At 72.5% G+C, this 56650-nt stretch carries 53 protein-coding genes and 2 pseudogenes (1 of these 55 cut by a window edge); 31 read left to right on the top strand and 24 right to left on the bottom strand.

What is annotated here, in order from left to right; genetic code table 11:
• The 3 genes from KBX63_RS20155 to KBX63_RS20145 all read right to left on the bottom strand — a co-directional run.
• On the bottom strand, positions 1-47 hold the start of the coding sequence (locus KBX63_RS20155) for an alpha-ketoacid dehydrogenase subunit beta (protein WP_210912928.1). 943 nt of this gene lie to the left of the window's left edge; the window shows 47 of its 990 coding nt (coding positions 1-47); it begins with the start codon at positions 45-47; the stop codon falls past the left edge of the window.
• On the bottom strand, positions 47-1222 hold the full coding sequence (pdhA, locus tag KBX63_RS20150) for a pyruvate dehydrogenase (acetyl-transferring) E1 component subunit alpha (protein ID WP_210912927.1): 1176 nt from the start codon (positions 1220-1222) through the stop codon (positions 47-49). The genes KBX63_RS20155 and pdhA overlap by 1 nt, the downstream gene beginning before the upstream one ends.
• Positions 1223-1866: 644 nt before the next feature.
• Positions 1867-2508, bottom strand: coding sequence for a hypothetical protein (locus KBX63_RS20145; RefSeq protein ID WP_210913104.1), 642 nt, complete (start codon positions 2506-2508; stop codon positions 1867-1869).
• Between the two features lie 126 nt (positions 2509-2634).
• On the opposite strand from KBX63_RS20145, the gene KBX63_RS20140 reads away from it, so the two are divergent.
• Entirely contained in the window at positions 2635-3258 is a 624-nt protein-coding gene (locus tag KBX63_RS20140; RefSeq protein ID WP_210912926.1) for a phosphatase PAP2 family protein, read from the top strand.
• 79 nt (positions 3259-3337) lie between these two features.
• Here KBX63_RS20140 and KBX63_RS20135 read toward each other — a convergent pair whose 3' ends face one another.
• The 3 genes from KBX63_RS20135 to KBX63_RS20125 are packed head-to-tail and all read right to left on the bottom strand — an operon-like array spanning position 3338 to position 8146.
• Positions 3338-4561, bottom strand: coding sequence for a hypothetical protein (locus tag KBX63_RS20135; protein ID WP_210912925.1), 1224 nt, complete (start codon positions 4559-4561; stop codon positions 3338-3340).
• 58 nt (positions 4562-4619) lie between these two features.
• The gene (locus KBX63_RS20130; protein WP_210912923.1) at positions 4620-6305 is read right to left on the bottom strand and encodes a GTPase; all 1686 of its coding nucleotides are present in this window, start codon (positions 6303-6305) and stop codon (positions 4620-4622) included.
• Complete coding sequence (locus KBX63_RS20125; protein ID WP_210912921.1) at positions 6302-8146, bottom strand: GTPase domain-containing protein; 1845 nt, start codon at positions 8144-8146, stop codon at positions 6302-6304. Before KBX63_RS20125 ends, KBX63_RS20130 begins: the two co-directional genes overlap by 4 nt.
• Before the next feature lie 220 nt (positions 8147-8366).
• Here KBX63_RS20125 and dnaK point away from each other — a divergent pair, with 220 nt between their 5' ends.
• The 5 genes from dnaK to KBX63_RS20100 all read left to right on the top strand — a co-directional run bounded on the left by dnaK (position 8367) and on the right by KBX63_RS20100 (position 13124).
• A complete protein-coding gene (gene dnaK / locus KBX63_RS20120) occupies positions 8367-10241 on the top strand; it encodes a molecular chaperone DnaK (RefSeq protein ID WP_210912920.1) in 1875 nt (624 codons plus the stop codon).
• A gap of 48 nt (positions 10242-10289) precedes the next feature.
• A complete protein-coding gene (gene grpE / locus KBX63_RS20115; RefSeq protein WP_210912919.1) occupies positions 10290-11054 on the top strand; it encodes a nucleotide exchange factor GrpE in 765 nt (254 codons plus the stop codon).
• 85 nt (positions 11055-11139) lie between these two features.
• Positions 11140-12324 (top strand): molecular chaperone DnaJ, encoded by a 1185-nt coding sequence (gene dnaJ / locus KBX63_RS20110; protein ID WP_210912918.1) that lies wholly within the window; start codon positions 11140-11142, stop codon positions 12322-12324.
• Positions 12325-12354: 30 nt separating this feature from the next.
• The gene (locus tag KBX63_RS20105; protein ID WP_210912917.1) at positions 12355-12795 is read left to right on the top strand and encodes a heat shock protein transcriptional repressor HspR; all 441 of its coding nucleotides are present in this window, start codon (positions 12355-12357) and stop codon (positions 12793-12795) included.
• A gap of 134 nt (positions 12796-12929) precedes the next feature.
• Entirely contained in the window at positions 12930-13124 is a 195-nt protein-coding gene (locus KBX63_RS20100; protein ID WP_210912916.1) for a hypothetical protein, read from the top strand.
• 251 nt (positions 13125-13375) lie between these two features.
• Here KBX63_RS20100 and KBX63_RS20095 read toward each other — a convergent pair whose 3' ends face one another.
• The 4 genes from KBX63_RS20095 to KBX63_RS20080 form a co-directional block, all read right to left on the bottom strand.
• Positions 13376-13807 (bottom strand): hypothetical protein, encoded by a 432-nt coding sequence (locus KBX63_RS20095; protein WP_074315768.1) that lies wholly within the window; start codon positions 13805-13807, stop codon positions 13376-13378.
• A 212-nt stretch (positions 13808-14019) separates the two neighbouring features.
• On the bottom strand, positions 14020-15225 hold the full coding sequence (locus KBX63_RS20090; RefSeq protein ID WP_210912915.1) for a cation:proton antiporter: 1206 nt from the start codon (positions 15223-15225) through the stop codon (positions 14020-14022).
• A 5-nt stretch (positions 15226-15230) separates the two neighbouring features.
• Positions 15231-15731, bottom strand: a complete 501-nt coding sequence (locus KBX63_RS20085; RefSeq protein ID WP_210912914.1) for a cation:proton antiporter regulatory subunit — start codon at positions 15729-15731, stop codon at positions 15231-15233.
• 246 nt (positions 15732-15977) lie between these two features.
• A complete protein-coding gene (locus KBX63_RS20080) occupies positions 15978-17114 on the bottom strand; it encodes an epoxide hydrolase family protein (protein WP_210912913.1) in 1137 nt (378 codons plus the stop codon).
• An 85-nt stretch (positions 17115-17199) separates the two neighbouring features.
• Here KBX63_RS20080 and KBX63_RS20075 point away from each other — a divergent pair, with 85 nt between their 5' ends.
• The 9 genes from KBX63_RS20075 to KBX63_RS20035 all read left to right on the top strand — a co-directional run bounded on the left by KBX63_RS20075 (position 17200) and on the right by KBX63_RS20035 (position 25422).
• Positions 17200-17853: a TetR/AcrR family transcriptional regulator gene (locus KBX63_RS20075; protein ID WP_210912911.1), complete on the top strand. Its 654-nt coding sequence runs from the start codon at positions 17200-17202 to the stop codon at positions 17851-17853.
• A gap of 86 nt (positions 17854-17939) precedes the next feature.
• Positions 17940-20531, top strand: a complete 2592-nt coding sequence (gene clpB / locus KBX63_RS20070; RefSeq protein WP_210912909.1) for an ATP-dependent chaperone ClpB — start codon at positions 17940-17942, stop codon at positions 20529-20531.
• A gap of 115 nt (positions 20532-20646) precedes the next feature.
• Complete coding sequence (locus tag KBX63_RS20065) at positions 20647-21027, top strand: hypothetical protein (protein WP_210912908.1); 381 nt, start codon at positions 20647-20649, stop codon at positions 21025-21027.
• 164 nt (positions 21028-21191) lie between these two features.
• Positions 21192-21812, top strand: a complete 621-nt coding sequence (locus KBX63_RS20060) for a DUF4178 domain-containing protein (protein WP_210912905.1) — start codon at positions 21192-21194, stop codon at positions 21810-21812.
• A 93-nt stretch (positions 21813-21905) separates the two neighbouring features.
• Positions 21906-22721, top strand: coding sequence for a hypothetical protein (locus tag KBX63_RS20055; protein ID WP_210912903.1), 816 nt, complete (start codon positions 21906-21908; stop codon positions 22719-22721).
• Between the two features lie 72 nt (positions 22722-22793).
• Complete coding sequence (locus KBX63_RS20050; protein ID WP_210912901.1) at positions 22794-23459, top strand: hypothetical protein; 666 nt, start codon at positions 22794-22796, stop codon at positions 23457-23459.
• 9 nt (positions 23460-23468) lie between these two features.
• Complete coding sequence (locus KBX63_RS20045; protein ID WP_210912899.1) at positions 23469-24278, top strand: SDR family oxidoreductase; 810 nt, start codon at positions 23469-23471, stop codon at positions 24276-24278.
• Positions 24279-24447: 169 nt separating this feature from the next.
• The gene (pyrE, locus tag KBX63_RS20040) at positions 24448-24987 is read left to right on the top strand and encodes an orotate phosphoribosyltransferase (RefSeq protein WP_121656549.1); all 540 of its coding nucleotides are present in this window, start codon (positions 24448-24450) and stop codon (positions 24985-24987) included.
• Between the two features lie 57 nt (positions 24988-25044).
• The gene (locus KBX63_RS20035; protein WP_007454255.1) at positions 25045-25422 is read left to right on the top strand and encodes a helix-turn-helix transcriptional regulator; all 378 of its coding nucleotides are present in this window, start codon (positions 25045-25047) and stop codon (positions 25420-25422) included.
• A gap of 170 nt (positions 25423-25592) precedes the next feature.
• Here KBX63_RS20035 and KBX63_RS20030 read toward each other — a convergent pair whose 3' ends face one another.
• Entirely contained in the window at positions 25593-26414 is an 822-nt protein-coding gene (locus KBX63_RS20030) for a DedA family protein (protein ID WP_210912898.1), read from the bottom strand.
• Positions 26415-26536: 122 nt separating this feature from the next.
• Positions 26537-28099, bottom strand: coding sequence for an LPXTG cell wall anchor domain-containing protein (locus KBX63_RS20025; protein WP_210912896.1), 1563 nt, complete (start codon positions 28097-28099; stop codon positions 26537-26539).
• 179 nt (positions 28100-28278) lie between these two features.
• On the opposite strand from KBX63_RS20025, the gene KBX63_RS35325 reads away from it, so the two are divergent.
• The 3 genes and pseudogenes from KBX63_RS35325 (at position 28279) to KBX63_RS20015 (ending at position 29605) form a co-directional block, all read left to right on the top strand.
• Positions 28279-29025 (top strand): sigma factor, encoded by a 747-nt coding sequence (locus KBX63_RS35325; RefSeq protein ID WP_307871770.1) that lies wholly within the window; start codon positions 28279-28281, stop codon positions 29023-29025.
• Between the two features lie 8 nt (positions 29026-29033).
• Positions 29034-29093 (top strand): annotated as a pseudogene (locus KBX63_RS36765) (hypothetical protein); the annotation flags it as partial.
• Positions 29094-29131: 38 nt separating this feature from the next.
• The gene (locus KBX63_RS20015; RefSeq protein WP_210913102.1) at positions 29132-29605 is read left to right on the top strand and encodes a hypothetical protein; all 474 of its coding nucleotides are present in this window, start codon (positions 29132-29134) and stop codon (positions 29603-29605) included.
• Here KBX63_RS20015 and KBX63_RS20010 read toward each other — a convergent pair.
• Positions 29537-31102 (bottom strand): LPXTG cell wall anchor domain-containing protein, encoded by a 1566-nt coding sequence (locus tag KBX63_RS20010; protein WP_210912894.1) that lies wholly within the window; start codon positions 31100-31102, stop codon positions 29537-29539. The genes KBX63_RS20015 and KBX63_RS20010 overlap by 69 nt on opposite strands.
• Positions 31103-31250: 148 nt before the next feature.
• A complete protein-coding gene (locus KBX63_RS20005) occupies positions 31251-31463 on the bottom strand; it encodes a hypothetical protein (protein WP_124819040.1) in 213 nt (70 codons plus the stop codon).
• A 124-nt stretch (positions 31464-31587) separates the two neighbouring features.
• Here KBX63_RS20005 and KBX63_RS20000 point away from each other — a divergent pair, with 124 nt between their 5' ends.
• Together KBX63_RS20000 and fbaA are read left to right on the top strand one after the other, a co-directional pair.
• Positions 31588-31971, top strand: a complete 384-nt coding sequence (locus tag KBX63_RS20000) for a phage holin family protein (protein WP_210912892.1) — start codon at positions 31588-31590, stop codon at positions 31969-31971.
• A gap of 161 nt (positions 31972-32132) precedes the next feature.
• Complete coding sequence (fbaA, locus tag KBX63_RS19995) at positions 32133-33158, top strand: class II fructose-bisphosphate aldolase (protein ID WP_210912890.1); 1026 nt, start codon at positions 32133-32135, stop codon at positions 33156-33158.
• A gap of 123 nt (positions 33159-33281) precedes the next feature.
• Here the strand turns inward: fbaA and KBX63_RS19990 are convergent, their stop codons facing one another.
• Positions 33282-34475 carry an LOG family protein gene (locus KBX63_RS19990; RefSeq protein WP_210912888.1) on the bottom strand — a complete coding sequence of 398 codons (1194 nt, stop codon included), beginning with the start codon at positions 34473-34475 and terminating at the stop codon, positions 33282-33284.
• A 248-nt stretch (positions 34476-34723) separates the two neighbouring features.
• Here KBX63_RS19990 and KBX63_RS19985 point away from each other — a divergent pair, with 248 nt between their 5' ends.
• Entirely contained in the window at positions 34724-35152 is a 429-nt protein-coding gene (locus tag KBX63_RS19985) for a DUF3151 domain-containing protein (RefSeq protein WP_210912886.1), read from the top strand.
• A 51-nt stretch (positions 35153-35203) separates the two neighbouring features.
• Here the strand turns inward: KBX63_RS19985 and KBX63_RS19980 are convergent, their stop codons facing one another.
• Together KBX63_RS19980 and KBX63_RS19975 are read right to left on the bottom strand one after the other, a co-directional pair.
• Positions 35204-37603: a chromosome partitioning protein gene (locus tag KBX63_RS19980; protein ID WP_210912878.1), complete on the bottom strand. Its 2400-nt coding sequence runs from the start codon at positions 37601-37603 to the stop codon at positions 35204-35206.
• Between the two features lie 71 nt (positions 37604-37674).
• Positions 37675-38706 (bottom strand): diacylglycerol kinase family protein, encoded by a 1032-nt coding sequence (locus KBX63_RS19975; RefSeq protein WP_210912876.1) that lies wholly within the window; start codon positions 38704-38706, stop codon positions 37675-37677.
• A 124-nt stretch (positions 38707-38830) separates the two neighbouring features.
• Here KBX63_RS19975 and KBX63_RS19970 point away from each other — a divergent pair, with 124 nt between their 5' ends.
• From KBX63_RS19970 to KBX63_RS19950, 5 genes are all read left to right on the top strand, one after another.
• Positions 38831-40120 (top strand): adenylosuccinate synthase, encoded by a 1290-nt coding sequence (locus KBX63_RS19970; RefSeq protein WP_210912874.1) that lies wholly within the window; start codon positions 38831-38833, stop codon positions 40118-40120.
• A 188-nt stretch (positions 40121-40308) separates the two neighbouring features.
• On the top strand, positions 40309-41244 hold the full coding sequence (locus tag KBX63_RS19965) for a type IV toxin-antitoxin system AbiEi family antitoxin domain-containing protein (RefSeq protein ID WP_210912872.1): 936 nt from the start codon (positions 40309-40311) through the stop codon (positions 41242-41244).
• Between the two features lie 91 nt (positions 41245-41335).
• Positions 41336-42586 carry a phosphoribosylamine--glycine ligase gene (gene purD, locus KBX63_RS19960; protein WP_210912870.1) on the top strand — a complete coding sequence of 417 codons (1251 nt, stop codon included), beginning with the start codon at positions 41336-41338 and terminating at the stop codon, positions 42584-42586.
• Positions 42587-42647: 61 nt separating this feature from the next.
• Positions 42648-43169, top strand: a complete 522-nt coding sequence (locus KBX63_RS19955) for a SigE family RNA polymerase sigma factor (RefSeq protein ID WP_210912868.1) — start codon at positions 42648-42650, stop codon at positions 43167-43169.
• Positions 43162-44010 carry a hypothetical protein gene (locus tag KBX63_RS19950; RefSeq protein WP_210912866.1) on the top strand — a complete coding sequence of 283 codons (849 nt, stop codon included), beginning with the start codon at positions 43162-43164 and terminating at the stop codon, positions 44008-44010. Before KBX63_RS19955 ends, KBX63_RS19950 begins: the two co-directional genes overlap by 8 nt.
• A gap of 6 nt (positions 44011-44016) precedes the next feature.
• Here the strand turns inward: KBX63_RS19950 and KBX63_RS19945 are convergent, their stop codons facing one another.
• The 3 genes from KBX63_RS19945 to KBX63_RS19935 form a co-directional block, all read right to left on the bottom strand.
• Positions 44017-45579, bottom strand: a complete 1563-nt coding sequence (locus tag KBX63_RS19945) for an AMP-binding protein (RefSeq protein WP_210912864.1) — start codon at positions 45577-45579, stop codon at positions 44017-44019.
• A 106-nt stretch (positions 45580-45685) separates the two neighbouring features.
• Positions 45686-46900, bottom strand: coding sequence for an acyl-CoA dehydrogenase family protein (locus KBX63_RS19940; RefSeq protein ID WP_210912863.1), 1215 nt, complete (start codon positions 46898-46900; stop codon positions 45686-45688).
• Between the two features lies 1 nt (position 46901).
• On the bottom strand, positions 46902-47354 hold the full coding sequence (locus KBX63_RS19935; RefSeq protein WP_203173972.1) for an SCP2 sterol-binding domain-containing protein: 453 nt from the start codon (positions 47352-47354) through the stop codon (positions 46902-46904).
• A gap of 76 nt (positions 47355-47430) precedes the next feature.
• Between KBX63_RS19935 and KBX63_RS19930 the strand changes: the two genes are divergently transcribed.
• Positions 47431-48069: a TetR/AcrR family transcriptional regulator gene (locus tag KBX63_RS19930; RefSeq protein WP_210912862.1), complete on the top strand. Its 639-nt coding sequence runs from the start codon at positions 47431-47433 to the stop codon at positions 48067-48069.
• A 21-nt stretch (positions 48070-48090) separates the two neighbouring features.
• On the opposite strand, the gene KBX63_RS19925 is transcribed toward KBX63_RS19930, so the two are convergent.
• Positions 48091-48738: a DedA family protein gene (locus tag KBX63_RS19925; RefSeq protein ID WP_210913088.1), complete on the bottom strand. Its 648-nt coding sequence runs from the start codon at positions 48736-48738 to the stop codon at positions 48091-48093.
• A 167-nt stretch (positions 48739-48905) separates the two neighbouring features.
• Between KBX63_RS19925 and KBX63_RS36015 the strand changes: the two genes are divergently transcribed.
• Both KBX63_RS36015 and KBX63_RS19915 read left to right on the top strand, forming a co-directional pair.
• Positions 48906-50057: a sensor histidine kinase gene (locus KBX63_RS36015; protein ID WP_210912861.1), complete on the top strand. Its 1152-nt coding sequence runs from the start codon at positions 48906-48908 to the stop codon at positions 50055-50057.
• Positions 50054-50708 (top strand): annotated as a pseudogene (locus KBX63_RS19915) (response regulator). The gene KBX63_RS36015 and the pseudogene KBX63_RS19915 overlap by 4 nt, the downstream one beginning before the upstream one ends.
• Positions 50709-50745: 37 nt before the next feature.
• Here the strand turns inward: KBX63_RS19915 and KBX63_RS19910 are convergent.
• The 3 genes from KBX63_RS19910 to KBX63_RS19900 form a co-directional block, all read right to left on the bottom strand.
• Complete coding sequence (locus KBX63_RS19910; protein WP_210912860.1) at positions 50746-51369, bottom strand: DedA family protein; 624 nt, start codon at positions 51367-51369, stop codon at positions 50746-50748.
• Between the two features lie 71 nt (positions 51370-51440).
• Complete coding sequence (locus KBX63_RS19905) at positions 51441-52319, bottom strand: MaoC/PaaZ C-terminal domain-containing protein (protein ID WP_210912859.1); 879 nt, start codon at positions 52317-52319, stop codon at positions 51441-51443.
• The gene (locus KBX63_RS19900) at positions 52319-53737 is read right to left on the bottom strand and encodes a 3-oxoacyl-ACP reductase (protein WP_210912858.1); all 1419 of its coding nucleotides are present in this window, start codon (positions 53735-53737) and stop codon (positions 52319-52321) included. The genes KBX63_RS19905 and KBX63_RS19900 overlap by 1 nt, the downstream gene beginning before the upstream one ends.
• 55 nt (positions 53738-53792) lie before the next feature.
• Between KBX63_RS19900 and KBX63_RS19895 the strand changes: the two genes are divergently transcribed.
• Together KBX63_RS19895 and purB are read left to right on the top strand one after the other, a co-directional pair.
• On the top strand, positions 53793-55085 hold the full coding sequence (locus KBX63_RS19895; RefSeq protein ID WP_210912857.1) for an acetyl-CoA C-acetyltransferase: 1293 nt from the start codon (positions 53793-53795) through the stop codon (positions 55083-55085).
• Positions 55086-55216: 131 nt separating this feature from the next.
• Positions 55217-56641 (top strand): adenylosuccinate lyase, encoded by a 1425-nt coding sequence (purB, locus tag KBX63_RS19890; protein WP_210912856.1) that lies wholly within the window; start codon positions 55217-55219, stop codon positions 56639-56641.
• The last annotated feature ends 9 nt before the right edge of the window (positions 56642-56650 follow it).

Genomic DNA, 56650 nt, shown 5'->3' with positions numbered 1-56650 from the left:
AGACCGGTGTTGAGGGCCTTGCCGAGGGTGAGCGTCTCCGTGGCCATCAGTGGGCGCTCCCCTCGAACGACTCCATGTAGCGGCTGAACTGTGCGCGCTGCTCGTCGAGCAGCGGAGACCCGTTCGGGTAGACGTGGTCGAACATCGTCACCGGCTCCGGGTTGGGCATGGCGAGCACCCGCTCGCGCAGGTGCACCGACTCGCGGCGGGCCTGCTCGTCGACCTCGGCGAAGAAGTCCGCGTCGGCGATCTGCTGCTTCTCCAGGAATGCCCTGACCCGGGCGATCGGGTCCTTGGCCTGCCACGCCTCGACCTCGCTGGCGATCCGGTAGCGGGTCGGGTCGTCGGAGGTGGTGTGCGCGCCCATCCGGTAGGTGTACGCCTCAATCAGGCTCGGGCCCTGCCCGTGCCGGGCGTTGTCCAGCGCGGTGCGGGTGACCGCGTACGTGGCCAGCACGTCGTTGCCGTCCACCCGGATGCCGGGGAAGCCGAAGCCGGCGGCCCGCTGGTAGAGCGGGATCCGGGTCTGCCGCTCCAGAGGCTCGGAGATGGCGTACTGGTTGTTCTGGCAGAAGAAGACCATCGGCGCGTTGAACACGCCGGCCCAGACGAACGCCTCGTTGACGTCACCCTGGCTGGTGGCCCCGTCGCCGAAGTAGGCGATCACCGCTTCGCCGTCGTCGGTGCCGGTCTTGCCGTCCATGGTGATGCCCATGGCGTAGCCGGTCGCGTGCAGGGTCTGCGCCCCGATCACGATCGTGTACATGTTGAACTTGAACTCGTTCGGGTCCCAGCCGCCCTGGTCGACGCCGCGGAACAGGCCGAGCGGCATGATCGGGTCGATGCCGCGGCAGTAGAGGACGCCGTGCTCCCGGTAGGTCGGGAAGGCCATGTCCTGGGTGCGCAGCGCCCGCCCGGAGCCGACCTGCGCCGCCTCCTGGCCGAGCAGGCTGGCCCAGATGCCCAGCTCGCCCTGGCGCTGGAGTGCGGTCGCCTCGGCGTCCAGCTTGCGGACCAGCACGAGGTCGCGGTAGAGCCCGCGGTACTCCTCGTCGGTGAAGTCGACGCGATACTCGTTGCCGTCCGGCCCGGTGACGCTCTCGATCCGCTCGCCTTCGGGGGTGAGCAGCTGCACCAGCTCGGGGTCGCCGGCCGCGCTCTTCCTGGAGCGGGGTGCTGCCCGCCTGCCGCGGGTGGTGCCCCCGGGGTCGCCCTTTGCCATCCGTCTCTCCCTGTCGTGTCTGCGTCGGCACCGGGGGGTCACCCGGCCGCGCAACTCGTGCGCCTGTCCGGCTGCTGCCGGACCGGTTCCTGGCGGCCGCGCCTAGCCCCGGTGGGGGTTGCCGCGCGGCGTGAGCCGGATTCTGGCCGAACCCGGTTCGGGAGCGCCGGCGCTCAACCGCGCCTGCCGCGAGGGTGCGCGGAGGTCACGGCTGCGTTGCCGTCGTGCTCCATATTCGCAGAGCAGGTGAGCGCGCCCACAGTACGCCCGCCCCGCATTCCGACCGCCCCCAGTTTGAGGCTCTTTGTCGTCATCGTGCCCGACCGTGCCCACCGGGCCTACCGGCGATGGTTCGTCACCGTTCGGGCCATCTCCGCGTGTCGACACGCAGTGGAGGTTGGCTGACGCAGGGTAACTGGGCGAGGCTGTTTACCGCAGGATCGCGCCGATCGGGTGAATTGCCGGGGTTTTCCAACCGGCGACGTCCTTCCGCGTCCTCCGACGGCTGATGACAAGGGGTGTGCGGTGTACGAGCCAGGTGACGGTCCCGGCACACCCGCGCTCGGCCGACACCGGTCGGCCGGCGGCTACCGCCGGGTGATCGGCGCGCACCGCGCGTCCGGCGCCGGCGGCCCCTCCCGGGGTTACCTGCTCACCGTCGCGCTGCTGGCCGGCACCGCGTCGATGCCCATCATCGCGGCCATCAGCGCGGGCTCGGCCACCCCGGGCAGCACGGCGCTGCCGGACAGCAGCACGCCGTTCATCCCGACCCCGTCGGTCGGGCCGGTGGTGATCCCGCTGCCGGCAACCAGCCAGCCGGCCCTGCCGTCACCCGCCACGCCCAGCGTCAGCCCCACCGCGACCGCAGGCTGGCTGGCGGCGGCTCCCCGACGTGACCAGGACGGGACGGATCCGGGCCCGACCGGGGCCGACCCGGGGACGGTCCCCCGGGTGGTGCCGCCGCCACCGTCGCCGAGACCCACCCGGAGCACGCCGCCGGCCTCACCCCCGCACAGCCCGCCGCCGGCGCCCTCGCCGACCGGCCCGCCGGCTCCCGACCCGACTCCGACGCCGACTCCGACGCCGAGCCCGACGGCGACCGCGCCGACGACGCCCACGGTGACGGACCCGCCGACCGCGACCGACCCCCCGAGCGCGACCGCCGTGCCGACCAGCACGGTGTCCCTCCCGGCCGCCACGCCCACGGCGCCGCCCACCCCCGGTTCCCCGCCCAGCCGGCCCAGCCCGACCGTCGCGACGTCACCGGTCGGTCGGCCGACCCCCACGGCCGGTCCATGGCCGCTGGCCGGACCGACGTCCCGTACGGTGTCCCCGGCGGTACGGTGACGATCAGGCGCGACCGACCCGGTGCCGGCGGCGGTCGGCGATAGGGGCGTACCGGAGGGGGTGGCGTGGGCGGCGGTGCGGAACTCCGCCCGGTCACCGCCCGGCCGGGCCCGGGGTTGCGGGTCGCCCGGCTGGTCACCGAGCTGACCGCGCCCGCCGTGCTGGTGTCGCTGCTGATGGTCGCCGTGAGCTGGCACAGCTCCCGCAGTGCCGGTCACGGTCTGGTGTGGGGTCTGCTCGCCACGCTCTTCGTCACCGGCATTCCGTTCGCCTACATCGTCGGCGGGGTACGCCGTGGTCGGCTCACGGACCACCACATCGGCCGTCGGGAGCAGCGCCGGGTGCCGTTGCTGGTCGGCCTCGGCTCGGTCGCCGCCGGGCTGGCCCTGCTCGCCGTGCTCGGCGCACCGCGTCCGTTGCTGGCACTGGCGGTGGCCGGGCTGGTCGGGCTGGTGGTCGCGGTGTCGGTGAGCCACTGGTGGAAGATGTCGATCCACTCGGCGGTGGCTGCCGGCACGCTGATCATTCTGGTGCTGACCTTCGGGACCCACCTGCTCGTCACCGCGCCGCTGCTGGGCGTGGTCGGCTGGTCCCGGGTGCGGCTACGGGACCACACCGTCCCGCAGGTGCTGGCCGGCGGCGTGCTCGGCGCACTGATCGCCGGGGTGGTCTTCGGTCTGCTGCGCTGACCGGTCCCGCTGTGCCGACCGGGCCCGCTTCGTCGGCCGGCCCGGGCGGGCGGCGAGGTGCCGCCCGCCCGGGATGCCGTCAGGCGCCGTCGTCGGCGAGACGGTGCCGGTTCGCCTCGATCCAGGCGTCCAGTGCGGCCGGGTCATCCGGGTCGACCCCGTCGGCCATCAGCTGCGCCACCGCCGCGGTGGCCGGGCTGCGCCGCTCACCGGTCGAGTAGAGGCGGGCGAACTCCGGCACCATCTCCTCGATCGCCTCGTCGGTGCGCGTCGCGGCCGTCTCGGGCAGCCCACGCTGGCGCGACGCGTACCGGGCCCAGGCGCGCAGCACGCGGGGCAGCATCGCCGCGTCGTCCATGTCCAGCACGGCCCGGCGGTGCACCCAGTCGAGCAGGAAGAGCCCGGACACGGCGGGACTCCACCGCATCGGGTCGGCGTCCGGGAAGGTCGCCGAATGGTCCAGCAGCAGGCTCAGACAGAAGTGCAGCGAGGCCAGCTCCGGGCCGTCGACGGCGTCCAGCCCGAAACGGGCGGCCTCCGGCGCGGCCAGGAACCGCCGGACCAGCTCGGTGCGCTCGGCGGCGGAAAGCGGCTCGACCTCAGCCGGGCTGGTCGGGTCGGCGGCGGTGGGCAGCAACGCCAGCCGGGCACCGACCAGCGCCCGGTCGGTGGCGAGCGAACCTTCGCCGGGCAGCTCGCCCAGGTCGTCGGTGACGGCGAGGTGGCGGGCCACCTCACCACGCAGCTGGGCAGGGTCCTCGCTGCGGAACCACGTCAGCTCGTCGTCCGCGCACATCTGCCGGACCTGGTCCAGGATCCGTTCGGCCGGCCCACCGACGAAGATGTCCTTGGTGATCCCGATGTTGTGGTCGACCAGGGCCACCAGCGCGTGCTCGGGGCCGCCGGCCGCGTCATCGTAGGCGAACGTGGCGAGGTAGGAGGTCTGGTCGCCGTACACGTCGCCGTACGCCCAGCTGCCGGTGAGGTGCACCCGGCCGAGCTGGCCGGTCCAGGCCGGCGCCTGGCTGCCCGGACGCACCCGTTCGGTGCCCTCGGCGTTGGGAACGAGCGCGGCGAAGACCTGCCGGATGGTGGTCGCCGCCGCGATCCGGCGGCGGGCGGTGGCGGCGAGGAACCCGGTGACGAACTCCTGTACGGCGGTGTCGCGGTCGGTCTCCGCGATCGCGTAGACGCTGCCCAGGAGGGCGCTGCCGAGCATCTCGGCGTCCAGCGCCGACTCCAGCTTGGTCACGTCGCGTGCGGCGTGCAGCACCGCGTCGTAAGGGGTCTGAGGCGTGGCCATGCCCCGACCCTACGCCGCTCGGCGGGGTGCGCAGAGGAGTAGCGAGTCGTGCGGGGCGTCAGCGGCGGGCGGCATCCCGCAGCGCGTCGCGCGCCTGCGCGTACGAGGCGAGCACGATCCGCACCGGGGCGAGCACGTACTCCTCGCCCACGCGGGCGACCTCGGCCGTCAGCCGCTGCTCGGCGCGGCCCCGGGCACGCCGGGCCGCCCAGCGCACCACCGGTCGCGTCAGCGCCGCCACCAGCAGTCCGGCCAGCAGCCCACCGAGCAGCAGCAGGGTGGGCAGTGGCACCTGCCCGACCATCGGGTTGTCCAGTGCGGGCAGGCCGAGCGCCCGCAGCGCGTAGCCGAGCACCAACCAGCCCAACCCGACCACGGCGGCCAGGGTGACCAACCACTGGACACCGCCGACCAACCGCCACCAGAGGGGTCGACGGCCCAGGCCGAGGTCGGTGCCGGCGATGGTGCGGTCCAGCGCGTCCGGCAGGTCGCCGAGGCGGGACCGGGCGGCGGACGTGACCGCCGTCGGCCAGGCCGCGGGCAGGTCGGCGGCGGCCCGGTCGGCCACCGCCCGGATCGCCAGGCCGAGCGCCGAGCGCTGGGCGGCCGTCGGGTCCGGTACCGAGGTCGCCGCAACCAGGCTCTCCGCCGGGTCGGCCCGATCACCGGTCGGGCCGGGCAGGTGCAGGCGGCGCAGCGGGTCGGGCCGCAGCCGCCGCCAGCCCTTGACCACCGGCCAGCCGGTGGCCGCGCCGGCCCGGTGCCGGTACGCCTGCTCCACCGCCTCGGTCACCGCCGGCACTCCGGCCGCGCCGGCCAGCGCCCGGTTCAACCCGCCGACGGCGGTGTCGTCCGGTCCGCCCACCGGTCGGGCGGAGCCGACCAGCTCGTCCAGCGCGGCGACCACCGTGTCGACGTCGCCGGCGAGCCGGCGCAGCGCCGCCTGCCGCTCGGCGACCGTCCCTTCCAGCGCGGTGCGCAGCCCGACCATCCCGGCCGGGTCGATGGCGGTGGTGGCCAGCAGCGGCACGCCGGTCAGCCCGTCCGCGTCGAGCAGCCTGCGCAGGTCGTCCAGGACCCGGGGCAGCTCGGCCGGGGGCAGCCGGTCGGCCTGGTTGAGCACGACCAGGGTGACGTCCCGGTGGCGGTGGAACTCGCGTAGGTAGCTGTCGTGGATGACCCGGTCGGCGTACTTCTGCGGGTCGACCACCCAGACCACCTGGTCGACCAGGCCGAGCAGCCGGTCCACCTCCAGTCGGTGGGACCGCTGCACCGAGTCGAAGTCGGGCAGGTCGAGCAGGATCAGCCCGTGCAGCGCCGTCTCGTCGTCCGCGTCCAGCGCGCTCTCCCGGACGAAGCGGTGCCGGGGCAGCACGCCGATCCAGTCGAGCAGCCGGTTGGCGCCCTCCAACGCCCCCCACACGCAGGCGTGCGTGACGCCGGTCGTCGGGCGGCGGACCCCGACCGGCGAGAGCTCCAGCCGGGCCAGCGCGTTGAACAAGCTGGACTTGCCGCTGCCGGTGGCGCCGGCCAGGGCGACCACGGTGTGGTCGCGGGACAGGGCGAGCCGGGTGCCGGCCCGCTCGACCAGGGTGTGCGCGGGCACCAGTTCGGAGTCCGGCAGCAGGCCGTCCACCGCGGTCAGGAACCGGCGTACCGCGTCCAGGCGGGCGATCAGCGCGTCGGGGTCGATCCGCTGGTCACCCCGGAACGCCTCGCGTACCCGGCCGGCGATGTTGGTCACCGGGAGCCCTCCTCGTCGGCGGCCGGCAGCGTGTCGTCGCCGCCGGTCGCCAGGCCGCTGCGGTGCCGGGCCAGCTCGACCCGGCCGGCGGCCCGACGCAACCCGTCGCCGGCGTCCGCGGCGGGGCGGGCGTCGACGGTGCGGGCCAGGAAGCGGTCGGCCTCCGCGTCGAGCAGCGTCCGCACCCGGTCCAGCAGGTCGGCACGGGCCTTGGCGGCGAGGGTACGCACCGCCTGGTCGCCGAAGATCGCCTGGAGTACGGCCTGGGCTGCGACGGTGGTGCCGGCCCCGGTGGCCACCTCCAACCCGGTCGGGATGAAGGCGGTGGAGGCGAACACGGCGATCATCACGGCGAGCCCCGTGGCGTTCACCGCGTACGCGGCCGTACGGGCCACGAACCTCTTGTCGCCGCCCTCGACCCGGACCAGCTCGAGCACCCCGCGCTGCCAGTCGCGGACCATCCGCTCGGCGCGCTCGGGCAGGTCGTCGCTGGGGTGGGCGAACCCCGGCTCGAGCAGCCCGGCCCCCGCCGGGTGCGCCTTCCACGCGGTGTACGTGGCCTCGGCGGCCTCGGACGCGACCCCGCGCAGCAGCGTGACCAGCTGCGACTCGATGGCGTTGCGCAGCTCGGCGGCGGGTGCCGGCCGACCGGTGACGGCGGCCACCACCCGATCCCGCAGCCGCCCGATCCGCGCCTCCAGGGTGCGGAACAGCTCTCCGGTGCCGACGAACTCCTGCCAGCGGGCGAGCACCTCGCCGCGGAGCAGGCGGCCGTCCCGCAGGCCCTCCTCGACGGTCCGCTCGGCCCCCCGGTAGGCGGTCCGGACCCGTTCGTCCAGAGCGTCGGCGGCGCCGATCTGCTCGTCGGCGGCGTCGGCCAGCTCCTCGACGGCCGGGTGCAGTGCGGCCAGCGCCCCGTCCAGGGTCTGCCGGACCACGGCCGCCCGGGCGTCGGCGTCGGCGGCCAGCCGCGCGAACCAGTCGGCCAGGGGCGCGGTGACACCCTCGGGCAGCAGCCCCTGACCGTCGACCCAGGTCTCCGGCAGCACGAACAGCGGCGCCCGGCCGAGGCCCTGTGCGGTGAGCATCTCGGCCAGGTGCGCGGAGATCTCGTCGCTGGCCTCCGCGGGCACCCGGTCCAGCACCATGGCGATCACCGCACCCCGGGCCCGGGCGCTGCGCAGCAGCTCCCACGGCACCGCGTCGGCGTACCGGGCGGCGGTGGTGACGAAGAGCCATAGATCGGCGGCGGCGAGCAACTGCCCGGCGAGTGCCCGGTTGGCGTCGACCACCGAGTCGATGTCCGGTGCGTCGAGGAAGGCCAGCCCGGCGGGCAGGGCCGGAGCGGTGACCAGGTGCAGGGCGCGCGGGTCCTCGCTCGGCTCGGTGGTGCGGGTGAGCCCGGGCAGCAGCTCACCCTGCCGGAACCAGGCCGCGTCGGCCGGGTTGCAGACCAGCACCGGTGAGCGGGTGGTCGGCCGGAGCACGCCGGCGGCGCTGACCCGGGCCTTGACCAGGCTGTTGACCAGGGTCGACTTGCCCGCGCCGGTGGAACCGCCGACCACCACGAGCAGCGGCGCGTCGAGCCGGGCGAGCCGGGGCAGCAGGTAGTCGTCGAGCTGGTCGGTGAGGGCGGTGGCGGTGTGCCGGGCCGGCCCGGCGGAGGGCAGAGCGAGCGGGAACCGGGTCGCGCCGATCGCGGCCCGGAGACCCGTCAGCGCGCCGGGGAGGCTGTCGTCCCCGGTGGTGGCGGGCGGCTCCTCCGCGGCGTCCGGCGGGCCGGTGCGGGCTGCGACGGCGGGCGCGCCGGAACGGGTGGCGGAATCGCCGTGCGTCGTCACCGCTAAAGCGTGCCCGACCGATGCAAGGGAAGACAACCGGACGGTAATAACGGCTGGGTTGCGTCGGGTCGGCTCAACCCAACTTGACGATTCGCCGGGGCGTGGCACTATTGAGTCAAGTTCACTCAACTTGTGGTGGGCCCGCTGCGGGCGGTGCCCGCCAGGCAGTCCGCGGGCGGTGCCCGTCACCTGCACAACCTTACGAAGCGAGGAAGCGAAGATGGCACGTGCGGTCGGTATCGACCTCGGCACGACGAACTCCTGCGTCAGCGTTCTCGAGGGCGGTGAGCCCACCGTCATCGCCAACGCTGAGGGCTCGCGGACGACGCCGTCGATCGTCGCGTTCGCCCGCAACGGCGAGGTGCTCGTCGGTGAGGTCGCCAAGCGCCAGGCGGTGACCAACCCGGACCGGACGATCCGCTCGGTCAAGCGCGAGGTCGGCACGAACTGGTCCGTCGACATCGACGGCAAGAAGTACACCCCGCAGGAGATCTCGGCCCGGACGCTGATGAAGCTCAAGCGGGACGCCGAGGCGTACCTGGGTGAGCAGATCACCGACGCGGTGATCACCGTCCCGGCCTACTTCAACGACAGCCAGCGCCAGGCCACCAAGGAGGCCGGTGAGATCGCCGGCTTCAACGTGCTGCGGATCGTCAACGAGCCGACCGCGGCCGCCCTGGCGTACGGGCTGGACAAGGGCTCCAAGGAGCAGACCGTCCTGGTCTTCGACCTCGGCGGCGGCACCTTCGACGTGTCGCTGCTGGAGCTGGCCGAGGGCGTCATCGAGGTCAAGTCGACCAGCGGTGACAACCACCTCGGCGGCGACGACTGGGACCAGCGGATCATCGACCACCTGGTCAAGACGTTCCGTGGCGAGCACGGCATCGACCTGAGCCAGGACAAGATGGCCCTCCAGCGCCTCCGTGAGGCCGCCGAGAAGGCCAAGATCGAGCTGTCCGCCGCCACCACCACCAACATCAACCTGCCGTACATCACCGCCGGCTCCGCCGGCCCGCTGCACCTGGACGTGACGCTCAGCCGCGCCGAGTTCCAGCGGATGACGCAGGACCTGCTGGACCGGTGCAAGGGCCCGTTCGAGCAGGCCGTGAAGGACGCCGGGATCAAGATCTCCGACGTCGAGCACGTGATCCTGGTCGGCGGCTCCACCCGGATGCCCGCCGTGACCGACCTGGTCAAGCAGCTCACCGGTCGTGACCCGAACAAGGGCGTCAACCCGGACGAGGTCGTCGCCGTCGGCGCCGCTCTCCAGGCCGGTGTGCTCAAGGGCGAGGTCAAGGACGTTCTGCTGCTCGACGTGACCCCGCTGAGCCTGGGCATCGAGACCAAGGGCGGCATCTTCACCAAGCTGATCGAGCGCAACACCACCATCCCGACCAAGCGCTCCGAGGTCTTCACCACGGCGGACGACAACCAGCCGTCGGTACTGATCCAGGTGTTCCAGGGCGAGCGGGAGATCGCGGCCTACAACAAGAAGCTCGGCACGTTCGAGCTGACCGGCCTCCCGCCGGCGCCGCGTGGCGTGCCGCAGATCGAGGTCGCGTTCGACATCGACGCCAACGGCATCGTCAACGTGCACGCCAAGGACCTGGGCACCGGCAAGGAACAGAAGATGACGATCACCGGTGGCTCCTCGCTGCCGAAGGACGACATCGAGCGGATGCGCCGGGACGCCGAGGAGCACGCGGAGGAGGACAAGCGCCGCCGCGACGACGCCGAGACCCGCAACGTGGCCGAGGCGCTCCAGTGGCAGACCGAGAAGTTCCTCGCCGAGAGCGGCGACAAGCTGCCCAGCGAGAACCGGGAGCAGCTCAACGAGGCGCTGGGCGAGCTGCGTGGCGCCCTCGGCGGTCAGGACATCGAAAAGATCAAGTCGGCGCACGAGCGGCTGGCGCAGGTGTCCCAGCAGGCCGGTTCGCTGCTCTACTCGCAGCAGGCCGAGCAGGGCCAGCAGCCGGGCGGCGAGGCCGGCCCGGGTGCGACCGGGGCGACCGGCCCGCAGGCCGGCGGTGCCGGTGCCGGTGGCGCCGACGACGTGGTCGACGCGGAGATCGTGGACGAGGACGGCAAGAAGTGACCGTCGGTCTTCGACACGTATCCACTGCGAAGGGGATGAGGTAGCCGCATGACGCAGAAGCCACGAGCCGCCGACCCGGGCGACACCGGGTCGGCGCCGGGTGGCTCCGCGCCCACCGAGCCGGCCACCGGCGACGGGGAGCGGGTCGTCATCCGCAACAACCGCAAGCTCAGCGACACGACCGAGCCGGAGGGCGCCGCCGCCGACGCGGGGAGCGACGTACCGGCCGAGGGGCTGGTCGAGGACGCCGAGATCGTGGTCGACGAGATCGAGGTCGAGGCGACGTCGGTCGACGGGGCGGCGCCGTCCAGTCCACCGGTGGTGGACGCTCCGGCGCAGCCGGCGGACGGCGGCAGCACCGGAGTCGGCTCGCCGCTCGGTGCCGAGCTGGAGGCGCTCCGGGCCGAGCTGGACGAGCGGACGCGGGACCTGCAGCGGGTGTCGGCGGAGTACGCCAACTACCGCAAGCGGGTGGACCGGGACCGCAGCCTGGTGCAGGAGCAGGCGACCGGCTCGGTGCTGGCCGCGCTGCTGCCGATCCTGGACGACCTGGACCGGGCGCGGGAACACGGCGACCTGGTGGGGCCGTTCGGGACGGTGGCGGAACAGCTCACCACCGCGCTGGGCAAGTTCGGCCTGACCGCGTTCGGCGAGCAGGGCGACCCGTTCGACCCGACCCGGCACGAGGCGGTCGCGCACCAGACCTCCGCCGAGGTCAGCGAGCCGACCTGCGTGCAGGTCATGCGGCGCGGCTACCAGCTCGGTGAACGGCTGCTGCGCCCCGCGCTGGTAGCGGTCGCGGATCCGGAATAGTGCGAAACGGTGACCGGTCCGTCCCGCCCGCCGCGATGCGGTGGGCGGGACGGCCGGGCCACGACGGTCGGAAGGGGGTGGACCGGTGAGTTCGAAGGACTGGCTCGAAAAGGACTTCTACGCCGTGCTCGGCGTGGACAAGGCTGCCTCCGCGGACGACATCAAGAAGGCGTACCGCAAGCTGGCCCGGGAGTCGCACCCGGACCACAACCCGGGTGACCCGCAGGCCGAGGAGCGGTTCAAGGCGGCCTCCGAGGCGTACAACGTACTGTCGGACACCGGCCGCCGCCGGGAGTACGACGAGATGCGTTCGCTGTTCGGCTCGGGCGCGTTCCGGCGCAACGCCCGGGGCGCCGGCCAGCCGGGCGGCATGCCGTTCGACGTCTCCGACATGTTCGGGGGCGGGGGCGCCGGGGGCGACCGTCGCTTCGGTGGGGCCGGCTTCCAGGACCTGTTCAGCTCGATCTTCTCCGGCGGGTCGGCCGGCGGGCAGGCCGCACCACGCGGCCCGGCTCGGGGTCGGGACGTGGAGACCGAGGTGGCGCTGGACTTCGGCGACGCGGTGCGGGGCGTGACGCTGCCGCTGACGTTGCGTGCCCCGGGCGTCTGCGACACGTGCCACGGCAACGGGGCCAAGCCCGGCACCCAGCCGCGCACCTGCCCGGCCTGCCACGGCGCCGGGGTGACCACCCGCAACCAGGGGTCGTTCAGCTTCTCCGAGCCGTGCCGCACCTGCCAGGGCGTCGGCACGGTGGTCGAGGAGAAGTGCCCCGAGTGCCACGGCAGCGGTGGGGTCACCAAGACCCGCACGCTGAACGTGCGCTTCCCGGCGGGGGTGGCCGACGGTCAGCGGATCCGGCTGGCCGGGCGAGGTGAGCCGGGTGAGCGCGGCGGCCCGGCCGGTGACCTGTTCGTGCACGTCAAGGTCCGGCCGGACGAGCTGTTCGGGCGTACCGGTGACGACCTGACGTTGACCGTGCCGGTCACCTTCGCGGAGGCCGTGCTCGGCACGGACCTGCGGGTGCCGACGCTCGACGGCGCGGTGACCCTGCGGGTCCCGCCCGGTACGCCGAGCGGCCGGGTGCTGCGGGCCCGGGGCAAGGGTGTGGTCCGCCGCGACGGGCAGGCCGGCGACCTGCTGGTCACGCTGGACGTGGTGGTGCCGGCCCGATTGTCGGACGAGGCGCGCGCGGCGCTGGAGGCGTTCGCCGAGCAGAGCCCGCCGGCGTCCAGGGAACATCTCGACGCTCGGGTGCGTCGGTTCAGTTAGTCCGGTGGGATGGACGCGGAGGTGAGCGGGATGTCGGGCGAGTTCCTCGGTTCGAGCGACCCTGCGTACGAGGCCAAGGTGCTGATGATCTCGGTCGCGGCACGGATGGCTGGGATGCACCCACAGACCCTGCGGCAGTACGACCGGCTGGGGCTGGTGCAGCCCGGCAGGGCGGCCGGCGGTGGGCGTCGCTACAGCGTCCGTGACGTGGTGCTGCTGCGCGAGGTGCAGCGGCTCAGCCAGGACGACGGGATCAACCTGGCCGGAGTCAAGCGGATCATCGGGCTGGAGCGGCTGCTGGAGCAGGCGCAGCAGCGGGTGGCCCGGCTGGAGGCGGAGCTGGACGCCGCGTACCGCCGGGTGGCCGAGCTGGAGTCGCTGGCCCGCTTCCCGGGCCGTGATCTGGTGCCGACCAACCGCACCTCCACCGCCCTGGTGGTCTGGCGGCCCCGCCGCCTGCCCGACCGCTGACCCGCTCTTCCGGTGCCGTTCTTTTCGGCCCGGCCCGCACCGGATTTCTCGGCGCGGGCCGGGCCGTTCCGGTTAGCCTGTCGATACGGGTTCTATCGGCTCAATTCGGACCTACCGGCATGGCAGGGGGAGCGATGGCGGAGCCGGCGAAGGAGATGGCCCAGCAGACGGAGGACCGGTTGGAGGACCTGGCCGACGCCGTCCGCGAGAAGTTCGACAAGGTGACCGACGGAAGCTTCCGGGACCGGATCACCGAGGGGCGGTTCGCGGACCAGGTCGACCACGGCGTCGACCAGGCCCGGGCCGAGACCCGACGGAAGCAGGACTGAGCGGTGACCGACGTGCGGGCCGGGACCCACGGGGGGTCCCGGCCCGTTCGCCGTCCTGACCGGGACGTGGTGACGCCTGAGGGGGCGGCGCGGTCTCGACCGTTCGCCTCGCTCGCCCTTTGGAGCTGAGTCGTTTACGACATCACGCCGCCGGCGGCTCCGTCGTCGGGGTGATGCCGAGTGCGTGAATCGTTGGCGACATCAGCTCCAGAGGGGGCTGCGGTGCGACCCTTCGATCCCGGAAGGCCGCGTCAGCCGAGGCGGCGGTTCTCGCGGACCAGGCCGCCTTCGCACCAGTCCCGGTAGACGAAGAGATCCGGCCGGGCCAGCAGCACGCGGCCGTTGTGCGCCCAGATCTTCATCAGCTCGTCGCCGTCGCGCTCGGCCTGCTCGACCAGCTTTCGGAAGCGGCGCTTGGGGTGGGCGCGGAAGTTCGTCCGGATGCCGTCGGCCGCGTAGATGTAGAGGCAGTGCAGCGCGAAGCGGCGGGCCGGGCACGTCGGGTCCATCGCCAACTCGAAGAGCGTCAGTACGAGCCGGTCACCGGAGACCAGAAGGTCCCAGTCCGGTGGCATGGAAGCCAGCGGCACCGAATCGGGCTGGTACGCCCAAGCTCGCAACTCCGCCGGAGTCGGATCGACGGGGTTGGCGAAGCCGTGGAACGTCGACTCCTGCACGCTCACCGGCCAACCTTCCGCTCTCGCCCGCGTTGGCACTGGCCACCCGCGGACCCTGGCTGCTGCGGCGAAACGGTAACCCGCCGTCGGGTGCTGCGGTAGTCCCCGTGGGGAGCAATTCAGCAACCGTTGGCCTGACCGGGTCGACCGGATGGGCGGGCGGGCCGCCCACCGCCGCTGCCGTGCGGATCAGGGGTCGTGGCGGCGGCGGCGACGCGTCAGTCGTGGACCGGAACGGGCTCCCGCCGCTCGGCCGCCGCGCGGTTGCGCAGCCACCGCTTGAACCACGGGAAGTCGGGCAGCCGGGCCAGCATCGGGCCGGTCACCACGGTGATCAGGACGTACGCCGTGGCCAGCGCCGCCAACCGCGGCTCGACGCTGCCGGCGGCCACCGCGAGCCCGGCGATGACGATGGAGAACTCACCGCGAGGTACGAGTGCCAGGCCGGCCCGCCATCGACCGGGTTCGGCGATGCCGACGCGGCGAGCCGCGAGGTAACCGGTGAGCGTCTTCGTCGCCATGGTGACCACGGCCAGCGCGAGCGCCGGCAGCAGTACCGGGGGGATGTCCCGTGGGTCGGTGACCAGCCCGAAGAAGACGAAGAACACCGCGGCGAACAGGTCCCGCAGCGGGGAGAGCAACTCGGTCGCGTGGTGCGCCACCGGCCCGGAGAGCGCGATGCCGACCAGGAACGCCCCGACCGCCGCCGACACCTGGAGCTTCGCCGCCAGACCGGCGATCAGCAGGGTCAGACCGAGTACGCCGAGCAGCAGCGCCTCCGGGTCCTTCGCCGAGAGGGCGGACGAGATCAGATGGCCGTACCGGATGGCGAGCACCAGCACGAGCAGCACCGTCCCCACCGCCACGGCGAGCGCGATGCCGCCGCCGAGCAGGCCGGTGCCGGCCAGCACCGCGGTGACCAGCGGCAGGTAGAGCGCCATCGCCAGGTCCTCGATCACCAGGACCGAGAGGATCACCGGAGTTTCCCGGTTACCGAGCCGGCCCAGGTCGGCGAGGACCTTGGCGATCACCCCGGAGGACGAGACCCAGGTGATGCCGCCGAGCACCAGGGCGGCCACCCAGTCCCAGCCGAGCAGCAGGGCGAACGCCGCGCCGGGCAGTGCGTTGAGCACGCCGTCGATCAGCCCGGCCGGGGCCGCCGAGCGGAGGTTGCCAACCAGCTCGTTGGCTGAGTACTCCAGGCCGAGCATCACCAGCAGCAGGATGACGCCGATCTCGGCGCCGACCGCGAAGAACTCCTCGCTGGCGGCGAGTGGCAGCAGCCCACCGTGCCCGAAGGCCAGCCCGGCGAGCAGGTAGAGGGGGATGGGTGAGAGGCCTACCCGGCGGCTGAGCCGGCCGAGGACGCCGAGCAGCAGCAGCAGCGCGCCAACTTCGACGAGCAGTGTGGTCGAATCGTGCATCCGCCTCAGCCGTCCGGGTCACTGTCGGCGAGGATGGCGGACACACCGTCGAGACCCTTGCGGGTCCCGACGACGACCACCACGTCGCCGGCCGCGAAGCGGAAGGAGGGAAGCGGCGAGACGATCACCTCGCCGTCGCGCAGCACCGCCACGATGGAGGCACTGGTGCGGGTACGCGCCTTGGTGTCACCGAGCTTCCGGTTGACGTACCGCGACCCGGCCGTGATGGCGATCTGCTCGGTGAGCAGACCGGCGGCCTGCTCACGGAGCCCGGAGAGCTGCCCGAGCATCAGCGACGCGCCGAGGATGTCGGCCAGCGCCTCTGCCTCGTCGTCCGTCAGCGGGATGTCCGCCTGGCAGGAGTCGGGATCGTCGGGGTCGTAGAGGACGAGATCCCGGCGGCCATTGCGGTGGGAGACCACGCCCAGGCGGCGTCCGGACTCCGTCACCAGATCGTGGCGTACCCCGATCCCGGGTAAGGCAATCTGCTCGACTCGTACTCGCACCAGCCAAGGCTACCGCTTAGCGGGCCAGACCTAGATCTTGGTCGAATTCGGCCCCTCCAGGGCCCCTTTCCTTCCAAGATCTAGGACTTGTCGCTGACGCACGTGCGTGGATCTAGCCTCGGGTGCGCCTCGGGTGCCTGATCGGGGGTCTGTTGGGCGCCCTTTGCTCTGCTTCAACGCCCAGCGTCCCCCGATGCGCTGATGCCCACCCCGGCACAGCGGGGTGGGCACCGGCACGCGCCATGGTCAGCGAAGGCTGGCGAAGAACTCCCGGATGTCGGCGGCCAGCACGTCGGTGGCCTGGTGAGCGGCGTAGTGGCCGCCGACGTCGCCGCGACCGTCGACGTCCGCCTCGTACGCCGTCCACCGGACGATGTTCGCGTGGTCCCGCTCAGCGAAGCGGCGGATCGACTGGAAGTCGCCGGGGAACATGGCCAGCGCGGTCGGCACGGTGGTCGGCCCGGCCGGCGTGTCGCCGGCGTGCGCGTCCTCCCGGTAGAACCGGATCGCCGAGGCGGCCGTGCCGGTGAACCAGTAGAGCGCCACGTTGGCCAGGATGAAGTCGGCGTCCAGGCTCACGTCGAAGAGCTGGGCGTTCCAGGCCAGCAGCCCGACCGGCGAGTCGGCCAGCCCGAACGCCAGGGTCTGCGGCTGCTGGCTGTGCACCTGGTTGAAGGAGAACTTGTTCTCGTAGAACCACTGGAGGTGCTTGAGCGCCGCCTGGTCCGCCTCGGAGAGCCCGGCGAACTCGGCCGGGTCGCCCGAGGGGAACGAGAAGAGTTGGGTGACGTGCACGCCGAGCACGTGCGCCGCGTCGATCCGGCCCAACTCCGGCGCGACCATCGAGCCGGCGTCGTTGCCGACCGCGCCGTAGCGGTCGTACCCCAGTCGGCTCATCAGCTCCGCCCAGGCGCGGGCGGTGCGGTACCGGTTCCAGCCGGCGCTGCGGGTCGGGCCGCTGAACCCGAAGCCCGGCAGCGACGGAATGACCAGGTGGAAGGCCGGCGCATCCGGTGCGGTCGGCTCGGTGAGCGGGGCGATCACGTCCAGGTACTCCAGCACCGAGCCGGGCCAGCCGTGGGTGAGCACCAGTGGAGTGGCGTCCGGGCGCGACGAGCGGACGTGCAGGAAGTGGATCTGCTCGCCGTCGATCTCGGTGACGAACTGCGGGTGGGCGTTCAGTCGGGCCTCGACTGCCCGCCAGTCGAACCCGTCCCGCCACCGGTCGGCGAGGGTGCGGACCCGGTCGGTGCTCATCCCGTAGGCGTCGCCGGCGCCGGGCAGGTCGGCGGGCCAGACCGTGCGGCCCAGCCGTGCGGCCAGGTCATCGAGGGCGGTCTGCGGGATCTCGACGCGGAACGGGCGGATCGCGGTGCCGGTCATCTCAGGACTCCTTCGGAACGGAATGCTTCGTTCTGTTACGACAGTAGCAGACCGGAACGATCCGTTCCACTGTTATTCTGGCGGCATGCCGACCCCCTCCGGAAAGACGGACGCGCCGCTGGCCGGCCGCCGTGCCCAGGCCGCCCGCAATGACGAGGTGATCCTCGAAGCCGCCCGCGCGGTCTTCCTCGACGACCCGAAGGCGCCGATCGCCGCGGTCGCCGAACGTGCCGGCGTCGGCATCAGCGCCCTCTACCGGCGGTACGCGGGCAAGGAGGACCTGCTGCGCCAGCTCTGCCACGACGGGCTGCGCCGGTACGTCGCCGAAGCCGAGGCCGCCCTCGGGGAGCCGGACGACTGGGCCGCGTTCGCCGGATTCGTGGCTCGGGTGGTCGACGCCGACGTGCACTCCCTCACCGTCCACCTGGCCGGCACCTTCACCCCGACCGAGGAGATGGGCCGGGACGCGATGCGCGCCAACGAGCTGGCCACCGCCCTGTTCCAGCGGGCCCGTGCCAGCGGGCGGCTGCGCCCGGACGTGGTCGTGCAGGACCTGGGGCTGCTGCTGGAGGCGTGTGCCGCGGTGCGCGTACCCGATGCGGAGCGGACCAGGCAGCTGCGTCGCCGGCAGCTCGCGGTGCTGCTGGCGGGGCTGTCGACGGCACCGGACACCGACCCGCTGCCCGGCCCGCCCCCGGCGGCCGGGGAGTTCGACTGGCGGTGGCAGCGCCGAGAGTGACAGGCGTCACAACGTTAGGGTTGAGCGGAATACGCTCAACTCTGGTTGTGTCCAACCCAATGGACAACGCCGATCCGGGGGAGCCCATGAACACCGAACGCCTCACCACCAAGAGCCGCGAGACCATCACCGGTGCCGTCGCGCTCGCGAACCAGCGCGGCCACGCCACCGTGGAGCCCTGGCACCTGCTGCTGTCACTGCTGGACACCGACGGCTCGACCGCCGCCGGCCTGCTGCGCGCCGTCGGGGCCGACCCCGCCGAGATGCGGCGGGCCGCCCAGCGCGCGGTCGACGCCCTGCCGGCGGCGCGGGGCTCCAGCATCGCCGAGCCCACGCTGGCCCGGGAGTTCGTCAACGCCATCGGCGCCGCCGAGCAGATCGCCCGGCCGCTGGGCGACGAGTACACCTCCACCGAGCACCTGCTCGCCGGCCTGGCCCGGGTGGGCGGCGCGGTGTCCGGCGCGCTGACGTCGGTCGGTGCCACCGAGGAGACCCTGGTCGCCGCCTTCCCGAGCGTCCGGGGTGGGGACCGGCGGGTCACCACCGCCGACCCGGAGCAGACCTACCAGGCCCTGGCCAAGTACGGCGTCGACCTGACCGCCAGCGCTCGCGACGGCAAGATCGACCCGGTGATCGGCCGGGACTCGGAGATCCGCCGGGTGATCCAGGTGCTCTCCCGGCGTACCAAGAACAACCCGGTGCTGATCGGCGAGCCCGGCGTCGGCAAGACCGCCATCGTCGAGGGTCTCGCCCAGCGGATCGTGGCCGGTGACGTGCCCGAGTCGCTACGCGACAAGAAGCTGGTCTCGCTGGACCTCGGCGCGATGGTCGCCGGCGCCCAGTACCGCGGCCAGTTCGAGGAGCGGCTGAAGTCCGTGCTGGAGGAGATCAAGAACTCCAACGGGCAGGTCATCACGTTCCTCGACGAGCTGCACACCGTCGTCGGCGCTGGCAAGGGCGAGGGCTCGATGGACGCCGGCAACATGCTCAAGCCGATGCTCGCCCGAGGTGAGCTGCGGATGGTCGGCGCGACCACGCTGGACGAGTACCGCGAGCACATCGAGAAGGACCCGGCGCTGGAGCGCCGATTCCAGCCGGTGCTGGTCGGCGAGCCGACCATCGAGGACACCATCGGCATCCTGCGCGGGCTCAAGGAGCGCTACGAGGTGCACCACGGCGTCCGGATCACCGACGCCGCGCTGGTCGCCGCCGCGTCGCTGTCGGACCGCTACATCACTGACCGGTTCCTGCCGGACAAGTCGATCGACCTGGTCGACGAGTCCGCGTCCCGGCTCCGGATGGAGATCGACTCCCGGCCGGTCGAGGTGGACGAGATCGAGCGGGCGGTCCGCCGGCTGGAGATCGAGGAGATGGCGCTGGCCAAGGAGCCGGACGCCGCCTCCGCCGAGCGGCTGGCCCGGCTGCGCAAGGAGTTGGCGGACAAGCGCGAACAGCTCACCGTGCTCTCCGAGCGCTGGCAGACGGAGAAGAGCCACATCACCAAGCTCTCCACCGCCAAGGAGGAGCTGGAGCGCCTGGGCGGCGAGGCCGAGCGGGCCGAGCGCGACGGGGAGTTGGAGCGCGCCGCCGAGCTGCGCTACGGCCGGATCCCCGCGCTCAAGGTCGAGCTGAAGCAGGCCGAGGAGGAGCTGGCCCAGCTCCAGGCCGACGGCGCGATGCTCAAGGAGGAGGTCGGCGCGGACGACATCGCCGCGGTGGTCGCCTCCTGGACCGGCATCCCGGCCGGCCGCCTGCTGGAGGGCGAGACGGCCAAGCTGCTCCGGATGGAGGAGTCGCTGGGCGGCCGGGTGGTCGGCCAGGCCGAGGCGGTCGGCGCGGTCGCCGACGCGGTGCGCCGGGCGCGGGCCGGCGTCGCCGATCCGGACCGCCCGACCGGCAGCTTCCTCTTCCTCGGCCCGACCGGTGTCGGCAAGACCGAGCTGGCCAAGGCGCTCGCCGGGTTCCTCTTCGACGACGAGCGGGCGATGGTCCGCATCGACATGAGCGAGTACGGCGAGAAGCACTCGGTGGCCCGCCTGGTCGGTGCCCCGCCCGGCTACGTCGGCTACGAGGAGGGCGGTCAGCTCACCGAGGCGGTGCGCCGCCGGCCGTACTCGGTGATCCTGCTGGACGAGGTGGAGAAGGCCCACCCGGACGTCTTCGACGTGCTGCTCCAGGTGCTCGACGACGGCCGGCTCACCGACGGTCAGGGCCGCACGGTGGACTTCCGTAACGCGATCCTGATCCTCACCTCCAACCTCGGGTCGTCGGTGATCAGCGACCTGACGCTGGCCGAGGAGCAGCGCCGCGAGGGGGTCCTCGCCGTGGTCCGGTCGCACTTCAAGCCGGAGTTCCTCAACCGGCTGGACGACATCGTGGTCTTCGCCTCGCTGCGCGGCGACGATCTGCGCTCCATCGTGGACATCCAGCTGGACCGGATGCGAAACCGTCTTGCCGACCGCCGATTGGCACTGGACATCACCGAGTCCGCCCGTCAGTGGCTCGCCGAGCACGGGTACGACCCGATCTACGGCGCCCGCCCGCTGCGCCGCCTGGTCCAGACCGCGATCGGCGACCAGTTGGCCAAGGCCCTGCTGTCGGGCACGATCCGCGACGGCGACACCGTCAAGGTCGACCTGGCCACCCCGACGAACACCCTGACGGTAACCCCGGCCTGACCCACCGGCCCCACCCGCGTTGATCATGAAGTTATGGCCTCCCGGCTCGGCGAGTCGTGGCAATAACTTCATGATCAACAGGGTCGGGGTGGGGCGGGCGGGGAAAGGATGGGGCATGTTCGGCATCGGGAAGAAGTGGGAACGGGAACTGGGCGCGGCCGCCGACGAGTTGGTTGGCGCTGACACGCTCGCCTTCGGTGGCGTCGGGTTCGCGGGCGAGGTGCTGCCGGTGACCGAGGCGTACCACCGGGTCGAGGCCGCCCTCGACGACCACCCCGAGGAGGTACGCCGGCAGCTCGACCGGGTGCTGGCCGAAGGCTCACCCGCAGGCCGGGCGTACGCGGCCACACTGCTGGAGCGGATCGACCCGACGGCGGCCCGGGCGGTCTGGACGTCACTGCGGGACGATCCGACCGAGTTCACCACCTTCGTCGGCTGCGTGATGGGGCGCACCACCCTCGGCGACTACGCCACCCGACGACTCGCCGCAGCATGATCCATCCGCCGATCGGAGGGCCACTCGATCTGTCCACAGTGCTGGCGAACACGGCGGGCGACACCCCGGCCGCCCTCAGTAGCTGAGCTTTCCGTCACGACGCGAGTCGCTCCGGTGCCGGCGGTTGTTACCGTCTGCGCCGACGTACCTGGGGAGGTGGTCGGGTGGACGGGTCGGTGACGTACCTGGTGGCGGCGGTGGCCGTACTCGCGGTGGTCGCGTTCGTGATCGTCGTGTGGGCCTGGCGGCGGGCCGCGACCCGGCCCGGCGGCGCGGCGCCCGCCGGAAGGCCGGCGCGCGGCCGCGCGCAAGAGCCGCTGCGCGGTGGCCCGCACCGTCTGGCCCCGGGCGACCGCGTGCGGATCCGCGAGCGGGAGTACGCGGTGAGCGGCACGATCCGCCTGGTCGAGGGGGACTGGAGCTGGGTGCAGCACCTGCTCGACGACGCCTCCGGCACCCGCCACCGGTTGTCGGTGGAGGACGGCCCCGACCTGGAGCTGGTGCTCTGGACCGCCGAGCCCGGCGCGACCGTCACCCCGGGCGCCCCGACCATCGAACTCGGCGGGCGGCGCTACACGTGGGCCGAGACCGGGCAGGCGCGCTACACCGCCGTCGGGGAGACCGGGCTGCCGGCGGCCGGGACGATGCGCTACCACGACTACCAGTCCGGCGGCGGCGCGCGACTCTCCTTCGAGGCGTACGGCGAAGAGGGTTGGCGGGTCGCCCGCGGCGACCTGCTCGACCCCACCGAGCTGACGATCCGACCCACCGCCGAAGACCGCTGAGCCAGACCCGACGGGCGCGCCGGGATCGCCACGGCATGCCAGAGTGGCCAGTTGTCGATACGGTGTGGGCGCGATCTTAAGGGAAGGAGAATCGTGGTCGATTCCCAGAGCACGCCGGCCCGTCAGCGGCCGTCCATCGTGACGATTTCCAGCTACCTGCTCTTCCTGTTCCTGGCGTGCCAGGTGATCAGTCTGATCCTCACCCTTGCCACCATTGGCAAGACCCGTGACGTGCTCCGCGAGGCGTACGAGGGCAGTTCCGCAGACGGCGCCGAGCAGGTGGCGGACTTCTTCTTCGCCTTCGGCCTCGGCAGCAGCATCCTCCTGCTGCTGCTCGCGGTCACCCTGGCCGTGCTGGCCCTGCTCAACAACCAGGGCCGCAACGGCGCCCGGATCACCACCTGGATCATCGGCGGCATCATGGTCTGCTGTGTGGGCGGCACCCTGCTCAGCGGGGCCGCCGGCAGCTTCACCACCGGCGGGGACACCGGCGGCGACATGCCGAGCGGTGAGGAGATCCAGCGCCGGCTGGACGAGGCGCTGCCCTCCTGGATCACCCCGGTCAGCCTCGTGCTCGGCGTGATCAGCCTGCTCGCGCTGCTCGCGGCGCTGATCCTGCTGGCGCTTCCGAAGGCGAACGAGTTCTTCCGCAAGCCCACCGCGGGTTGGGAGCCGCCGACCCCGGGCGCCAGCTACCCGGGTTACCCGCAGGCGCAGGGTCAGCCGGGTTACCCGCAGGCCCCCGGCGAGCCGGGTTACCCGTCGACGCCGGGCCAGACGCCCGGGTCGGAGCCGGGTTACCCGCCGCCGTCCGGCCCGTCGTCCTCGTCGGGCCCGTCCGGCACGGACCGACCGGACGACACGCCGCCGGCCGACCGTCCCGGGCCGACCCCACCGTCGACGAGTTGACCGCTCGATAACCACGACGCCGACGATCCCTCCGAGTAGGTTGCAACCCGACGCCTACCGGAGGGATTCGTCGTGTCGTACCCGGAATCGGCACCGGCCCGCCGGCCCGCCGCGGTCCTGCTGGCCACGGCCGTGCTGCTGGTGATGGCGGTCGCCGCGCTCGCGTACACCGTCGTCGACCTGGCGGTGCTCGGCCGCACGGTCGACGCCTTCCGCTCCGCCGCCCGGGACACCTCGGCGAGTCCGCAGCAGATCGACGACGTGGTGACCCTGCTGCGCGCGTCCGCAGCGGTGTCGGCGGTGGTGGCGGCGCTCTCCGCGCCGGTGCTCGCCGGCCTGGCCCTCGGGCTGCTGACCGGTCGTGCCGGCGTCCGGGTGGCGACCTGGGTGGTGTGCGGGTTCGGCCTGCTCGCCGGCTGCTGCAGCGTGGCGGTGCTCGTCGGCGAACGGGCCGCGCCGCTGCGGCTGAGCGCCGGCGAGCGGGCCACCGCCGAGTTGCTGGGCCTGATCGGCGACGCGTACCCGTCGTGGTGGATCCCGCTCAACGCGGGGCTTTCCGTTGGACAGGGCCTCGGTTACCTTGTGGTAGCTACGCTGCTGGCCCTGCCGGCGGCCAACGCCTGGTTCGGTCGGCACCGCCCGACAGCGCCGACCGTGCCGTCCGCTCCCCCCGGGTTCCCGCCCGCCCCGCACCAGCCCCCGCCGGCGCAGACCGCGCCCCCGTACCCGCCCAGGTGAGGATCGCCCGTGACGCTCGACCCCGCGACCGCCGAGCGACGGGCCCTGATCACCGGCGCCACCGCCGGCATCGGCGCCGCGTTCACCCGCCGGCTGGCCGCTGACGGCTGGCACCTGGTGCTGGTCGCCCGGGACGCGGGCCGGTTGAGCGAGCTGGCCGCCGAGCTGGGTTCCCGACACGGCCGCGAGGTGGAGACGATGTCGGCGGACCTGTCCACCGACGACGGCTGCGCCGTGGTGGAGCAGCGGCTCACCGGCGGCAGCCCCGTGCGCCTGCTGGTCAACAACGCCGGGATCAGCCTGAACAAACCGTTCCTGCGCTCCTCTGCGGAGGATGAGGCCCGCCTGCTGCGGCTCAACGTGCACGCGGTCATGCGGCTGACCCTGGCGGCGCTGCGGCCGATGACCGAACGGCGCGATGGGGCAGTGATAAATGTCTCTTCGGTTGCCGGATTCGGCGCGGTGATGCCGGGATCGACCTACTCGGCCAGCAAGGCGTGGGTCACCAATTTCAGCGAGTCCGTCGGCCAGTCGGCACGCCCGTTCGGCGTCCGGGTGATGGCCCTCTGCCCCGGCTACACCCGTACGGAGTTCCATCAGCGGGCCGGCATCAACATGTCGAAGACGCCGGAGTGGATGTGGCTGCGGGCCGAGGATGTGGTCGACGAAGCCTTGCGTGACCTGGGCAAAGGCAAGTTGGTCAGCATTCCGGCGTGGAAGTACAAAGTGGCCGTCGCCGGCCTGCGGCACGCGCCGCGCAGGCTGCTCCAGGCGGTCGCCCGCGACACCCGCGGCAGGATCGGACGCGACGAGCGCTGAGCCTCCACCGGCCGCCCGGCCTCCCGGCACCAGTGCCGGCACGTTGGCTCGCCGCAACCGGGCCGATTGCTGAGCGTAGTCGAACATCGCCAACCATCTGTCCCCCACGGGGCTGATCAGGGTGGACCCCACACACGGCGTTCAGACTTGCGCAGTAACCTCTATCGCCATGGGGGACCACGACGACCTGCGTAAATTCATTACCGACCTGGCTGTGGTCCACGGACGGGTCGTGCTCTCCTCGGGGCGGGAGGCAGACTGGTACGTCGATCTGCGTCGCGTCACGCTCCATCACCAGGCCGCTCCGTTGGTCGGCCGGGTGCTGCTCGACCTCACCGCCGATTGGGAGTACGACGCCGTCGGCGGGCTCACCCTGGGCGCGGACCCCGTCGCGCTCTCGATGCTGCACGCCGCTGCTCCGACCGGTCGGGCCCTGGACGCTTTTGTGGTGCGCAAGGCGGGTAAAGCCCACGGTCTACAACGGCGGATCGAGGGACCGGAGGTGGTCGGCCGCCGAGTGTTGGCGGTGGAGGATACGTCCACGACAGGCGGAAGTGTGTTGACCGCGGTCGAGGCGCTTCGTGAGGCCGGGGCCGAAGTCGTGGGCGTGGCGGTTATTGTTGATCGAGGTGCCGGCGACGCGGTGCGAGCCGCCGGATTGCCGTACCGGGCGGCCTATACGTTGGCTGACCTCGGCCTTGTGGCGTAAAAGTTTGCCGATTCGGATCTGCTGATATGCAGGCGGATCGATGCTGCTGGTGGAAGGATGGAATACGTGGGAACTGCGTTGGCCGAAATGACTATGCCTCAGATCTCGCCGCTTGCCGGTGAGCCGATCGAACGTGCCGATGCCGAGCGTCTCGCGGGGGTCCTCAAGGCCCTTGCCGATCCCGCTCGGTTGCGGCTGCTCAGCCTGATCCAGTCGGCCCCTGAGGGCGAGGCGTGCGTCTGTGACCTGACGGCGCCGCTCGGCCTCTCTCAGCCGACGGTCAGTCACCATTTGCGTATCCTCACCGAGGCCGGCTTGCTGGAGCGGGAGAAGCGCGGTGTCTGGGCGTACTACCGGCTGGTCCCGAGTGCGATCGCGACGATCGCCGACCTGCTGACCCCGCCGCGCAAGCGGGCCACCAAGAAGGCCCGCTGAAGCAGGCGCTGCACACCGTCCCGCGCCGGGATGGTGTTCGGTGGCGAGCCAGGGGTGGCGCCACCGCTCGGTGACGCCTGCTCGTCCCCGGCTGCACCGCCGGAGGCCGGGTCCGACATGCCGACGGCCGACCCCCTCACCAGGGGGCCGGCCGTCGTCGTACCCGAGGTTCAGCGCTCCTGGCCGTGCTCCGGGCGCTGGCGGCCGTGCGGGTGCTCGTCGTGGTCGAACTTCTCGCGGACCGCTTCGACGGCACCGACGGCGCTGGCAGCCGCAACCACCGCGACGGCCTCGCCACGCTTGCGGGCCCGCCGGTCGCGGAGGAACTCGAAGAAGATCGGTAGCACCGAGATCACGATGATCAGGGCCACCACCGGCAGGATGTAGTGGTCGATCTTGTCCCCGATGGCCTGGTAGATCTGCTCCGCCAGCAGGTAGCCGATCAGCAGGATGCCGTCCACCCAGAGGATCGCGCCGACGACGTTCCAGAGCAGGAACTGCCGGGCCGGCATGCCGAGCGCGCCGGCGACCGGGTTGAGGAAGGTCCGGACGATCGGGATGAAGCGGGCCAGCACCACGGCCTTCGCCGGGCCGAACTTCTGGAAGTAGTACTCCGCCTTCTCCACGTACTCCTTCTTGAAGAGCCGGGAGTTGGGCCGCTCGAACATCCGCCGGCCGTACCGCGCGCCGAGCCAGTGCCCCAGCTGGGCGCCGACGATCGCGCAGATCGGGCCGCCGATCAGCAGGCCGGTCAGGGAGAGCCGGGTGCCGTCGCCGAAGATGGCATCCGCCACGGGCGAGGCGGCCACCCCGGCCAGGAACAGCAGCGAGTCGCCAGGGAAGAAGAAGCCCACCAGCAGGCCGGTCTCGGCGAAGAGGATCACCCAGACGCCGATCAGCCCGAAGGTCTGCAACAGCTCCTTAGGATCGAGCGGGTTCAGGGCGACGCTCTCCGTGAGAGCGCGGGTCTTCTCAGCTGTGTCCACGGCCACAAAGGGTACCGAAGCCCGCGGTCCGTGCCGCGCCGGACCGGGCCCCAACCACCCATGCGCGGGGCCAACGGACGGTGCCCCGCCGACCGACTGGTCGACGGGGCACCGGTGGTGCGGGTGGATCAGGCGACGAAGCGGGTCCGGCGGCGCTTGGCCACCAGGTAGCCGCCGGCGCCCGCGGCGAGCAGCAGCGCGCCGATGCCGGCGATCAGGCCGGTGGACTGACCGGTGACGGGCAGCCCGCCACCGTCGCCCTCCCCGCCACCCTGACCGCTGGCCGCGTTCACCAGGATCTTGGCGGTGTCGTTGGTCGGCTTCAGGTCCTCGTAGAAGCCGCCCTCGCACTCGCATGGCACGTTGACCTTGACCGTGCCGGTGGCGTTGGCGATGACCTTGTCGATCCGGAACTTGAACTCGCCGGTCAGCTCCTCGCCGGCCGGGGCGAACGGACCCGGGTAGCAGCGGTACGCGGCGGCACCTGGGGTGCCCGCCTCGTCCCACTCGGCGTCGTTGCCGGTACGCGGGGCGCACTCGACCGGCACCTCGACGGCGGTGGTGCCCTTCGGAACCGTCACGTCGACGAAGGTCACGTCGGAGCCACTGCGGAAATGGTCCAGCGTCGCCGGGCCGTTGTTACGAAAGCCGAGCGGGGCGGTCAGCACCGCGCCCTTCTTGCCGGTGAGCGTGGCGCCGACGGCCTCCAGGTCGGCCCCGTTCTTGCCGGTGACCTGCACATTTACCGCGCTCCAGTTGTTGGACGGGTCGACATCCACCTGGAGGGCGCGAGCACCGCGCTTGCCCGGCGCCGCGGTCAGTGCCAGGGTCTTGCCAGTGCCTCGGCGCGTCGCCGCGACGCCGGCCTTCTCGCGCACGCCGTTGAATGCTTCGAAGTCTCCCGGGACCATCCACCGGACGTTGCTCTCCTGCCTACCCGGTGCGTAGGTGTCCTTGGCGAGCTCGTAGTTGAAGGTCGCGAATCTTCCCTCGCCCGCCGGGATCTTCTCGGCGAATTCGCAGGCGAACAGGTAGTCATCTTCGTAGTAGCAGTTGTCGAACCGCTCCTTGGTACGGATGCCGTAGTCGCTGTCGAAGAGCGCCACCAAGCCGTCGACCTCGGTCGTGCCGACGTTGTGGACCGTCAACGGGGCTTTGAACGCGCCACCGGGCGCCGCCTTCACCTCGATGTCGGGGCCACCCGCGAGGTCCACGCCTTCGGCGATCCGGACCTGGGAGGTGTAGCCAGCAAGCTCTTTACCGCCAGCCCGGAGGCTGACCTTCAGCTCACCAGCGTCCCCCGTGGCTGCCTTGTCGGTCGGGGCGATAACGACCTGCCCCGGGAAGCCGCCGAAAGTCTCGTCGACTACGAACGGGGAGTGCTCGGTGCAGATCAACACCGCGTCGCCGTCGGCGGAACAGTCGTTGCCGGTGTCACCGGCCAAGGTGATCTTGCCAGCCAGTGAACGGTAGTCGTAGCGGACGGTGACCTCGTTGAGGACGGCCGGCTCGGAGCCGAACACGGCCGCTCCCCGGACGACGCCGGCCGAGCCGGCGGCGACGGTGACGTCCTCAAAATAAAGGTCGAACTCGGCCGCCGGAGCTGCTGCGGCCGGGCTGGCGGAGGCGGCGACGAGCGCGCCTGCTACGCCCAGTCCGGCGAGCCAGCGCCGGGTGGAGTGGGTGAGCATGAAGAGGTTCCTCCAGTGGGGGATTCAGGTGGAGCCTGCGGATCCTAAGGAATCGCTAAGGTTGGCCGCCGCCCCGACCGCCGCGCGGATGCCAAGACCAGCCGAAAGGTTGATCAGCGCCACCGCAATGTTCGGTCGCCCCGCTTCCGTCATCTGAGGCAGAAGCCCCGGGAGGTGCAGTGACGTACGAGGAGTTCGCGGACACGCGGCTGGCCCCGCTGCTGCGGTACGCGCTGATGCTCACCGGCGATCCGCACCAGGCGCAGGATCTGGTGCAGGAGACGATGGTCCGGGTCCAGCTCAACTGGCGGCGGATCGCCCGGGCGGACTCACCCGAGCGCTACGTGCGCCGGATGCCCCACCAACCAGTACGTCGACTGGCGGCGCGGCTCCTGGATGCGCCGGGTGCTGCTGCGCGGGGAACCCGACGAGGCGGTACCGGCACCCGTCGACCACGCCCAGTCCGCCGTGGACCCGGGACCAGATCTGGTCCTGGCTGTCCCGGCTGCCGCGTCGGCAGCGGGCCACGCTGGTGCTGCGCTGTCCGCCGTCGCCGCAGGCAGCGGTTCCAGGCCGCTGGCGTCACGCTCGCCCTGCTCGGCGCGCTCGGAGTCGGGGTGCCGCAGCTGCGCCCCGATCGGCCGGCGGAGGGCCCGTCGTTGTCCGGTCAACCGGCTGGCGCGCAGTTCGGGGCGCTGAACGTCCTGCTGCTCGGGGTGGACGGCTTCGGCGAGCAACCGTCGTACCGGTTGGCGGACTCCGTCCTGCTGGTGCACATCCCGGCAGACCGGAGCCGGCCGTACCTCATCTCGTTGCCGCGCGACCTGGAGGTCTCGATCCCCGGCCGGGGGGTCGAGAAGCTCAACAGCGCGTTCTACAGCGGTGCCGGCGAGCCCCGGCCCACCCTGACGCCGGCTACGACCTGACCCGCCGGGTGGTCGCCGACCTGACCGGGGTACGCGTCGACGCTGGCGCGGTGCTGACCTTCGCCGGTCTGCGCCGGATCAGCGAGGCGGTCGACGGGGTGGAGGTGTGTCTACCGAAGGAGGTTCGTCCTGGCACACCCGCCGGACCTTCCCGGCCGGCTGTCAGCGGCTCGACGGGGCTGCCTCCGTCGACCTGCTGCGGCAACGGCGGTACCTGCCCGATGGCACGTTGGACCGGGACCGCGACGCCCAGCGCTACGTCGCCGGGCTGGTCCGGCGGGCGGTCGCGCAGGATGTGCTGACCAATCCGGTACGGCTCACCGCGCTGCTGTCGGCCGCCGGCAAGGGTCTGGCGGTCGACGACGACGGCCTGCCGCTGACCAGGCTGGTGGCGGTGCTACCCGAGATGAAGAGCGTCGACCCGGTGGGGCTCAGCCTGCCGGTCGGCCCCCCAGGTAGGCAACGCTTCGCGGCTGCCGCTGGACCCGAAGCAGGGCCCGGAGTTCCCCAATCAGGCGACGAAGCGGGTGCTCCGGCATCGGGCGAGCAGGTAGCCGCCCACACCGGTGACGAGCAGTAGGGCGCCGATGCCGGCGATCAGGTTGGTGGGGGCTCCGGTGATCGGCAGCGAACCGCCGCCGCCGCCACCATCACCATCGCCATCGCCTTGGCCACCGCCGCCCTGGGGCGCGTTGACCACGATGGTGGCCTTGTCGTTGGCCGGTTTGATGTCGTCCTGGAAGCCGCCGCCGGCGGGGCACTCGCACGGCGCGTTGACCCGCACCACGCCCCGGGCGTTGGAGATGACCTTGTCGATGCGCAGCCGGAACTTCATGGTGTAGATCTGCCCGGCCACCAGGAGCATCTCCGAGGCGCACAGGTACGTGCGGGTGCCCTGCCGCAACCAGCAGCTGTCGGGGACCTCGACGGCGGTGGTGCCCGGCGGTAGCTCGACGTCGGTGTGGGTGGCGGCCTCGAAGTCTCCGTTCGTTCGGTCGAGCGTCGCCGGGCCGTTGTTCCGGAAGCCGACGGTCGCCGTGACGACGGCGCCGGCCGTGCCCTTGAGCGTGGCGCCGATCGCCGCGAGGTCGGTGCCGTTCTTGCCGGTGGCCCTGATGGTCCACCCGGTGTAGTCCCAGCCGGGGCCGACATCGGTCTGGTCGGCCTGTCGCACCCTGCCGGGCGCCTCGGCCAGAGTCAGTTTCGGGCCGCTGCCGGGGGTGGCCGCCCGTGCGCCCACGGCCGTCCGCACCCGGGTCAGGTCCTCGAAGTCGGCAGTGGTCATGAACTGGGCGTAGCCGGAGTGGTTGGCCGGCGCGTAGGTGTCCTTGACGAATTCGAGGTTCAGCGTGGTGGCCAGCCCGGTGCCCACCGGGATGTCCTCGTCGAAGTTGCAGGAGACCAGGTGGTTGTCGGAGTAGCGGCAGTTGCTGAACCGGTCCTTGGTTCGGATCGAGTAGGCGAGGTCGAAGACCGCGACGAATCCGGTGACGGTCTTGTCGCCGGCGTTTGCCACGACCAGCGGCACCGTGAACTTCCCACCCGGCTTGGCGGAGAGGCTGGTGAACGGCCCGCCGGCCAGGTCGACCCCCTCGCCGACCCGGACCCGGGAGGTGTAGCTGCCGCGCCGTCCGCCGGCCGCCTGGAAGCTGACCGCTACGTCGCCCGAGTCGCCGAGCTGCGCATCGTCGGTGACGGCGATGCGCACCTGCTTTGCCGCGTTGCGGTAGATCCCGCTGCCGGGCGGCGCCATCTCGTACAGGGCGACATCGGCGGGCTCCGTGCAGACGAGAACGCCCGGCTCCGGCGCGGTGCACTTCTGGCCGTCGGCAGGAGTCACAGTGACCTTGGTGGCCAGGGAGCGGTAGTCGTACCGCACGGAGACGTCGCTGAGGACCGTCGGCTCGTCGGCGTACAGGAACAGGGCTCGGCTGGTTGGCGTCGCGCCGATGGCCAGCGTGGCGTCCTGGAAGTAGGGCTCGATCGTGGGTGCGGCGACGGCGGGGGTGGCGGAGGCGGCGATCAACGCGCCTGCGGCGCCGAGCCCGGTCAGCCAGCGGAGCGAGTGCTTGAGCATGGGGGTCCTCCCGTGGGGGTACAGGTGGCGCTCGTCCAACCTAGGGAGGCCCCGACTCCCCCGGTAACCCCTTTCGGATCGATATTTGTCTAGTGATCCGAACGGCTTGACACCTCTGTCGCAACGGGCAGCCGACCCTGCGACGGAGTCAGCGGTAGTCGTCCTCGTCCCCGGTGACCACCCGGGCCTGCTCCATCGCGTCCCAGTCATCGACCTCCAGGCCGCGGTGCGGCTCACTGTCGACGTCGGCCGGGCCGGCGACCGTGGCCTGCTCGACCGCGTCGGCCGGGTCCGCCTCGGGGTCGCGTTCGTTGGGCGCGAGGTGATCGCCGGGGGTGAAGTCCTCGTCGGGCTGACCCATCATCCCTCCCGGGGGTCTCGGGGCACGGTTCCCACCCACCGTACGGGTTGGGCCGTCGCACCGCCCGGAAGCGGAGTAGGCGGAATCAGCCCTCGGCGACGCGACCCGGTGCCAGGATGGTGCCGTGGGCTTCCTCATCCGGCTGGCGATCACCGCGGTCGCGTTGTGGGTGACCACGCTGATCGTGCCCGGGGTCGACGTGCACGGCCGCACGGGTGGCAACACCGTGCTCACGCTGATCGTGGTCGCGCTGATCTTCGGCGTGATCAACGCGGTGCTCAAACCGGTGATCAAGGTGGTCGGCTGCGTGTTCTACCTGCTGACCCTGGGCCTGTTCGCGCTGGTGGTCAACGCGCTGCTGTTCCTGCTCACCGACCGGATCGCCCGCGGGCTCGACCTGCCGTTCCAGGTGGACGGTTTCTGGGCGGCGTTCTGGGGAGCCATCGTGATGACCATCGTCACCTGGCTGATCAGCGTCATCGTGCCGGACCGCCTGGACAACCGGTGACCGGCTCCCCGCCGCGGCCCGACCGGTGGGCCAGGGTCGGGTCGGTTGTTCCGGCGCACCTCACTTGCGGGATACTGCCGGGCGGAGGACAGCGCGGTCCGGCGCACCCGTGAACAACAGCGGCCAGCACGGCCGAGAGTGGTAAGTAAGGAGCGTTTGACATGCCCATCGCTTCCCCCGAGGCTTACGCGGAGATGCTGGACCGCGCCAAGGCTGGCCGGTACGCGTACCCCGCGATCAACGTGACCTCCTCCCAGACGCTGAACGCGGCGCTCAAGGGCTTCGCCGACGCGGAGAGCGACGGCATCATCCAGGTCTCCACCGGTGGCGCCGAGTACCTCTCCGGCCCCTCGATCAAGGACATGGTCACCGGCGCGGCGGCGTTCGCCGCGTACGCCCACGAGGTCGCCAAGAAGTACCCGGTCAACATCGCGCTGCACACCGACCACTGCCCGAAGGACAAGCTGGACGGCTTCGTCCGGCCGCTGATGGGCATCTCGCAGGAGCGGGTGAAGCGCGGCGAGCAGCCGCTGTACCAGTCGCACATGTGGGACGGCTCGGCCGTGCCGGTGGCGGAGAACCTGCAGATCGCCTCCCAGCTGCTCGACGAGGCCGCCAAGGGCAAGATCGTCCTTGAGATCGAGGTCGGCGTCGTCGGTGGTGAGGAGGACGGCGTCGAGAACGCCATCAACGACAAGCTCTACACCACCGTCGAGGATGGCCTGGCCATGGTCGAGGCGCTCGGCCTCGGCGAGAAGGGCCGCTACATGGCGGCGCTGACCTTCGGCAACGTGCACGGCGTCTACAAGCCGGGCAACGTCAAGCTCCGGCCGGAGATCCTCAAGCAGATCCAGGACGCGGTCGGCGCGAAGTACGGCAAGGACAAGCCGCTCAGCCTGGTCTTCCACGGCGGCTCGGGCTCCCTGCTGAGCGAGATCCGCGAGGCGCTGGACTACGGCGTGGTGAAGATGAACATCGACACCGACACTCAGTACGCCTTCACCCGGCCCGTCGCCGACCACATGCTCCGCAACTACGACGGCGTGCTGAAGATCGACGGTGAGGTCGGCAACAAGAAGCAGTACGACCCGCGTACCTGGGGGAAGGCCGCCGAGGCTGGCCTGGCCGCCCGGGTCGTCGAGGCGTGCGAGCACCTGCGCTCCACCGGCACCACCATGTCCAAGTAACGACGTCACACCGACGGCCGGCTCTCCTCGGGGGAGCCGGCCGTCGCCGTCTCCACGCGACGGCCCTGCCGATGTTAGGAAGGGACCCTTCCTATGCATCAGACGATAAGAAGGTGCCCTTCCTTACGTTGTGAGCAGGTGGACGGCCTCGCGGACGTCGTCGGTCAGATGGATCGTCGCCGACAGGTCGCCGAACGGGGACGCGGCCAGCAGCGGGCGCAACAGCGCCTCCACCGGCAGCTCCCGGGTCCAGTACGCGCGGTCCAGGAAGACGTAGGCGCCGCTGACACCGTCGGTGCCGTAGTAGGTCTTGGTCGCCGCCTGGAACACCTCCTGCACCGTGCCCGCCCGCCCGGGGGCGAACACGATGCCACCCCGGGCGAGCCGCAGGATGGTGTCCTCCCGGATCGCGTTCGAGAAGTACTTGGCGATCCGCCCCGCGAACAGGTTCGCCGGCTCGTGCCCGTACAGCCAGGTCGGGATGGCCAGCCCACCGGCCCGCGCCCACCCCGCGCCGGCGCCGCGCTGCCGGGGCACGCCCGCGTACCGCTGCCGGACCGTCAGCGCCACGGCGGTGTACCGCTGGTGGTCGGTGAAGTCCGGCGCGGTGGCCAGCAGGTCGATCGCCTCGGTCAGCTCCGCCGCCGGCTGGTCCGCCAGGTGGGCGCCGAGGTTGGCCGCCTCCATCACCCCGGGACCGCCGCCGGTCACCACCAGCCGGTCGGCCCGGGCCAGCTCCCAACCCAGCACGGCCGCCATCCGGTACGCCGGGCTGCCGCGTCGCACGGCGTGCCCGCCCATGATGCCCACCACCGACTGCGGCCCGTGCTCGGTCAGCCAGGCCCGGGTGGCGTCGGCCAGAGCGTTGTCCACGCCGTGGTCGTGCAGCCGCTGGCCGAGAGCCTCCTTGACGTCCGGCAGCGCGCCGCCGTGCGCCCGGTAGTGCTCGTACACCCGGGTGTCGTACATCCCGGTGAACCCGCCCTCGACGAACCCGGCGGCCAGTTCGTCCGCGGTGTAGAGGTGCGTCGGCTGGGTCGGGTACGGCAGCCCGGAGAACGGCGGCACCACGTTCGCGCCACGCCGGACCAGGTCGGCGCCGACCTCCCGGGAGGCGAACCGGCAGCCGACGAAGAGGGCGCCGCTGACCTCGACACCGGTCAGGTCGGGGACCGGGGCGAGGTCGAGGCGGAGCCCCTGCACGGTCAGCCCGGTCAGGCGGCCGGTGGCCAGCTGCTGGTCGAACTCGTCGCGGGTCTGGACCTCGTTGGCGTGCAGGTGCGGCTCGATGACGTCCGCGGGAGGTGGGGTCGGCACCGGGTCATCCTGCCCGCCCGCCGGGACCGGCCAAACCCCGGGCGGGGCGTGAACCGACAGGAGCCCGGTGGTCGTGGCCACCGGGCTCCTGCGTAACCGGGTCCTGGGGAGGCTCCGGACCATTAGTTGTAATGGAAAACACCTGGCGGCGGCATAGGCCGCAGGCGTGACCAACTCCTCAGCCGTTCAGCCGAGCGGGTCGGCCGACCCGCTCGCGTGTCGCCCCGTCAAGCGGGTTGAATGGGGCGATGCAGAACCTGTTGCCAGAGCCACCGGCCACCCTCCTGCCCGCGAACGACGAGGCCGACGCAGCGCTGGCCACCGCCGAACAGGCGGGCACCGATCAGGCGTACGCCGAGGTGGCGGCCCGTTTCCCGACCTACAGCGCGGCCTGGGCCGAGCTGGCGGCCCGGTCGTTCGCGCAGGGCCAGGTGGTAACGGCGTACGCCTACGCGCGCACCGGCTACCACCGGGGTCTGGACCAACTGCGCCGTAGCGGCTGGAAGGGCCACGGCCCGGTGCCGTGGTCGCACGAGCCCAACCGCGGCTTCCTCCGTTGCCTGTACGTGCTCTCCCGGGCCGCCGACGAGATCGGCGAGGCTGACGAGGCGGCCCGCTGCGCCCAGTTCCTCCGCGACTGTGACCCGGCGGCGGCGGACGCGCTGGCCAGCAACTGACACGCGGCCCGACGGCCGGCCCGGCACCTGCGCCGACCGGCCGTCGGCCGCCTACAGCCCCTCGGCGACCGCAGCGGCGATCTTGAGCCAGGCGTCCCGGGTGGCCGAGGAGAGCCCTCCGTACCGGATCGGCTCGCCGCTGTCGATGAGCCGCTCGTACGGCGCCAGCAGCACCGCCCTGGTCCGGGCCGCGAAGTGCTCCTGAATGGCCGGCAGGTCGATCTCCTTGCGGGACGGCGGCATCGACACCACCGTCACCGCCTGCCGGACCAGCCGCTGCCGGCCGCTCTGCTCGAGATGGTCGAGCATCCGGGCGGCGGTTTCCGCCGAGTCGTTACGGGCGGACATGGTGACGACCAGTTGGTCGGTGGCGTCCATCGAGGCCTGCCAGTTCTGCGCCCGGACGTTGTTCCCCGTGTCCACGAAGATCAGCTTGTAGAAGCGGCTGACCACCTCGCGGATCTCGGCGAACGCGGCCGCGGTGAGCATCTCGCCGCCGGTGGCCGACTCGTCCGAGGCGAGCACGTCGAACATCCCCTCGCCCTGCGAGCGGACGTACTGCGACAGGTCGCCGACCCGCCCGTGCGCGCCCTGGAACTGCCCGAGGTCGCGCAGCATGTCCCGCACCGTGCGCGAGTGGAAGTCCTGCTGGGCGCGCATCCCGAGAGTGCCCTGGGTCTCGTTGTTGTCCCAGGCCAGCACGTAGCCGCCGCGCTTCTGGCCGAACGTCATCGCGAGCAGCAGGATGGCCACCGTCTTTCCGGCGCCGCCCTTGGGGTTGACCACGGTCACCTGCCGTAGCCCGCCGAAGTTGCGGCGCACCATCTCGATGTCCCGCTTGAGCTCCTGCTCGTGCCGTCCGGGAGCGAGCCGGAGCAGCCCCATCTTGTTGACCACCGCGCGGACGCCCATCGTGGCCACCGGATCGGCGGGCCGTACCTGGCGGCGCCGGGCGAAGTCCTCCGCGGTCGGCGCCGCAGTGGTCTCCGGCTCCCAGGTGGCGTCCGGATAGCCGGTGGCCGGCACCCGGGTCACCCCTGCGGCCTCCTGATACGGCTGCGGCTGAGCTGGTGGGGCCCCGGGGGTGGTGCTCTGCTGCCAGGGCGGGGGATACCAGCCCGGCGACGGCGGGAACGGCCCCGGAGGCGGAGCCGCCGAGCCACCCTGCTGCGGCGCGGGGCTGCCGTGCGGCGGGTCGGCGAACTGCGTCGGGTCGGGCGGGGGCGGCGGGGCCGGTGCCGGGCCGGCCTGACCGGGGATCGCCGGCGAGTACGTCTGACCGGAGTACGTCTGACCGGAGTACGTCTGACCGGGGTACGCCTGGCCGGGGCCAACGTGCGGGGCGGCCGGGCCGCCCGGGTGCGGTGGCTGGGGGACGGGCGGGGCGGGGACCGGCGGCGTTCCGGCGGCCGCCTCGTCGTGGGCCGTCCCGGTCGCGCCGGCCGGCCGCTGCGGCGGATACGCCCAGGGCGACTCCGTCGCCGGCCGTGCCGTGCCGGCCGTGGGTCCGTCCTCCCCGACGGCGACCCCGCCAGCCCTGGTCGCCGCCGACCCGGGCGTGGCGGGGTCCGCGGTAGCGGTCCCGTCTGCTGCCCGGTCTGCCGGGATCGAGCGATCGGCGGCCGCGGCGGCTGCCGCCGGGCGATCCAGGGTGAACGGCAGGTCCAGGTCGACGCCGCCCGGCGCGATCGGCGGGGCCGGGACGGCGACCGGGCCCGGATCATCGGCCTGCCCGGGTGTCACGCCCGACGCGGGGCTTTCCGCGCCGGTCGTGGGGCCCGCTCCCGACATGGGGGCCTTCGCCCCGGGCAGGGTGCCCGCCTCCGAGGCGGGGCCCGCTGTCTCCGGCGTGGGGCCGGCTGCGTGCGGCGTGGGGTTGGCTGCCTCCGGCCGGGGGCTGGGTGCCCACGGAGTCGGGTCGGCCGCCGCCGTGGTGCCTGCCGCCCCCGGGACGTTCGTCGCCGTCGGCGCGGTGCCCGGTGTCGCGGCGCTGGGCCCGGCGTCAGTGGTCGACGGCGTGGGTCGGGTGTCGTCGACTGTCGGGCCGGGAGCGTCGGGGGCCGGTGAGTCGGTCGGCGGTGGCCAGCTCGGCTGGCCCGGCGCCCAGCCCGACGCGGTGCCGGAGGGGCCGGTGACGCCCCAGCCGCCGGGCGCCGGCACGGCACCCGTGAGCGACGGATAGTCGGACGGTGACGGCGGGGTCCGCGCCGCGGCCCCGGGCTGCCCGGGAACCGCCGGACGGCCCGTCGGTGGCGCGGCGACGGGCGGCAGCACGGTCGATGGGGGCGCGGACGACGGCGGGGCACTCCGCTGCTCCGAGACCGATGCCCATGGCGGTGCCGCCGCATCCGTGCCCCGGTCGGCCGGATCCGGTGGCCAGAGTGGTTCGATGTCCCGCTCCGGCACCGGCTGCTGGCCGGGCACCTGTGCCCGGTCGGCGTTCTCGTCCATTACGGTTCCTCCCCAGTCCTCCTGCGAGGATAGGCCCACCGGCCGACGAGGGTCGGTCGGCGCAGCCGGGGTCAGATCGACCAGACCGCCCAGGCGCCCGGTTCGATCCACCAGGAGCGCTTGCGGGTCAGCTCACCCTCGACACCATCGTCGAGGTAGGGCACCTTTCCTTCCCTGGGCAGCACCGACACCGCCCGCCCGCGAGCCCGCCGCACCTCCAGGCGTACCCGCTTCCGGCCCAGCACCGAGCGGACGACCACCGGCACGGCCACCGCGACCTCGACCTGGCCGTCGGCCGGATCCGGCGCGGCCAGCAACGTCACGTCGTTGAGCGTCGCGTACCCGCCAGCGTTACCGATCGCACAGGCCAGCAGCGGTTCGTCACCCTCGGTGAGGATGGTGTCGTCCACCTCGACCCGGGCCCGCCAGTGCAGCGGTCGGCCGGCGTCGTCGGCGGCGCCGAGCAGGGCGCCGTCCAGGGTCACCGAGCCGCCGTCGTTGCGCAGCAGGTCCAGCCGGCGCGGCGTGCCGTCCAGCACCGCGGCGGCCACCGCAGACGGGTCGCGGGGCAGCCCGAGCTGCGCGGCCAGGTCCTGGTGAGTGCCGCCGCGCGCCGGGTCGAGCGGGAGCACGGCCACCGGCGGCAGGTCGGGCAGGGTTCGGTCACCGGGCAGATCCGCCGGGCGGCGGCTCGGCGCTGGCGCGTACCGCCGGACCAGCCGGCGCAGCACGGCGCGCAACTGCCCGTCGCTGGCCGTGGCGACGACCAGCCGGGTCTTGCCGTCCGGGTCCGGCCAGGTGAGGCCGTCCGGGCGGGGCGGACCGTCGAGCCGGGCCAACACCTCGTCGATCTCGGCGTCCGAGCGCGCGGTGACTGTCTGCACGCGGGCACCCCGGGCGTTCAGCGCGTCGACGCAGGCCAGCACCGGCACCCTGGGCCGCTCCGTGGCGCACCGGTCCGCAGCGCCCAGCGCCCCGGCGTCGGCACCGGTTGCCGGGTCGGTGTCGGCTCCGGTCGCACCGCCGCAGCAGGCCCCACCGCTGCCGCAGCCCCCGGGAGCGTCCCGCTCCGAACCGAGGGTGAGCAGCACCACGTCGTACACGGAAGGAGCCTCCTGCCTCTCGCCGCGACCCCTGCCGGCCGCGCCGTCACTACTTGTTAACCTGACACCCCGGGCTCGCCAACCGGTCGCCACCTGGCACCCGAGCCTTCTGGAGGCTGAAAAGATGCCAGCGATCGTGCTCATCGGCGCTCAGTGGGGCGACGAGGGCAAGGGCAAGGTTACCGACCTGCTGGGTGAGCGGGTCGACTACGTCGTGCGCTACTCCGGTGGCAACAACGCGGGCCACACGGTGATCACCCCGGACGGCCAGAAGTACGCACTGCACCTGATGCCCTCCGGCGCGCTCTCGCCGAGCGCGATGATCGTCATCGGCAACGGCGTGGTGGTCGACCCGAAGGTGCTGCTCACCGAGATCGACGGGCTGGCCGAGCGCGGCGTGGACGTGTCCCGGTTGCGGATCTCCGGCGACGCGCACCTGATCATGCCGCACCACCGGGCACTGGACCGGGTGATCGAGCGCTACCTCGGCTCGTCCCGGATCGGCACCACCGGCCGGGGCATCGGCCCGGCGTACGGCGACAAGGTCGCCCGGATCGGCATACGGCTCCAGGACCTGCTCGACCCGGGCATTCTGCGCAAGAAGCTGGAACTCGCGCTGCGCGAGAAGAACCAGATCCTGTTCAAGGTCTACAACCGCAAGGCGATCGACCTCGAGGCGACCGTCGAGGAGTACCTGGGGTACGCGGAGCGGCTCAAGCCGTACATCGCCGAGACCCGGGCGATGCTCTGGGACGCCCTGGACCGGCGCGAGACGGTGCTGCTGGAGGGCGCCCAGGCCACCATGCTCGACATGGACCACGGCACGTACCCCTTCGTGACGTCGTCGAACCCGACGGCCGGCGGCGCCTGCGTGGGCGCCGGCATCCCGCCGACCGCCATCAGCAAGGTGATCGCGGTGAGCAAGGCGTACACCACCCGGGTCGGCGCGGGCCCGTTCCCGACCGAACTGTTCGACGCCAACGGCGAGCACCTTCGCAAGATCGGCGCGGAGTACGGCACCACCACCGGGCGGGAACGACGGTGCGGCTGGTTCGACGCGGTCGTCGCCCGGTACGCCTGCCGCCTCAACGGCGTCACCGACCTGGTCATCACCAAGCTGGACGTGCTCACCGGGCTGCCCAAGGTGCCGATCTGCGTCGGCTACGAGATCAACGGCGTGCGGGTCGACGACATGCCGATGAGTCAGACGGACTTCCACCACGCCAAGCCCGTCTACGAGGAGCTCGACGGCTGGTGGGAAGACATCACGAAGGCCCGCACCGCTGACGAACTGCCGGAGAACGCTCGCCGCTACATCGCTCGCGTCGAGGAACTCTGCAACACCAAGGTGAGCGTCGTAGGCGTAGGCCCCGGCCGCGACGAAAACGTCCTCCTCCACCCCCTCCTCCCCTAACGGACCCTCCGGCCCGGCCCTCCGGCCCGGCCCCTCCGCGTTGATCATGAAATTTCCTTGCCTGCCGCCTCGGCGTGTCGCGGCAATAACTTCATGATCAAACTGTGTTTGTCGGGGGTTTTCCACAGGCCCGGTCTGGTTGTCCACAGGGGGGTGTCCGGGGGTCCGGGGTCGGTCAGGGTGACCGGGTGGACGCCTTGGATGTTGTGCGGCGGGTCGCGGCCGAGCGGGACGGGATCGTCACGCTCGAGCAGGCGCGCGCCGCCGGCTTGAGCACGCATGAGGTGCAGCGTTTCTGCCGGGCCGGCCGCTGGCGCGTCGTGGCGCGGGGCAGCCATCTCGTGGACGCCGACCTGTACGACACCGTGCCCCGACGGGCGCGGATCAGGGCGGCGGTCGCCTCCTTCGGACCGGCGGCCGCGGCGGTTCTCGCCACGGGCCCCGAGCTGCACGGACTGGCCGGACTGCGGGTCACCGAGCTGATTCATCTGTCGATGCCGGGTCCGGTCGCCAGGCCGGCCCGGCTCGGCTCGGCTTTCCGGAGGTGGTGGTCGCTCAGTGGCCATCCCGCCCGAGCACCTCGTCAAGGTGGACGAAATCAGCGCGCGACCGCGCCGCTGCGAACCCTTGCCGACCTCACCCTGCGCGCTGATCGTTTCTCGGCGGTGAGCGTGCTGGATTCGGCGTTGAATCGTCGCCTCGTGGCCGCCGATGACCTGCTCTCCATCCCGCGTCTCATTCGCGGGTGGCGCGGCGCGGTCGTGGCTCGTGGCTACCTCAACGAGGAGGACGGGCGGGCGCAGTCGCCCGTCGAGACGCGCGCCCGGCTCCGCTGCGTCGACGGCCGGGTGCCGCCGGACGCGTTGCAGCTTGAGGTCCGCGACGATGACGGCTGTCTGCTGGGGATCGGCGACCTCGGCTGGCGTCCCCCACGGGTGATCGCGGAAGCCGACGGTCGGGACGCCCACGACACGCCCCATCCGGCCTTCGCCGACCGCCGCCGGCAGAACCGCCTGGTCAACGCCGGCTGGACCGTGCTCCGCTTCACCTGGTCGGACACCCTCCGCCCCGACTACATCCCGTGGACCGTCCGCCAGGCGATCGCTGCGGCGCGGCGCCGTTGACCATGAAGTTGTTGCCAGGACACACCGAGGCGGCGGGCGACAACTTCATGATCAACGGGGGTGGGGGTGGGGGACAGTAGGATCCTGGGTCGTGCGGGTTCTTCTGGTGGGTGGTGGGGGGCGGGAGCATGCGCTCGCGCTCGGGTTGGCCGGCGATCCGGCCGTCACGCAGCTGATCGCGGCACCGGGTAATCCGGGTATCGCCGGCGTGGCCGAGCTGCGGGCGGTGACTCCGACCGATCCGGCCGCGGTGGCCGCGCTGGCCGTGGAGACCGCGACCGACCTGGTGGTGGTTGGCCCGGAGGCGCCCCTGGTCGCCGGGGTCGCCGACGCGGTACGCGCCAAGGGTATCGCCGCGTTCGGCCCCTCGGCCGAGGCCGCCCGCCTCGAGGGTTCCAAGGCTTTCGCCAAGGATGTGATGACCGCTGCCGGCGTGCCCACCGCCCGGGCGTACGTCTGCGCGGACGAGGAGAGCACCGCGCGGGCGCTCGACGAGTTCGGCGCGCCGTACGTGGTGAAGGACGACGGGCTCGCCGCCGGTAAGGGCGTGGTGGTCACCGACGACCGGTCCGCCGCGCTGGCGCACGCCCGCGAGTGCGGCCGGGTCGTGGTCGAGGAGTTCCTCGACGGGCCGGAGGTCAGCCTCTTCGTGGTGACCGACGGTGAGGCGGCGCTGCCACTGCTGCCCGCGCAGGACTTCAAGCGGATCGGTGACGGCGACACCGGCCCGAACACCGGCGGCATGGGCGCGTACGCGCCGCTGCCCTGGACCTCGCCCGGCCTGGTCGACGAGGTCATGCGCGACGTGGTCCACCCCACGCTGGCCGAGTTGCGCCGCCGCGGCACGCCGTTCGGCGGTCTGCTCTACGTCGGGCTCGCGATCACCGCCGCCGGCCCCCGGGTGATCGAGTTCAACGCCCGCTTCGGTGATCCGGAGACCCAGGTGGTGCTCGCGCTGCTGGAGACGCCGCTGGGCGGGCTGCTGCAGGCGGCGGCCACCGGCACGCTGGCCGGGCATCCACCGCTGCGCTGGCGACCCGGTGCCGCGGTCACCGTGGTGCTCGCTGCGGAGGGCTATCCGGCCGCGCCGCGCACCGGCGACGTGATCACCGGCGCGGACCGGCCGGGCATCATCCACGCCGGCACCGCCCGCCGGGCCAGCGACGGTGCCCTGCTCTCCGCTGGCGGCCGGGTGCTCTGCGGTACGGCCACCGGCGCCGACCTGACCGCCGCACGGGCTGCCGCATACGCGCTGGTGGACGGGGTGGAGCTGGCCGGCTCGCAGCACCGCACCGACATCGCCGCCGCCGCGGTCGACGGCCGGATCACGATTCCTGGCTGAACCCGGGCAACCTCCACCCGCCTGACCAACGTTTGAGCGGTGAGATGAGGGGGCGGCAGGTTTGCCGATCGACGTCGAGGGCTACCGCGACTATGTCGGTGCGCGGCTGGAGCCGCTGCGCCGCACGGCGTACCTGCTCTGCGGTGACTGGCACACAGCCGACGACCTGGTGTCGACGGCGCTGGTCAAGCTGCTCCGGCACTGGCCGCGGGTGTCCGTCATGCACAACCCGGACGCGTACGTCCGGCGGACCCTGCTGCGGGTCTGGCTGGACGAGCGACGCCGGCCGTGGCGGCGGGAGGCTGCCTGGGCCGAGGTGCCGGAGCGCCCGGCGACGGGCGTCGGCACCGAGGGCACGGCGGACCGGCTGACCATCCTCGCCCTGCTGGCCGAGCTGCCGCCACGCCGGCGCGCGGTCCTCGTGCTGCGCTACTTCTGCGACCTGTCCGTCGAGGAGACCGCGCGCGAACTGGGCTGCACCCCGGGCACCGTCAAGAGCCAGTCGGCGCGGGCGATCGAGGCGCTGCGGGAGCGCCTCGTCGGTGCGCCGGCACGAGTCGAGGAGGCACGCACCCATGGATGAACTCTCCGACCAGATGCGCGCGGCGGTGGCGTCGTCGCCGCCCACCCGGATCGACGTCGACCGGCTGATCGCCGACGACCGGCAGCACCGCCGCCACCGCGCCTGGGCGATGGCGGGTACGGGGACGGCGGTTGTCGCGCTCGCGCTGACGTCGACACTGGTGGTCGGGCCGGTTCCAGACACCCTGAGGCTGCCGGGCGGCGGCTCACCATCCGCCGACCCGTCGCTCTGTGCGGAGCCGAAACAGTCGTCCGGTCGGCCCGTACCGCCACTTCTGACGTACGACACGGTGCGCGCCCGCCCGACCGAGCCCCCAGACGAGGGCGTAGCCCGGCTGACCGGCGTGCTGCGACGGGCCGTCAAGGAGCACCTGCCGGCCGGGCTGACAGTCACCAATCGGCGGCCCACCTGTGACCTGGTCCAGTTCAGCTACTCCCCGACCACGCGGTCCTACGGGACCAGTCCCGTGCTCAGGAGGGGCGAGCAGGTCGAGGATCTGTCCGTGACGCTACGCCCGGCGGGTGCCGACGAGTCGCAGGGACGCGATGCCGCGACGGATGGCAGCATCTGCACGAGCACCCGTCTTCCGGATGGCAGCCTTCTCGCCACCAGCACAGCGCTGAATCCGATGCACAGAGGGGTGGACGAGCGTTCGGTGCAGGTGTGGCGAACCGATGGCACCCACGTGTCGGTAAGCACCGGCAACTTCCTGACCATGGCCGAGAACCTCACCAAGGATCCCGACGGTCCCCGCTCGCTGGATCCCGCCCCGCCGCGGTTGACCAGCATGGAGCAGTTGACGGCCATCGCCACCACGCCCGGTCTGACGCTCTATCCCTGACGGGGCTCAGCCGAAGTAGCGGCGCAGTTCCCGGGTGAGCACCTTGCCGGTGGCGTTGCGCGGCAGGTACTTGACGAACACGACGTCGCGGGGCACCGAGAAGCGGGCGAGGTAGTGCCGCACGTACTCGCGGACCGCCTCCGGATCGAGCGTCTCGCCGGGGTGCAGGGCGAGGAACGCGGCCAGTCGCTGGCCGTACTCCGGGTCGGGCACCCCGATCACCGCCGCCTCACGGACCTGCGGCAGCCGGGCGAGCAGGTCCTCCACCTCGGACGGGAACACGTTCTCTCCACCGGAGACGATCATGTCGTCGGCGCGTCCGTCGACGAAGAGCAGGCCGTCGGTGTTGACCCGGCCGAGGTCGCCCGTGTCGAGCAGGCCGTCGTGGGTCTCCCGGGTCGCGCCCGAGGTGTAGCCCTCGAAGAGCATCTCGTTGCCGACGAAGATGCGGCCGACCCGGCCACCGGGCACCGGCTCGCCGCTGTCGTCGAGGATCTCCAACCGGGTGCCGTGCGGCGGCCGGCCGGCGGTGGTGGGTGCCTCCCGCAGGTCGGCCGGCCCGGCGATGGAGGCCCAGGAGACCTCGGTCGAGCCGTACAGGTTGTAGAGCACGTCGCCGTAGGCGTCCATGAACGCCGGCGCGAGGCCACCGGGCAGCGCCGAGCCGCTGACCGCGACGACCTTCAGCGCGGGCCGCGGGTCCGGCGGCGGCACCTCCAGCAGCCGCTGCAGCATCACCGGTACGGCGAAGAGTGCGTCACAACCGTGCGTGGAGAGCGCCGCCAGCGTGGCAGTCGGGTCGAAGCGGCGGTGCAGCACGATGGTGGCCCGCAGCGCGAAGGACACCTGGAGCGCCGCGAAACCCCAGGTGTGGAAGATCGGTGCGGCGATCATCACGGTGTCCCTTGTGTGCAGCGGGATCCGGTCGATGATGGACACCAGTGGCCCGAAGCCGTTCGGTGTGGGCCGGCGGGCGCCCTTGGGGGAGCCGGTGGTGCCGGAGGTCAGCACGATGATCCGGCCGTCGCGCTCCGGCGGGCGCAGCTCGCCCGGCAGCGCCCCGGCGATCAGCTCCGCATGGGCGCGCTCGTCGACCCGGTGCAGCTCGGCCGGGAGCCCGAGGACCAGCTCGGCGAACTCGTCGTCGTGCACCAGCACCCGCAGTCGTTGTTCCTCGGCGACGGTGGCCAGTTGCGCGGCGGACAGGCCGGTGTTGACCAGGACCGCGTCGACGCCGAGCAGGGTGGCTGCCACGATCGTCTCGATCAGGCCGTGGTGGTTGCGGCAGAGCACCCCGATCCGGTCGCCGGCCTGTACGCCGAGCGCCGCGCGCAGAGCGCGGGCCAGCCGCTCGGCCCGGTCGAGCAGCTCCTGATAGGTCAGCTCGGTGCCGTGCTCGTCGAGCACCGCCGGCCGGCCGGGGTCCCGGGCGGCGGCCTGGCGTAGCTCACCGGCGAGGCTCCAGCCCCAGGTACGCAGGGCGTTGAGCTGCGAGGCGACGCGGATGGGCCGGCCCGGGGTGAGCAGGCCGCGCCGGGTCAGCGTGGCGACGACGAACGGCAGGTCCATGCCCTTGGGCCTCCTTCGGGTGCACGGAAGGGCCCCCGTGGGGGCCCTTCCTCGGGCTCTGCTGTCGATCATGCACCGGATCCGCCATGCTGCCCAACCGCTGTGATCAGCGGATCTGCGTTCCGGAGATCGCCCGGGAGATCACCAACCGCTGGATCTCGGAGGTGCCCTCGAAGATGGTGTAGATCTTCGCGTCCCGGTACCAGCGCTCCACCGGGTGATCGCGCAGGAAACCGGCCCCGCCGAGCAACTGCACCGCCTTCTCGGTGACCGACACCGCGACCTCGCCGGCCTTGAGCTTGGACATCGACCCCTCGCCGGCGGTGAACGGGCGGTTGTTGCGGCCCATCCAGGAGGCCCGCCAGACCAGCAGCCGCGCCGCGTCGATCTCCATCCGCATGTCGGCCAGCGCGAACGCGACCGCCTGGTTCTCGATGATCGGCCGTCCGAACTGGACCCGCTCCTTGGCGTACTCCAGGGCGTACTCGTAGGCGGCCCGGGCCACGCCGAGCGCCTGCGCGCCGACGGTGGGTCGGGACAGCTCGAAGGTGCGCATCGCGGCCTGCCCGGTGACCCGCCGCCCGGAGCGGGCCCGGTCCAGGCGTTCGAGCAGAGCGTCCCGGCCGCCGAGCAGGCAGCGCCCGGGCACGCGTACCCCGTCGAGGAAGACGTCGGCGGTGTGTGACGCGCGCAGGCCCAGCTTGCGAAGCTTGCGGGTGGCGGCCAGGCCGGGGGTGCCCGGCGGTACGACGAACGCCGCCTGGCCCCGGGAGCCGAGCGTGGGGTCGACCGAGGCGGTGACCACGTGCACCCCGGCGATTCCGCCGTTGGTGGCGTACGCCTTCTGCCCGGTCAGCACCCACTCGTCGGTGGCCTCGTCGTAGACCGCCCGGGTGCGCATCGCGCCCACGTCGGAGCCGGCCTCCGGCTCGCTTGTGCAGAACGCGGCGACGGCCGGTGAGTCGACGTCACCGAAGCACTGCGGCACCCACTCGACCATCTGGTCGGGGGTGCCCGCGCCGTAGATGGCGGCGACGGCGAGCGAGGTGCCGAAGATGCTCAGCCCGATGCCGGCGTCACCCCAGAAGAGTTCCTCGCTGGCGATGGGCAGGGAGAGCCCCGTCGGGTCGGCCCAGCAGGTGGCGAGGAACTCGAAGCCGTAGAGGCCGACCTTGGCGGCCTCCTGGATCACCGGCCACGGGGTGTCTTCGCGCTCGTCCCACTCGGCGGCGGCCGGGCGCACGACCTCGGCGGCGAAGCCGTGCACCCAGTCGCGCAGGTCCCGCTGTTCCTCGGTCAGGTCGAGCGAGAACTCGGCCATCTCAGGCCTTGGGGATGTCGAACAGGTTGGCGATGTTGGCGGCCAGACCGAGGTCGCCCTTCGCCTTCAACTTGCCGGTCATGAACATCATCACCGGGTTGGCGCCACCGGAGACGATCTTCAGGAACTCCACCGGGCCCATGGTCAGGCTCAGCTTCGGGTCGTGCTGCGGGGTCTCGTTCACGTCGCACTTGCCGTCGGCGATGACCACCTCGTAGGTGTCGCTGCCGCCGTCCGGGCGACCGGTGATGACCCAGTGGATGACCGCGTTGGTGGAGCCGGCCCGGTCCGCGCGGAACAGCGACGGCATCCGGCCGAACACCTCGCCCAGGACCTTGCCGCGCAGATCACCGGACATCACCTGGGCGATCTTGTCGTCCGGGGTGGACTTGACCAGCTGGGCGAACTCCTTGGGGCCGACGTTGGCGAAGGTCGCCGGGTCGAAGTCAGTCATGGGGGAAAACACCTCTCGGGCCGTCCGACTTGGTTACTCCGGCGTAACCCTACGCACGAGTAGGTATGCTCGCAAGGTGTCCACCGCTCCCGCCTTCAAGCGCCTGCCACGGGCCGTCCGTGAGCAGCAGATGCTCGACGCGGCCGTCAAGGTCTTCTCCCGGCGTGGCTTCCACGCCGCCAGCATGGACGAGATCGCGGAGGACGCGGGCATCTCCAAGCCGATGGTCTACGCGTACCTCGGCACGAAGGAGGAACTGTTCGTCGCCTGCCTGCACCGGGAGGGCACCCGGATGATGCAGGCCATCGCCGGCGCCGCCGCCCCCGACCTGCCGGCCGACGAGCGGCTCTGGCGAGGGTTGCGGGCGTTCTTCGGCTTCGTCGGCGCGTACCGCGACGGCTGGGCCGTGCTCTACCGACAGGCCCGGGGCGAGCAGCCGTTCGCCGGCGAACTGGCCACCATGCGGGCCCGGCTGGTCGAGGTGGTCGCCGGGATGCTGGACCACGCGTTGCGCGCGGAGGGTCGCGAGGTGGCCGGCACCGACCTGGAGGTGGTCGCGTACGCCCTGGTGGGCGCGACCGAGTCGCTGGCCGACTGGCTCGCGGACCACCCGGAGGCCGATCCGGAGAAGACCGCCACCCGGATGATGAACGTGGCCTGGCTCGGCGCCGGCCAACTCCTGCATGGCGTCACCTGGCGCCCGGCTTCCGACTGACGCCCCGACCGGACCTCGCCGTCATCGTGCCGGTGTCCGGCTCACCGGACCGGTCCTCGGCGCCGGCCGCATCGAGCGGCGGCGCCGGCCGAGCCAGCGGACCACCTCGACGATCATGGTCACCGTCAGCGCGAGGCCGAGGCCGAGCAGCAGGCCGCGCAGCGGGTCCTGTTCGAAGGCCAACCCGCCGAGGTAGCCGACCAGCGCCGAGTAGAGCCCCCACGAGCCGGCGGCGAGCGCGTCGAAGGCGAGGAAGCGTCGACGGGGATAGTGGACGGCTCCCATGGTGAGGGTGACCGCGGTTCGGCCACCCGGCACGTAGCGGGCCACGGTGAGGATCAGGCCGCCCCGGTCGGCGATTCCCCGGCGGGCCCGTTCGACGGCGGCCCACCGCCGGCCGTCTGGCGGGAGCCGGTCGAGCAACCGGGTGCCACCGCTCCGCCCGATGGCGTACGAGATGTGGTCGCCGACGAGAGCCCCGACGGCGGCCACCAGGATCACCGCGGGAAGGTACGGCGCGCCGGAGGCCGCGAACACCCCGGCGGTGATCACCGCGGTCTCGCTCGGTACCACCGGGAAGAAGCCGTCGAGCACCGCGATCGCGAAGATCGCCAGGTACACCCACGGCGAGGACATCGTCTGGTGCAGCAGGTCGAGCAGGTCCATGATCCCAATGCTGGTGCCGCCATCGGCCGCCGCCATCGGCCAGTGGTCACCCGGGCGACACGACTTAGGTAGCGCCCGGCCCGGACGGCGGGTAGGGGTCTTCCCCCACCGCACCCGGGTCTGTCGGGCGTGGAAGGCCCGGTTCCCCGGTGAAGCCCTACGCTCGCTGCGTGGTTTCCCGCGCCGTCGTGCTGCGGCGGGTCGTCGAGCGGTACGCCCCGCTGCTGCTCGCCGTCGTGGTCGCCGCCGCCGTCCAGGCCAGTGCGACCGGTGCGATCGGCGTCCGCTCGCCGTTGCCGGGGGTTGTCGCGTCGCTCGTGGCCCTGGCCTCGGGTTGGGCCGCCGTCGTGGTTCGGACCCGCCGTTGGCCGCTGTTCCTGGCCGCCGCGGTCAGCTGGTTGGTGCTCGCCGCCGCGGCACCCGGGGTGGTCGCCTCGTACCAGGCGGGCCTGCGGCTGCGTGGCCGCCGGCTCGCCGGTTACCTCGTCGGGGTCGCCCTGGTGCTGACCGGTGGCGTGCTGGTCGGGCTGGCAGTGGGCGGTGTACGTCGAATCACCACCGCCACCTTCGGCAACGTGCTGCTGCTGACCGCCTGCCTGGTCGGGCTTCCCCTGGTCGTCGGCCTCTGGGTGCGGGCCCGTCGGGACACGCTCGCCGCCCTGCGGGACCGGGCCGAGCGGCTGGAGCGCGAGCAGGAGGCCCGTGCCGACCGGGTCCGGGCCGAGGAACGGACCCGGATCGCCCGGGAGATGCACGACGTGGTGGCGCACCGGGTGTCGCTGATGGTGGTGCATGCCGGGGCGCTGGAGGTGACCACCGCCGACCCGGAGACCGTCGAGGCTGCCGCGCTGATCCGCGAGACCGGTCGGCAGGCGCTCACCGACCTGCGCGAGGTGCTGGGCGTGCTGCGGCAGGCCGGCCCGGCCGGGGCGCCGGAGCGGGCGCTCGACGCCTTGGACGAGCTGATCGGGGAGTCCCGCGCCGCCGGGCTGCGGGTGTCCCGGCGGGACGAGGGTGTGGCGGCGACGCTGCCGGCGACCGTGGAACGCACCGCGTACCGGGTGGTGCGGGAGGCGCTGACCAACGTGCGCAAGCACGCCGCCGACGCCGAAACCACGGTCTGCCTGTGCTACCTGCCCGGCGGGTTGGAGGTGGTGGTCCGCAACGGCCCGTCCACGGGCGGGTTGGCCCTGCCCGGTGCCGGGCACGGGCTGCTCGGCCTGCGCGAGAGGGTGGAGCTGCTCGGCGGCCGGCTGGAGGCGGCACCCGTGGACGGCGGGTTCCTGGTCCGCGCCCTGCTCCCGGTGGCGGGTGCGGTGTGATCCGGGTGGTGGTGGTCGACGACGAGCAACTGGTCCGCGCCGGGCTGCGGCTCATCCTGGAGGCGGCGCCGGACATCGTGGTGGTGGGCGAGGCGGCGGACGGCGCCGGCGCGGTGGAGCAGGCTCACCGGCTACGCCCCGACGTGCTGCTGCTCGACGTACGGATGCCGGGCGTCGACGGGCTCACCGCCGCACCCGAGGTGGTCGCCGCCGGCCCCAAGGTGATCATGCTGACGACCTTCGACCTTCGACCTCGACGAGTACGTGCACCGGGCGCTGCGGGCCGGAGCGGTGGGCTTCCTGCTCAAGGACACCCCGCCCCGGGAGCTGGCCGCGGCCGTCCGCACGGTGGCCGCCGGGAACGCGATGCTCGCCCCGACGGTGACCCGGCGACTGATCAGCTCGTTCGCCGAACGTGGTCCGGCCCGCCGGGACGCGGCCCGCCAGCGGCTCGCCCGGCTCACCACGCGGGAACTGGAGATCGTCCGGGAGGTGGCGCGCGGGCACGCCAACGCGGAGATCGCCCGGCGGCTGACGATGAGCGAGGCCACCGTGAAGGCGCACGTCAGTCGGGCGCTGGCGAAGCTTCAGGCGGGCAACCGGGTGCAACTGGCGATCCTGGTGCACGACGCCGACCTGCTCGACGGGTGACCGCGGCCGGCTTAGCGGGCTGAAGGTGCCGGGCCGGTCAGTGGCGGACGGCGGCGCTGCGGTGGGCCCGGCGCTGGCGCAGCCGACGGACGCCCTCGATGCCGAACGTGACGATCACCGAGAGCCCCACACCGGCGAGGATGCCCCGCACCGGATCGCGTTCGAAGGCCAGCCCGCCGAAGTAGCCGAGCAGACCGCTGTACAGCGCCCAGGTGATCGTCGCAATGCTGTCGTAGAGCAGGAACGACCGGCGTGGGTAGCGCACCGCGCCCATGGTCAGGGTGACCGCGGTCCGGCCACCCGGCAGGTACCGGGAGGTGGTGAGGATCAGCCCGCCGCGCCGGTCCACCGCGCGCCGCGCCCAGTCGGAGCTGGCCCGCCGACGGCTGCCGGCGGGCAGGTGAGCCAGCCGGGAGGCGCCGCCGCCCCGCCCGATGGCGTACGAGACGTGGTCGCCGACCAGCGCGCCGAACGCGGCGGCGGCGATCACCGCGACCAGGTTGGGGTGGCCGCCGTCGGCGGCGAGCACCGCCGCGGTGATCACCGCCGCCTCGCCCGGCACCGCGGGGAAGAACGCGTCGACCGCGGTGAGCCCGAAGATCACCAGGTACACCCACGGTGAGGTGACCGTCCCCCGGAGCAGGTCGAGCAGGGCGTCCATGCCCCCAATGCTCGGCGGCCGGTCGGCGGGCGGCGGCGCTTCGGCGACATTGCGCCGCCCGACCCGCCCGGTCAGCGCACGGTGCCGGCGAGATGAGGTCGACCGGTGCGGGGATCGTGCAGGGCGAAGTCCCAGCCGTCGTCGGCCCTGGCGGCGGAGAAGCCGATCATGCCGGGCAGCGCCACCGGCAGCTTGAACGCCACCTCGACGGTGCCGGCGTCCGGCAGCCGGTTGTCCAGCGCGGCCAGGCAGCGTGCCTTGGTCCACATGCCGTGCGCGATCGGCCGGGGAAAGCCGAAGAGCCGGGCGCCCAGCCGGGAGGTGTGGATCGGGTTGTGGTCGCCGGAGACCCGGGCGTAGTCGGTGCCGACGCGGGTGCCGACCCGCCAGTGGGCGATGCTGGCCGGCGTCGCGGGCCGGTCACCCCGGTCGCGCCGGGCACCGCCGCCGTCGCCGCGCTCCCGGCTGAGGTACGTGGCGACGCCGCGCCAGACCTCCGTCCCGCCGGACGAGGCGACCAGCACCACGTCGAGCTGCCGACCCCGCTCGTGCGGGCGCAGGTGCTCGGCGTACGCGGTGAAGTCGAGCAGCTCACCGGCGAGCACCGGGCGGTGCGTCGTGATCCGGTTCGCCACGTGCACCAGCCCGGTCACCGGGAACGGGAACTCCGGCGCGGTCATCAGCCGCAGCGCCAGCGGGAAGCCCAGCACGTGCGGGTACGTCACCGGCAGCCGCTCGGCCAGCGGGAACCCGCAGACCCGGTCGTAGTCGGCGAGATGTGCCCGGTCGACCTGGACGCCGGCGACGGTCAGCGCGACGGCCGGCACCGTCCGGTCGCGTCGGCCACCGGGCAGCGCGCCCCGCAGCGCCCGACGGTACAGCGGGCCGGTGGCCGGCAGCCGGGGCAGTTCGACGGTGGCCCGGACCGGCCGGTCGTCCGCGTCACCCATCACGCCCCCAGCAGGCTCTGGCCGCAGACCCGGACCACGTTGCCGGTGACCGCGCCGCTGGCCGGCCAGGCGAGCCAGCCGATCGTCTCGGCCACGTCGACCGGCAGCCCGCCCTGGGCCAGGCTGTTCATCCGCCGGCCCGCCTCGCGGACCACCAGGGGGATGCGCGCGGTCAGGCGGGTCTCGATGAAGCCGGGGGCCACCGCGTTGACGCTGATCCCCCGGTCGTGCAGGGCCGGGGCGAGCGAGTCGACCAGCCCGATCACGCCGGCCTTGCTGGTGGCGTAGTTGGTCTGGCCCCGGTTGCCGGCGATCCCGGCGATCGAGGAGACCGCGACGATCCGCCCGCCGGCCGGGATCAGCTCCCGTTCCAGCAGCACGTCGTTGATCCGCTCCTGACTGGAGAGGTTGACGTCGATCACCTGGTCCCACCGGTCGGCGTCCATCCGGCCGAGCGTCCTGTCCCGGGTGATGCCGGCGTTGTGCACCACCACGTCGACCCGGCCGTGCCGGCTGGCCAGGTGGTCGGCGAGCCGGGTCGGCGCGTCCGGCGCGGTCAGGTCGAGCTGGACGGCGGTGCCGCCGATGTCGTTCGCCACCGCGGCCAACGCGTCCCCGGCGGCCGGGATGTCGAGCGCCAGCACCTGGGCGCCGTCGCGGGCGAGCACCCGGGCCAGCGCGGCACCGATGCCCCGGGCGGCGCCGGTGACCAGCACGATCTGCCCGTCCAGAGGGCGGTCCCAGTCGGCCGGGGCGCTCGCGTCGCCGGTACCGATCCGGATCACCTGCCCCGAGACGTACGCGGACCGGCCGGAGAGAAGAAACCGGAGGGTCGATGCGAGGCTCGTGAGGGTGCCGGCCGAGTGGTCCGGACCGTCCGTGCCGTGCGAGCGGTCGGGACCGGCCGTTGCGGCATTTCCGTCGCGGGTGACCTGGACGAGTTGTGCGGTGACGCCTCGGCCGAACTCCTTGCCGATGCTGCGGACCAGCCCCTCCAGGGCCCGCTGGGCGGTCGCCGCACGCGGCGTCGGACACTCCTGCGGTGGGGTGCCCAGCACGATCACCCGACCGCTGGGCAGCACGGCCCGGGCCTGCGGGTGGAAGAAGTCGTAGAGCTGGCGCAGGTCGGTCGAGTCGGTGATCCCGGTGGCGTCGAAGAGCAGAGCGCCGTACCGCTGCGGGGTGTCGGTGGGGGTTGCGGCGGTCGGGTCGGCCAGCTCGACCCCGGCGGTGGTCAGGATCCTGGCGACCGGCTCGGCGAGCCGGCCGCCGGTGGCCGCGCCGAGCAGCGCCGGCCCGGGCAGCAGCGGATCGCCGGGATGGTGTCGGCGCAGTCGCGGCGGGTCGGGCAGCCCCAGGCGCTTGACCAGCGCGCGGCCGGCGGCCGATTGGACGAAGCTCGCGTACCTGTCGGTCATGCGCGTAGCCTACTGGCGAGTAGGGTTCGAGCAACACATGTCGAGGAGGCGGATCGTGCAGAGCATTCGGCGGGTCGCGGTCATCGGGGGCAACCGGATCCCCTTCGCCCGTTCCAACTCCCGCTACGCGGACGCGTCCAACGCCGACCTGCTCGGCGCGGCGCTGGACGGCCTGATCGCCCGGTACGGGCTGGCCGGGCAGCGGGTCGGCGAGGTGGTGGCCGGGGCGGTGCTCAAGCACTCCCGTGACTTCAACCTGACCCGGGAGGTCGTGCTCGGTTCCCGGCTCGACCCGCACACTCCGGCGTACGACATCCAGCAGGCCTGTGGCACCGGCCTGGAGGCGGCGATCCTGGTCGCCAACAAGATCGCCCTCGGGCAGCTGGACGTGGGCATCGCCGGTGGCGTCGACACCACCTCCGACGCGCCGCTGGCGGTCAACGAGGACATGCGCCGGACGCTGCTCAGGCTCAACTCCGCCCGCACGCTGGGCGAGCGGCTCAAGATCGCCGCGAAGCTGCGCCCGCTCCAGCCGTTCAAGCCGGAGATCCCGCGCAACGCCGAGCCGCGTACCGGGCTGTCCATGGGGGACCACGCCGCCCGCACCGCCCTGCGCTGGCACATCGACCGGCGCTCGCAGGACGAGTTGGCGCTGCGCTCGCATCAGCGGCTGGCCGCCGCGTACGACCGGGGCTTCTTCGACGACCTGATGACGCCGTACCTGGGCCTCACCCGCGACCAGAACCTGCGCCCGGACACGAGTCTGGAGAAGCTCGACTCACTCAGGCCGGTCTTCGGCACCCGTGGCCCCGACGCCGAGCAGGCCACCATGACCGCCGGCAACTCCTCACCGCTCACCGACGGCGCGTCCGCCGTGCTGCTGGCCAGCGAGGAGTGGGCGAGCGCGCACAACCTTCCGGTGCTGGCCTGGTTCAGCTGGTCGGAGACGGCGGCGGTGGACTTCGTGCACGGCGACGAGGGGCTGTTGATGGCGCCCGCGTACGCCGTGCCCCGGATGCTGGCCCGGGCCGGGCTGACGCTCCAGGACTTCGACTACTACGAGATCCACGAGGCGTTCGCCTCGCAGGTGCTGGCCACCCTCGCCGCCTGGGAGTCACCGGAGTTCTGCAAGGACCGGCTCGGCCTGGACGCCCCGCTGGGCGCCATCGACCGGGACCGGGTGAACGTCAACGGCTCCTCCCTGGCCGCCGGGCACCCGTTCGCGGCGACCGGTGGACGGATCGTGGCGACCCTGGCCAAGCTGCTGGCCGAGAAGGGCAGCGGACGCGGGCTGATTTCGATCTGTGCCGCCGGGGGTCAGGGCGTGACGGCGATCCTGGAGCGCTGACGGCCGCACCCGCCGGTGATCCCACCGGTCCCGTGGCGGGGCCGGAGGCGCCCTGCTCGCCGACCCGGCCCCGGTGTGTCCGCAGGTGGCCCCGTCCGGGGGTGGGCACCGGGTACGGGAGAATGGGCTCCGTGACGACGATCCCGAACGTGCTCGCCAACCGGTACGCCTCGCCCGAACTGGTCGCCCTCTGGTCACCCGAGGAGAAGGTCCGGATGGAGCGACGGCTCTGGCTCGCCGTGCTCCGCGCTCAGCGCGACCTCGGCGTGCCGGTGCCGGACGGGGTGGTCGAGGCGTACGAGCGGGTGCTCGACCAGGTCGACCTCGCCTCCATCGCGGAGCGGGAGCGGGTCACGCGGCACGACGTGAAGGCACGGATCGAGGAGTTCAGCGCGCTCGCCGGGTTCGAGCACGTGCACAAGGGGATGACCTCCCGGGACCTCACCGAGAACGTCGAGCAGCTCCAGGTGCGCGCCTCACTGGAGCTGATCCGGGATCGTGTGGTGGCCACCCTGGCCCGGCTCGCCTGGCTCGCTCACGAGCACTCCGAGCTGGTGATGACCGGTCGTTCGCACAACGTGGCGGCGCAGGCCACCACGTTGGGTAAGCGCTTCGCCTCGGCAGCGGAGGAACTGCTCATCGCGTACGAGCGCCTGGAGGAGCTGATCGCCCGTTACCCGCTGCGCGGGATCAAGGGGCCGGTCGGCACGGCCGCCGACCAGCTCGACCTCTTCGACGGCGACGCCGACAAGGTGGCGGAGCTGGAGCGCAGGGTCGCCGAGCACCTGGGTTTCTCGCGGGTGCTGGACAGCGTCGGGCAGGTCTACCCACGATCGCTGGACTTCGACGTGCTGGCCGCGCTGGCGCAGACCGCCGCCGCGCCGTCGTCGCTGGCCACCACGATCCGGCTGATGGTCGGCCAGGAGCTGGTCACCGAGGGCTTCAAGCCGGGCCAGGTCGGCTCCAGCGCGATGCCGCACAAGATGAACACCCGCTCCTCCGAGCGGGTGAACGGCTTCGCGGTGATCATCCGGGGGTACCTGTCGATGGTCGGCGAGCTTGCCGGTGACCAGTGGAACGAGGGGGACGTGTCCTGCTCGGTGGTCCGCCGGGTGGCCCTGCCGGACGCCTTCTTCGCCGCCGACGGGCTCTTCCAGACCTTCCTCACCGTGCTCGACGAGTTCGGCGCGTACCCCGCGGTGATCAACCGCGAGCTGGAGCGGTTCCTGCCCTTCCTGGCCACCACGAAGATCCTGGTCGCGGCCGTCCGGCGCGGCGTCGGTCGAGAGGTCGCGCACGAGGTGATCAAGGAGCACGCGGTCGCGGTGGCGCTGGCCATGCGTGAGAAGGGCTCGCCGGAGAACGACCTGTTCGACCGGCTCGCGGCGGATGGCCGGCTCGGCCTGTCCCGCGCCGACATCGACACCCTCGTCGCCGACCGCACCGCCTTCGTCGGCGCCGCCCCGGCCCAGGTCGCAGCGGTCACCCGCCGCATCACCGCCGTCGTGACCGCCCACCCGAACGCCGCCACCTACTCCCCACCTCCCATCCTCTGACCCTCTGAC

Origin of the sequence: Micromonospora sp. U21, assembly GCF_018070045.1 — a bacterium.
Lineage (GTDB): Bacteria > Actinomycetota > Actinomycetes > Mycobacteriales > Micromonosporaceae > Micromonospora.
This window is presented reverse-complemented; position numbering and strand designations above follow the sequence as displayed.

Excerpts from the sequence above, each read along its gene's own strand:
- pdhA (WP_210912927.1), bottom strand. The coding sequence starts at position 1,222 with ATGGCAAAGGGCGACCCCGGGGGCACCACCCGCGGCAGGCGGGCAGCA.
- KBX63_RS20135 (WP_210912925.1), bottom strand. The coding sequence starts at position 4,561 with ATGGCCACGCCTCAGACCCCTTACGACGCGGTGCTGCACGCCGCACGC.
- dnaK (WP_210912920.1), top strand. The coding sequence starts at position 8,367 with ATGGCACGTGCGGTCGGTATCGACCTCGGCACGACGAACTCCTGCGTC.
- grpE (WP_210912919.1), top strand. The coding sequence starts at position 10,290 with ATGACGCAGAAGCCACGAGCCGCCGACCCGGGCGACACCGGGTCGGCG.
- KBX63_RS20105 (WP_210912917.1), top strand. The coding sequence starts at position 12,355 with ATGTCGGGCGAGTTCCTCGGTTCGAGCGACCCTGCGTACGAGGCCAAG.
- KBX63_RS20100 (WP_210912916.1), top strand. The coding sequence starts at position 12,930 with ATGGCGGAGCCGGCGAAGGAGATGGCCCAGCAGACGGAGGACCGGTTG.
- KBX63_RS20090 (WP_210912915.1), bottom strand. The coding sequence starts at position 15,225 with ATGCACGATTCGACCACACTGCTCGTCGAAGTTGGCGCGCTGCTGCTG.
- KBX63_RS20080 (WP_210912913.1), bottom strand. The coding sequence starts at position 17,114 with ATGACCGGCACCGCGATCCGCCCGTTCCGCGTCGAGATCCCGCAGACC.
- KBX63_RS20075 (WP_210912911.1), top strand. The coding sequence starts at position 17,200 with ATGCCGACCCCCTCCGGAAAGACGGACGCGCCGCTGGCCGGCCGCCGT.
- clpB (WP_210912909.1), top strand. The coding sequence starts at position 17,940 with ATGAACACCGAACGCCTCACCACCAAGAGCCGCGAGACCATCACCGGT.
- KBX63_RS20065 (WP_210912908.1), top strand. The coding sequence starts at position 20,647 with ATGTTCGGCATCGGGAAGAAGTGGGAACGGGAACTGGGCGCGGCCGCC.
- pyrE (WP_121656549.1), top strand. The coding sequence starts at position 24,448 with ATGGGGGACCACGACGACCTGCGTAAATTCATTACCGACCTGGCTGTG.
- KBX63_RS20035 (WP_007454255.1), top strand. The coding sequence starts at position 25,045 with ATGGAATACGTGGGAACTGCGTTGGCCGAAATGACTATGCCTCAGATC.
- KBX63_RS20025 (WP_210912896.1), bottom strand. The coding sequence starts at position 28,099 with ATGCTCACCCACTCCACCCGGCGCTGGCTCGCCGGACTGGGCGTAGCA.
- KBX63_RS20010 (WP_210912894.1), bottom strand. The coding sequence starts at position 31,102 with ATGCTCAAGCACTCGCTCCGCTGGCTGACCGGGCTCGGCGCCGCAGGC.
- KBX63_RS20005 (WP_124819040.1), bottom strand. The coding sequence starts at position 31,463 with ATGGGTCAGCCCGACGAGGACTTCACCCCCGGCGATCACCTCGCGCCC.
- fbaA (WP_210912890.1), top strand. The coding sequence starts at position 32,133 with ATGCCCATCGCTTCCCCCGAGGCTTACGCGGAGATGCTGGACCGCGCC.
- KBX63_RS19985 (WP_210912886.1), top strand. The coding sequence starts at position 34,724 with ATGCAGAACCTGTTGCCAGAGCCACCGGCCACCCTCCTGCCCGCGAAC.
- KBX63_RS19980 (WP_210912878.1), bottom strand. The coding sequence starts at position 37,603 with ATGGACGAGAACGCCGACCGGGCACAGGTGCCCGGCCAGCAGCCGGTG.
- KBX63_RS19970 (WP_210912874.1), top strand. The coding sequence starts at position 38,831 with ATGCCAGCGATCGTGCTCATCGGCGCTCAGTGGGGCGACGAGGGCAAG.
- KBX63_RS19950 (WP_210912866.1), top strand. The coding sequence starts at position 43,162 with ATGGATGAACTCTCCGACCAGATGCGCGCGGCGGTGGCGTCGTCGCCG.
- KBX63_RS19945 (WP_210912864.1), bottom strand. The coding sequence starts at position 45,579 with ATGGACCTGCCGTTCGTCGTCGCCACGCTGACCCGGCGCGGCCTGCTC.
- KBX63_RS19940 (WP_210912863.1), bottom strand. The coding sequence starts at position 46,900 with ATGGCCGAGTTCTCGCTCGACCTGACCGAGGAACAGCGGGACCTGCGC.
- KBX63_RS19935 (WP_203173972.1), bottom strand. The coding sequence starts at position 47,354 with ATGACTGACTTCGACCCGGCGACCTTCGCCAACGTCGGCCCCAAGGAG.
- KBX63_RS19910 (WP_210912860.1), bottom strand. The coding sequence starts at position 51,369 with ATGGACGCCCTGCTCGACCTGCTCCGGGGGACGGTCACCTCACCGTGG.
- KBX63_RS19905 (WP_210912859.1), bottom strand. The coding sequence starts at position 52,319 with ATGGGTGACGCGGACGACCGGCCGGTCCGGGCCACCGTCGAACTGCCC.
- KBX63_RS19900 (WP_210912858.1), bottom strand. The coding sequence starts at position 53,737 with ATGACCGACAGGTACGCGAGCTTCGTCCAATCGGCCGCCGGCCGCGCG.